49 protein-coding genes are annotated in these 54,263 nt (G+C 69.4%); 24 read left to right on the forward strand and 25 right to left on the reverse strand.

The annotated features are described in order from the left end of the window. The 6 genes from NI2_RS16710 to NI2_RS16735 all read right to left on the reverse strand — a co-directional run. Positions 1–1,297 (reverse strand): DEAD/DEAH box helicase (locus NI2_RS16710; protein WP_255284024.1); only part of this gene is annotated, 1,297 nt, incomplete at its 3' end. A gap of 243 nt (positions 1,298–1,540) precedes the next feature. Beyond that, on the reverse strand, positions 1,541–2,479 hold the full coding sequence (locus NI2_RS16715) for a M56 family metallopeptidase (RefSeq protein WP_067491898.1): 939 nt from the start codon (positions 2,477–2,479) through the stop codon (positions 1,541–1,543). Positions 2,480–2,543: 64 nt separating this feature from the next. Further along, a complete protein-coding gene (locus tag NI2_RS16720; RefSeq protein WP_279537543.1) occupies positions 2,544–2,933 on the reverse strand; it encodes a BlaI/MecI/CopY family transcriptional regulator in 390 nt (129 codons plus the stop codon). 63 nt (positions 2,934–2,996) lie between these two features. After that, positions 2,997–3,821 (reverse strand): ABC transporter ATP-binding protein, encoded by an 825-nt coding sequence (locus NI2_RS16725; RefSeq protein WP_067491900.1) that lies wholly within the window; start codon positions 3,819–3,821, stop codon positions 2,997–2,999. Further along, entirely contained in the window at positions 3,818–4,831 is a 1,014-nt protein-coding gene (locus NI2_RS16730) for a FecCD family ABC transporter permease (protein ID WP_243749796.1), read from the reverse strand. Before NI2_RS16730 ends, NI2_RS16725 begins: the two co-directional genes overlap by 4 nt. An 86-nt stretch (positions 4,832–4,917) precedes the next feature. Continuing rightward, positions 4,918–5,964, reverse strand: coding sequence for a FecCD family ABC transporter permease (locus tag NI2_RS16735; RefSeq protein ID WP_067491904.1), 1,047 nt, complete (start codon positions 5,962–5,964; stop codon positions 4,918–4,920). Between the two features lie 111 nt (positions 5,965–6,075). Between NI2_RS16735 and NI2_RS16740 the strand changes: the two genes are divergently transcribed. Genes NI2_RS16740 through NI2_RS34460 form a run of 3 tightly spaced genes read left to right on the forward strand, consistent with a single transcriptional unit; the run spans position 6,076 to position 8,321 of the window. Beyond that, positions 6,076–6,783 carry a hypothetical protein gene (locus NI2_RS16740; protein ID WP_067491906.1) on the forward strand — a complete coding sequence of 236 codons (708 nt, stop codon included), beginning with the start codon at positions 6,076–6,078 and terminating at the stop codon, positions 6,781–6,783. Between the two features lie 45 nt (positions 6,784–6,828). Then, the gene (locus tag NI2_RS16745) at positions 6,829–8,169 is read left to right on the forward strand and encodes an APC family permease (protein WP_067491908.1); all 1,341 of its coding nucleotides are present in this window, start codon (positions 6,829–6,831) and stop codon (positions 8,167–8,169) included. Next, entirely contained in the window at positions 8,166–8,321 is a 156-nt protein-coding gene (locus NI2_RS34460; RefSeq protein ID WP_166655708.1) for a hypothetical protein, read from the forward strand. Before NI2_RS16745 ends, NI2_RS34460 begins: the two co-directional genes overlap by 4 nt. Here NI2_RS34460 and NI2_RS16750 read toward each other — a convergent pair. The 3 genes from NI2_RS16750 to NI2_RS16760 all read right to left on the reverse strand — a co-directional run bounded on the left by NI2_RS16750 (position 8,318) and on the right by NI2_RS16760 (position 12,834). Next, positions 8,318–9,697, reverse strand: coding sequence for a wax ester/triacylglycerol synthase family O-acyltransferase (locus NI2_RS16750; RefSeq protein WP_067491910.1), 1,380 nt, complete (start codon positions 9,695–9,697; stop codon positions 8,318–8,320). The two genes, NI2_RS34460 and NI2_RS16750, sit on opposite strands and share 4 nt — an antisense overlap. Then, positions 9,694–10,731, reverse strand: a complete 1,038-nt coding sequence (locus NI2_RS16755) for an alpha/beta hydrolase (RefSeq protein ID WP_067491912.1) — start codon at positions 10,729–10,731, stop codon at positions 9,694–9,696. The genes NI2_RS16750 and NI2_RS16755 overlap by 4 nt, the downstream gene beginning before the upstream one ends. Before the next feature lie 1,449 nt (positions 10,732–12,180). After that, positions 12,181–12,834, reverse strand: a complete 654-nt coding sequence (locus NI2_RS16760) for a maleylpyruvate isomerase family mycothiol-dependent enzyme (RefSeq protein ID WP_084476480.1) — start codon at positions 12,832–12,834, stop codon at positions 12,181–12,183. A gap of 66 nt (positions 12,835–12,900) precedes the next feature. On the opposite strand from NI2_RS16760, the gene NI2_RS16765 reads away from it, so the two are divergent. Further along, a complete protein-coding gene (locus tag NI2_RS16765) occupies positions 12,901–13,803 on the forward strand; it encodes a MerR family transcriptional regulator (protein ID WP_133733772.1) in 903 nt (300 codons plus the stop codon). Positions 13,804–13,859: 56 nt separating this feature from the next. On the opposite strand, the gene NI2_RS16770 is transcribed toward NI2_RS16765, so the two are convergent. Then, positions 13,860–14,372, reverse strand: a complete 513-nt coding sequence (locus NI2_RS16770; RefSeq protein ID WP_243749673.1) for a L,D-transpeptidase — start codon at positions 14,370–14,372, stop codon at positions 13,860–13,862. Between the two features lie 350 nt (positions 14,373–14,722). On the opposite strand from NI2_RS16770, the gene NI2_RS16775 reads away from it, so the two are divergent. The 8 genes from NI2_RS16775 to NI2_RS16810 all read left to right on the forward strand — a co-directional run bounded on the left by NI2_RS16775 (position 14,723) and on the right by NI2_RS16810 (position 20,521). Then, positions 14,723–15,151, forward strand: a complete 429-nt coding sequence (locus NI2_RS16775; protein WP_133733771.1) for a PaaI family thioesterase — start codon at positions 14,723–14,725, stop codon at positions 15,149–15,151. Positions 15,152–15,341: 190 nt separating this feature from the next. Continuing rightward, complete coding sequence (locus NI2_RS16780) at positions 15,342–15,644, forward strand: urease subunit gamma (RefSeq protein WP_067491980.1); 303 nt, start codon at positions 15,342–15,344, stop codon at positions 15,642–15,644. Positions 15,645–15,648: 4 nt separating this feature from the next. Beyond that, positions 15,649–15,960 (forward strand): urease subunit beta, encoded by a 312-nt coding sequence (locus tag NI2_RS16785; protein WP_067491917.1) that lies wholly within the window; start codon positions 15,649–15,651, stop codon positions 15,958–15,960. A 51-nt stretch (positions 15,961–16,011) separates the two neighbouring features. Then, on the forward strand, positions 16,012–17,733 hold the full coding sequence (locus NI2_RS16790) for an urease subunit alpha (protein WP_067491919.1): 1,722 nt from the start codon (positions 16,012–16,014) through the stop codon (positions 17,731–17,733). A gap of 114 nt (positions 17,734–17,847) precedes the next feature. Next, the gene (locus NI2_RS16795; RefSeq protein WP_067491921.1) at positions 17,848–18,501 is read left to right on the forward strand and encodes a YbaB/EbfC family nucleoid-associated protein; all 654 of its coding nucleotides are present in this window, start codon (positions 17,848–17,850) and stop codon (positions 18,499–18,501) included. After that, the gene (locus tag NI2_RS16800) at positions 18,498–18,824 is read left to right on the forward strand and encodes a type VII secretion target (RefSeq protein ID WP_067491923.1); all 327 of its coding nucleotides are present in this window, start codon (positions 18,498–18,500) and stop codon (positions 18,822–18,824) included. Before NI2_RS16795 ends, NI2_RS16800 begins: the two co-directional genes overlap by 4 nt. 2 nt (positions 18,825–18,826) lie before the next feature. Further along, entirely contained in the window at positions 18,827–19,822 is a 996-nt protein-coding gene (locus tag NI2_RS16805; RefSeq protein ID WP_067491924.1) for a WXG100 family type VII secretion target, read from the forward strand. A gap of 39 nt (positions 19,823–19,861) precedes the next feature. Continuing rightward, complete coding sequence (locus tag NI2_RS16810; protein WP_067491926.1) at positions 19,862–20,521, forward strand: O-methyltransferase; 660 nt, start codon at positions 19,862–19,864, stop codon at positions 20,519–20,521. A 30-nt stretch (positions 20,522–20,551) separates the two neighbouring features. On the opposite strand, the gene NI2_RS16815 is transcribed toward NI2_RS16810, so the two are convergent. Then, a complete protein-coding gene (locus NI2_RS16815) occupies positions 20,552–21,124 on the reverse strand; it encodes a winged helix-turn-helix transcriptional regulator (protein ID WP_067491928.1) in 573 nt (190 codons plus the stop codon). A 93-nt stretch (positions 21,125–21,217) separates the two neighbouring features. Here NI2_RS16815 and NI2_RS16820 point away from each other — a divergent pair, with 93 nt between their 5' ends. Continuing rightward, complete coding sequence (locus NI2_RS16820) at positions 21,218–22,429, forward strand: pyridoxal phosphate-dependent aminotransferase (RefSeq protein WP_067491930.1); 1,212 nt, start codon at positions 21,218–21,220, stop codon at positions 22,427–22,429. A gap of 1 nt (position 22,430) precedes the next feature. Here the strand turns inward: NI2_RS16820 and NI2_RS16825 are convergent, their stop codons facing one another. The 3 genes from NI2_RS16825 to NI2_RS16835 form a co-directional block, all read right to left on the reverse strand. After that, positions 22,431–22,649 (reverse strand): hypothetical protein, encoded by a 219-nt coding sequence (locus NI2_RS16825; RefSeq protein WP_067491932.1) that lies wholly within the window; start codon positions 22,647–22,649, stop codon positions 22,431–22,433. Positions 22,650–22,760: 111 nt separating this feature from the next. Beyond that, positions 22,761–23,984 (reverse strand): cytochrome P450 family protein, encoded by a 1,224-nt coding sequence (locus NI2_RS16830; RefSeq protein WP_067491934.1) that lies wholly within the window; start codon positions 23,982–23,984, stop codon positions 22,761–22,763. Positions 23,985–24,071: 87 nt separating this feature from the next. Next, positions 24,072–25,058: an alcohol dehydrogenase catalytic domain-containing protein gene (locus NI2_RS16835; RefSeq protein ID WP_067491936.1), complete on the reverse strand. Its 987-nt coding sequence runs from the start codon at positions 25,056–25,058 to the stop codon at positions 24,072–24,074. A 319-nt stretch (positions 25,059–25,377) separates the two neighbouring features. On the opposite strand from NI2_RS16835, the gene NI2_RS16840 reads away from it, so the two are divergent. Further along, a complete protein-coding gene (locus NI2_RS16840) occupies positions 25,378–26,595 on the forward strand; it encodes a DUF418 domain-containing protein (RefSeq protein WP_067491938.1) in 1,218 nt (405 codons plus the stop codon). Position 26,596: 1 nt separating this feature from the next. Here NI2_RS16840 and NI2_RS16845 read toward each other — a convergent pair whose 3' ends face one another. Further along, positions 26,597–27,268: a TetR/AcrR family transcriptional regulator gene (locus tag NI2_RS16845; protein ID WP_067491940.1), complete on the reverse strand. Its 672-nt coding sequence runs from the start codon at positions 27,266–27,268 to the stop codon at positions 26,597–26,599. A gap of 91 nt (positions 27,269–27,359) precedes the next feature. On the opposite strand from NI2_RS16845, the gene NI2_RS16850 reads away from it, so the two are divergent. The 4 genes from NI2_RS16850 (at position 27,360) to NI2_RS16865 (ending at position 31,265) form a co-directional block, all read left to right on the forward strand. After that, positions 27,360–28,829, forward strand: a complete 1,470-nt coding sequence (locus NI2_RS16850; protein ID WP_067491942.1) for an MFS transporter — start codon at positions 27,360–27,362, stop codon at positions 28,827–28,829. A gap of 254 nt (positions 28,830–29,083) precedes the next feature. Beyond that, positions 29,084–29,881, forward strand: a complete 798-nt coding sequence (locus NI2_RS16855; RefSeq protein WP_067491944.1) for an urease accessory protein UreF — start codon at positions 29,084–29,086, stop codon at positions 29,879–29,881. A 21-nt stretch (positions 29,882–29,902) separates the two neighbouring features. Further along, a complete protein-coding gene (gene ureG / locus NI2_RS16860) occupies positions 29,903–30,610 on the forward strand; it encodes an urease accessory protein UreG (protein ID WP_067491947.1) in 708 nt (235 codons plus the stop codon). Continuing rightward, positions 30,600–31,265, forward strand: coding sequence for an urease accessory protein UreD (locus tag NI2_RS16865; protein ID WP_067491949.1), 666 nt, complete (start codon positions 30,600–30,602; stop codon positions 31,263–31,265). The genes ureG and NI2_RS16865 overlap by 11 nt, the downstream gene beginning before the upstream one ends. 57 nt (positions 31,266–31,322) lie before the next feature. On the opposite strand, the gene NI2_RS16870 is transcribed toward NI2_RS16865, so the two are convergent. The 4 genes from NI2_RS16870 to NI2_RS16885 form a co-directional block, all read right to left on the reverse strand. Then, complete coding sequence (locus NI2_RS16870) at positions 31,323–32,156, reverse strand: hypothetical protein (protein WP_067491951.1); 834 nt, start codon at positions 32,154–32,156, stop codon at positions 31,323–31,325. A 177-nt stretch (positions 32,157–32,333) separates the two neighbouring features. Next, positions 32,334–33,752, reverse strand: coding sequence for an NAD(P)/FAD-dependent oxidoreductase (locus NI2_RS16875; RefSeq protein ID WP_067491953.1), 1,419 nt, complete (start codon positions 33,750–33,752; stop codon positions 32,334–32,336). Between the two features lie 60 nt (positions 33,753–33,812). Continuing rightward, positions 33,813–34,706 (reverse strand): serine hydrolase, encoded by an 894-nt coding sequence (locus NI2_RS16880; RefSeq protein WP_084456367.1) that lies wholly within the window; start codon positions 34,704–34,706, stop codon positions 33,813–33,815. 77 nt (positions 34,707–34,783) lie between these two features. Further along, positions 34,784–34,990 (reverse strand): hypothetical protein, encoded by a 207-nt coding sequence (locus NI2_RS16885; protein ID WP_067491955.1) that lies wholly within the window; start codon positions 34,988–34,990, stop codon positions 34,784–34,786. A gap of 190 nt (positions 34,991–35,180) precedes the next feature. On the opposite strand from NI2_RS16885, the gene recC reads away from it, so the two are divergent. The 3 genes from recC (at position 35,181) to recD (ending at position 44,143) form a co-directional block, all read left to right on the forward strand. Continuing rightward, positions 35,181–38,588: an exodeoxyribonuclease V subunit gamma gene (gene recC / locus NI2_RS16890; RefSeq protein ID WP_067491957.1), complete on the forward strand. Its 3,408-nt coding sequence runs from the start codon at positions 35,181–35,183 to the stop codon at positions 38,586–38,588. A gap of 88 nt (positions 38,589–38,676) precedes the next feature. Beyond that, positions 38,677–42,039, forward strand: coding sequence for a UvrD-helicase domain-containing protein (locus tag NI2_RS16895; protein ID WP_067491959.1), 3,363 nt, complete (start codon positions 38,677–38,679; stop codon positions 42,037–42,039). A 91-nt stretch (positions 42,040–42,130) separates the two neighbouring features. Next, complete coding sequence (gene recD / locus NI2_RS16900; RefSeq protein WP_067491984.1) at positions 42,131–44,143, forward strand: exodeoxyribonuclease V subunit alpha; 2,013 nt, start codon at positions 42,131–42,133, stop codon at positions 44,141–44,143. Positions 44,144–44,225: 82 nt separating this feature from the next. Here the strand turns inward: recD and NI2_RS35180 are convergent, their stop codons facing one another. From NI2_RS35180 to NI2_RS16915, 3 genes are all read right to left on the reverse strand, one after another. Next, on the reverse strand, positions 44,226–46,556 hold the full coding sequence (locus NI2_RS35180; RefSeq protein WP_243749672.1) for a DUF4153 domain-containing protein: 2,331 nt from the start codon (positions 46,554–46,556) through the stop codon (positions 44,226–44,228). A 70-nt stretch (positions 46,557–46,626) separates the two neighbouring features. Then, complete coding sequence (locus NI2_RS16910; RefSeq protein WP_208115325.1) at positions 46,627–47,634, reverse strand: HAMP domain-containing sensor histidine kinase; 1,008 nt, start codon at positions 47,632–47,634, stop codon at positions 46,627–46,629. A 14-nt stretch (positions 47,635–47,648) separates the two neighbouring features. After that, positions 47,649–48,338, reverse strand: coding sequence for a response regulator (locus NI2_RS16915; protein ID WP_067491963.1), 690 nt, complete (start codon positions 48,336–48,338; stop codon positions 47,649–47,651). A gap of 242 nt (positions 48,339–48,580) precedes the next feature. On the opposite strand from NI2_RS16915, the gene NI2_RS16920 reads away from it, so the two are divergent. Next, positions 48,581–49,528 (forward strand): DMT family transporter, encoded by a 948-nt coding sequence (locus tag NI2_RS16920; RefSeq protein ID WP_067491965.1) that lies wholly within the window; start codon positions 48,581–48,583, stop codon positions 49,526–49,528. On the opposite strand, the gene NI2_RS16925 is transcribed toward NI2_RS16920, so the two are convergent. Continuing rightward, on the reverse strand, positions 49,489–50,169 hold the full coding sequence (locus NI2_RS16925) for a TetR/AcrR family transcriptional regulator (protein WP_067491967.1): 681 nt from the start codon (positions 50,167–50,169) through the stop codon (positions 49,489–49,491). The genes NI2_RS16920 and NI2_RS16925 overlap by 40 nt on opposite strands. Positions 50,170–50,313: 144 nt before the next feature. On the opposite strand from NI2_RS16925, the gene NI2_RS16930 reads away from it, so the two are divergent. Both NI2_RS16930 and NI2_RS16935 read left to right on the forward strand, forming a co-directional pair. Continuing rightward, on the forward strand, positions 50,314–51,888 hold the full coding sequence (locus NI2_RS16930) for a succinic semialdehyde dehydrogenase (RefSeq protein ID WP_067491969.1): 1,575 nt from the start codon (positions 50,314–50,316) through the stop codon (positions 51,886–51,888). A gap of 30 nt (positions 51,889–51,918) precedes the next feature. Further along, a complete protein-coding gene (locus NI2_RS16935) occupies positions 51,919–52,746 on the forward strand; it encodes an SDR family NAD(P)-dependent oxidoreductase (protein ID WP_067491971.1) in 828 nt (275 codons plus the stop codon). Positions 52,747–52,800: 54 nt separating this feature from the next. Here NI2_RS16935 and NI2_RS16940 read toward each other — a convergent pair whose 3' ends face one another. Together NI2_RS16940 and NI2_RS16945 are read right to left on the reverse strand one after the other, a co-directional pair. Beyond that, positions 52,801–53,598, reverse strand: a complete 798-nt coding sequence (locus tag NI2_RS16940) for a putative protein N(5)-glutamine methyltransferase (RefSeq protein ID WP_067491973.1) — start codon at positions 53,596–53,598, stop codon at positions 52,801–52,803. Between the two features lie 139 nt (positions 53,599–53,737). After that, a partial coding sequence (locus tag NI2_RS16945; RefSeq protein ID WP_167355147.1) for a YdcF family protein occupies positions 53,738–54,263 on the reverse strand: 526 nt, incomplete at its 5' end.

Here is a 54,263-nt window from a genome sequence, read left to right on the forward strand (position 1 = left end):
CGGAAGCCGTTGCGCCACCGGGCCTTGCGCGGCGCGGACGACCCGCACCGTTCGAGGCCCGCGTCGGCTGTGCCGGTGCGGCGGGGGTGGCGAGCGCGATGCCGCTCGGTTTGCGGGCACCGGTGATGTCCACCAGCTTCCGGTCGCCGGGGCGGACCTCGATGCCGTCGGTCCGCACGCCCGCCTTGCGGGTCATCGCGGCCACGTCCTTGCGCTCTTCGTCGGTGACGAGGGTGACGACAACGCCGTCCTCCCCGGCGCGCGCGGTGCGACCGGCGCGGTGCAGGTAGGCCTTGTGCTCGGCGGGCGGGTCGAAGTGCACGACCAGCGACACACCGTCGATGTGGATGCCGCGCGCGGCCACGTCGGTGGTGACCAGCACCGGCACCGACCCGTCGGCGAAGGCCGCCAGCGTGCGCACACGGTTGTTCTGTGCCTTGCCGCCGTGCAGCGAGCCTGCGTCGACACCGGCGCCGCGCAGCTGCTTGGCCAGGCGGTCGGCGCCGTGCTTGGTACGCACGAACATGATGGTGAGGCCGTCGCGGGCGGCGATCTCGGTGGCGACGGTGCGCTTGATGTTCTTGTCGCGCACGAAGAACAGGTGGTGGGTCATGGTGCTCACCGACGCCTCGGCGGGCGCGGTGGAGTGAGTGACCGGGTTGCTCAGGTAGCGCTTCACGAGCTTGTCCACGTCACCGTCGAGGGTTGCCGAGAACAGCAGGCGCTGACCCTGCTTCGGGGTGCGGTCGAGCAGGCGGGTGACCTGGGGCAAAAAGCCCATGTCGGCCATGTGGTCGGCCTCGTCGAGGGCGGTGATCGCCACGTCGGACAGGTCGGCGTTGCGTTGCTTGATGAGGTCGTCGAGACGGCCGGGGGTGGCGATCAGCAGGTCGACACCGCGCGCGAGGCGATCGGCCTGACGCTTGATCGGGGCACCACCGACGACGGAGGCGACGCGCAGGCCCAGCGAGCGAGCGGCCTCTTCGAGCGCCTTCTCGATCTGCGTGGCCAGCTCACGGGTCGGCACGAGCACCAGGCCACGTGGGCGGCCCGGCTTGGACGGCGGGCCCTCGGCCAGACGGGTGAGGATCGGCAGGCCGAAGGCGAGGGTCTTGCCCGAGCCGGTGGGGCCGCGACCCAGCACGTCACGCCCGGCGAGCGCGTCACCGATGGTGGCGGCCTGGATGGGGAAGGGCTTGTCGATGCCGGAGTTGCGCAGTGCCTGAACCAGCGCCACGGGCAGGCCTAGTTCGGCGAAGGTCGGTTCGGTCGCGTCGGAGACAGCAGAGGTGGACAAAATGGCCTTTCGTTGGGCTGCGAATCGCGCTGGAAGATCACCGGCGCCGATTACCCGAAACACGCGAACGGCGTACGGGGTGCGGCCCAGCAGGAAGGACCGATCTCCCAGGATAGGCGTGATTGCGTTCGCGTGGGTAAACAACCTGGTCAGCGGTAACGGCGAGCGCCGGTCCGGGCAGGAGTGATCAGCAGGGTCCGGGGTGCGTGCGTCGCGCCCGGTTCGGAGTGGGTGATCGGCAGGTCAGCCGTGGAACAAGCGGCTCAGTTCCTGTAGCCACGGCACCGCGACGGCGAGGGTGGGAACCACCAGAATCGCGGCGGATCCGAGGTAGGCGGCGGTGGCGATTCTCACGTCGCCGTTGGCGCCCGCGAGGCGCTGGATGCGGATGAGGGTGCTCGGACCGCCCGCCGCCAGCGCACCTTGCGGTGCGGTCGATTTCGCGCACGCCACCAGGGCGCGGGCGAGCGGTTTGGGGCCGGTGACCTTCACCGCGGAGTCGTCGGCGAGCAGTTCGATGAGCAGTTTCACCGAACCGAGCGCGGCCTTGCTGCGGACCACCCGGGGGAACGCCTCGTGGACGGCGGTGAACGCCTCGAGCACCAGGTCGTGGCGGGCTCGCAGATGCGAGCGCTCATGGCTCACGATCGCGGTGACCTCGGCGTCGTCGAGGCTGGTCAGGGTGCCTTCGCTGAGCACAACGCGCTGGCGGAGCCCCGGCAGGCAGTAGGCGATGGGTTCGGTCGCGGCGAGCACCCGGATGTCGGCGGCGCGGCGCACGGGACCGCTCTGATCGAGCAGATCGACCAGCATGCGGTGCCGGGACCGGCGGCGCCGGGTGTGCACGCCGACGCGCACGATGGAGAACATCAGGCGCGCGCCGATCATCAGCGTCAGCGCGAACACGGTGACGTACACGAGCCACAGCGGCAGCCCGAGCGCGTCGATCTCCTTGGTGGGGGAGGTGGTGGGCCTACCGTCGGGGCCGGGAACGAGCAGCATGCTGGCGATGGCCAGCCCGGAACCGAAGGCGCTGAGCACGGCGGCCAGCGCGATGGCCTGCCACAACACGACCGCTGCCCGCGGGCTGCGATGCGGCCAGGTAGCACGGCTGAGCAGCGCGGGAACCGGCCCTGCGAGTAGCAAGGCGAGACCTGCGAAGACTGCCGCGGTTGCGTTCATCGACTCTGCTCACTGCGTTGTGGGGCCAGGGGCGCTCACGTCGTTGTGAGAGCCGCCAGGGAGTCTAGCCGCTGTTTTCGTCGGATTCGAGCTTGGCCAGTGCCTCGCGCAGGGCGTCGGCCTCGTCCTTGCCGACCTGTTCCACGAAGTGCACCAGCGCCGCGGCGCGGCTGCCCGCCGCGTCGGCCTGCTGCAACGCGTCGACCATCAGGCTCGCGACCAGTTCGTCGCGGCTGTGTACCGGGGCGTACCTATGCGCGCGATCGTCGCGACGCTGCACAACCAAATCCTTCTTCGCCAGCCGCTGCAGCACGGTCATCACCGTGGTGTACGCGAGCTCGCGACGAGCCGCCAGTGCTTCGTGTACCTGCCGCACCGTGAGCGGTTCGTCGGCGGACCACAACTGGTCCATCACCGCTTTTTCGAGTTCGCCGAGACCTGCCATCCCTCCGATTTTACGGACTCAACGACAAAGATGCGTACTACAGATTGTCGTAACGGGGTGTTTGCTGGTGTGTCATTCGTCATACCCGGCCGCGCCGTGCACGTGACGCGTGCCGATCGGCACGACCATCGGCCGCCCCGAGACCGGATCGGTGAGCACCCTCGCGTCGAGTCCGAACACCTCGGCGAGCAGTTCCGCTGTGATGATGTCGGCCGGTTTTCCCTGTGCGACGATGCGGCCCGCCGCCATCACCACCAGTTCGTCGCTGTAGCGGATGGCGAGGTTGAGATCGTGCAGCACCATGACCACGGTGCGCCCGAATTCGGCGTGCAAGCGGTCGACCAGGTCGAGCACTTCCAGCGAGTGCGCGAGGTCGAGGTAGGTCGTCGGTTCGTCGAGCAACAGGATGTCGGTGCCCTGGGCCAGCGCCATCGAGATCCAGGCGCGTTGCCGCTGTCCGCCGGACAGTTCGTCGAGCGTGCGGTCGGCCAGGTCGGCGATGCCGGTCTGGGTCAGGGCGGCGGCGACCTCGGTCTCGTCGTCGGCCGACCACTGGCGCAGCCAGGACTGATGCGGGTGACGGCCGCGCGCGACGAGATCGGCGACGGTGAGCCCTTCCGGCGCGACGGGGGTCTGCGGCAACATGCCGATCACCCGCGCGACGTCCTTGGTCTTCATCGTCGAGATCGCCTTGCCGTCGAGCACCACCTGACCTTCGCGTGGACGAAGCAACCGGCCGAGCGACTTGAGCAGCGTCGACTTGCCGCATCCGTTCGGCCCGATCACCGTGGTGACCACGCCGGGGGCGATGTCGAGACTGAGCCCGTCGACGATCACCCGCTCGCCGTAGCCGAGGGAAACGGTGTCGGCGGCGAGGCGATGGGCGGGGCTGGTCATGAGAGCGTGGCCTTCCGGTTCATGCGGACGAGCAGGTAGAGCAGGAACGGCCCACCGAGTGCGGCGGTGACGATACCGACCGGCAGGTCGACGGGCAGCAGTGCGCGCGAGATGATATCGGCCCCCGCCACCAGCGCGGCGCCGGTGAGCGCCGAGGCGATCAGCGGTTCACCGGGCGTGCGCAACGCCATGCGGGCGATCTGCGGTGCGGCCAGCGCGACGAACCCGACGGGCCCGACCGCCGCGGTCGCCACCGAGGCGGCGACCACGGACGCACCGATCAGCAGCGCCTGCTGGGACTGGATCCGCACGCCGAGCACCCTGGTCGATTCCTCGCCGAGGCGCAGCGCGGCCAGCGTGCGCGCCGAGACGAGCGCCACGACGGTGACCACGGTGAGCGCGATCGCGGCGGGCACCACACTGGACATGTCGGCCGCGTCGAGCGAGCCGTTGAGCCAGACCTGGGCGCGGGCGGCATCGGTGAGGCTGGCGCGGGTGAGCAGCCAGCTGATCGCCGACATGAGTACCGCGTTCACGCCGATACCGATGAGCACGAGCCGGAAACCGGTGACACCGCGTTCGCCGCCACCACCGCGTCCCCACGCGAGCAGGTAGATGACGACGGCGGTGAGCAGACCGCCGGCCAGCGCCGCCAGGGGAGCACCGACCGTCGCGACGAGACCCGTTGTCGCCCCGCCACTTCCGACCAGCACGGCGACCGCGCCCACGCTCGCACCGGTGGTGATACCGAGGACGTCCGGCCCCGCCAGCGGGTTGTGCAGGATGGACTGCATCAGTGCACCCGCGAGGCCCAAGGCGGCACCGACGACCACGGCGGTGAGTGCCCGGGGGAGTCGCGATTCGAGCACGATGAACCGCTGCGATCGGGAGCCACCCCCGCCGAGGACATCGAGCACCCGGCTCAGCGGGACATAGGTGTCGCCGACGGCGATATCGATGCAGAACAGCACGAACACAGTCACGGCCAACGCGACGACGAAACCGAACATCACCGGGCGCAGCACCAGCGAAAGCGGACCGACTCGCAAGGCCGGACGCACCTTGCGCAGATCGGCGGTCGTGTCGATGTCGGCGCTCACAGCGTCACCAGCTTCTTGCGGCGCACGAGGGCGATGAAGAACGGTGCGCCCAGCGCCGCCAGCATCACGCCGACCTGCAGTTCACCCGGCCGGGCGACGACGCGGCCGGTGATATCGGCCGTCAGCAGCAACAGTCCGCCCAGCAGGGCCGAGTAGGGGATCAGCCACCGGTTGTCGGGTCCGGTGACGATGCGAGCGATATGCGGGACCACCAGCCCGAGGAACGCGATCGGCCCGACCGCCGCGGTGGCCGCACCACTGAGCAGCACCACCGCGACCAGTCCGAACGCGCGCGCCCGGCCGATGTCGACACCGAGGCCGCGTGCCACGTCGTCGCCGAGACCGAGCAGGTTCAGGGCGGGCGCGGCGGCCAGGGCCATACCGAGGCCGATCACGAGGAACGGCAGGACCTGCCAGAACACGTCGGCCTCGCGGCCGTTGACTGTGCCGACCACCCAGAACCGGTAGGTGTCGAGCGCCGCGTTGTCGAGCACGACGACGGCGTTGGTCATCGCCTGCAGGAACGCGGTGACCGCCGCACCGGCGAGCACCAGACTCAACGGGCTGGCCTTGCCGCCGCCGATCGAGGAGACGCCGAACACGATCAGACCCGCGATCGCCGACCCGGCGAAGGCGAACCAGATGTACTGACCCGGCGCGGTGAAGCCGAACAGATAGATGCTGAGCGCCGCCAGGAAGCCGGCGCCCGCATTCAGTCCTAACAATCCGGCATCAGCTAGCGGATTCCGGGTATACCCCTGGATGAGCGCGCCCGCGACCCCCAGCGCCATTCCGGCGATGAGGGCCAACGCGGTGCGCGGGAGACGCAGCTCACGCGCGATTTCCTCGGCGGTGGAGCGGGCCGGGCATCGGAACGGGCCGCCGTCGCAGCCGAGAGCGTGTGTGACGGCGTCGAACACTGTGGACGGTGCGAGCGAGCGGGTGCCGACGGCGATGCTGGCGACCACTGCCACGGTGAGCAGTACAGCGAGCAGGGCAAGCCCGGTCAGACGACGGCGTCTGACGGTGCCAGGGTGGATCACGGCGACGAACTTCTCCTGCCTCGAAACCGGACACGACTTGTGAAGTCTGGTAAGCCTAACCTATGTTCCGAGACATCATCGTCACGGGAACCAACCGTTCGAGGAGGTTCGATGCCCGAGCCCGTCACCACCACCACGACCCGCACCACCCTCGCGTTCGATCGCGCCTGTGCGCGGTTGCAAGCCCTGCAACCGGAGCATCCGCGGGTCTATGCCGTGGCGGCGATGGCCGGACAGGGGAAACGGCGATGGTGGCATGTCCCGAACGGGTTGTCCGAGGGGCGCGTCGAACTGATGTACCGCAGGCACGCCGCGGAGATGATCAACGACGAGATCGCCGCCGAGGTGGTGGCGACCGCACTCATCCACGCCGTCGTCGGCCGGGTCACCGCGCTGTTCGTCATGTCGGCGCAAGCCTGGGATCCGGGGCGCGACAACCTCTGGATCCACCACGACAACGACGGCGGTATCGACTGGGCGGGCTTGTCCGACACCACGATTCGCGTCGTAGACGGTGACTCGCAGGCCGCCGAACCCGGCACCGTCGCACTGCCCTGCGAGGCGGCGATGGCGGTGTGGCTGGTACAGCGCAGCGCGTCGTCGCTGATCCCGTTGCAGTCGGTGCTCACCCGCTGCTCGGGTCTGCCCGCGCGCCGGTTCTGGCCGCTGGTCGGTGAATCCGTCGTCGGTGCGGCCACCTACGTGCCCGATCTGGCACGCACCGATCCCGCCGCCGCGTCGCGTCGTGGCCAGTTGCTGCTCACTGCCTTCGAGGAGCGTGGTTTGCCCGTGCGGCGCAGCAGCGTGCTGCAACGCTGAGCGCGTCGCGCGCTTCACCGGCGCGGTCGCGGGTATAGGTTCCGCATGACCGTTGTCCTGAAGCGGGCTGTCACCACGCCGCTGCTGTACTTCTTCATCCTCGGCGACATTCTGGGCGCCGGCGTATACGTGCTGGTCGGTTCGGTGGCCCGCGAGTCCGGTGGCGCCGTGTGGTTGCCGCTCGTCATCGCTCTGGTGCTGGCCACGCTCACCGCGGGTTCGTATGCGGAACTCGCGACGAAGTTCCCGAGGGCGGGTGGGTCGGCGCACTATGTCACCCGGGCGTTCGGGCCCGCGGCCGGGTCGTTCGTCGGTTTCTGCATGCTCGCCGCCGGTGTGGTGTCGGTGGGTGCGCTGGCCAGGGCGTTCGCGGGGGACTATCTGCAGGCGCTGGTCTCGGTGCCGGTGGTCGTGGTGGTCGTGGTGTTTCTCGCGCTGCTCGCGGCACTCAACATTCGCGGCATCCGGGAGTCGTTGGGCGCCAACGTGGCCGCCACGCTGGTCGAGGTCGGCGGGTTGCTGCTCATCATCGGTCTCGGTCTGTGGGTGATGCTGCGCGGTGACGCCGACCTGAGCCGCCTCACCCAGGTCGGTACCGCCGAACAGGGTGCGGTCGGCGCGGTGCTCGCGGGGTCGGTGCTGGCGTTCTACTCGTTCGTCGGCTTCGAGACATCGGTGAATCTCGCCGAGGAGGTGAAGGATCCACGCCGGTCCTACCCCACGGCGCTGTTCGGTGCGCTGCTCACCGCGGGGGTGGTGTACGCGCTGATCGGTGTGGTCGCCAGTGCCGCGGTGCCCACCGAGAAGCTGGCGGAGTCGAGCGGCCCACTGCTGGAGGTGGTGCGGGTGGCCGGGGAGGTGCCCGACTGGTTGTTCAGCGTGATCGCGCTGGTCGCGGTCGCCAACGGTGCCCTGCTCACCGGCATCATGTCCTCGCGGCTGGCGTACGGCATGGCCCGCGACGGTCTCCTGCCGTCCACGCTCGCCCGAATCCTGCCCGGCAGACGCACACCCTGGGTGGCGATCCTGGCGACATCGTCGGTGTCGTTGCTGCTGGCACTGACCGGCGAAGTCGATTCGCTGGCAGCGACATTGGTGCTGTTGCTGTTGTTCGTCTTCGGTTCCGTCGACGCGGCGGTGCTGGTGTTGCGCCGCGAACCGGGCGAACCGGGCCACTTCCGGATTCCGACCGTCGTGCCCCTGCTCGGCCTGGCGTCGTGCCTGTTCCTGTTCACCCGCATCGACGGTGAGGTGTGGGCGCGCGGGCTGATCCTCGTCGGTCTCGGCGCGGTGCTGGCCGTGGTGAACGCCGTTCGTGCCCGCGGTGGTGTGGATGCGAAAAAACGGGTAGAGCCAGCCGAGGACCGCAGAGGAGGAAGCTCATGACCACACCACGCGACCGCGACGACGACACCGCCGAACCGAAAGGTGGGCGACCTGGCCCCAGGGACGAGGGCAAGGACGGTGGCATGGCCACCCGCGAAGTCGCCCCCGATGTCGCAGAGACCGACGAGGGCGCGCAGGAACCGCCGGACTAGCCGACGGCACCCTGGGCGGTCACGGCGTCGGCGAGCCTGCGGAACGAGCTCAGCAGCAGGTCGCCGTAGTGCTCGGGGTCCGGCATCATCACGGCGTTGGTGGTGACGGTGATGGTCAGTTCCGCGCCCTGCGAGGTGATGAGATGGCGCAGGCCGTCGCCGTCGTGGATCGGCAGCGCACCGAGCACGCGCACCAGCGGCCGTCCGGCGAACCGCAAGTCGTCGCGGACCGGTGGCACATTGCTGATCGTGGTGTTGCTCAACGGGACCGAGGTCGCCTCGTCGAACCGGCGCAGGGTGCGCGCCCAGCCCGCGGCTCGCAGCAGCAGTGCGGGCGCGGTCTCCACGCGCGACTCGGTGCGCAGGGTGACCGGGTCCGCGGCGGTGGCTTTGGCCCGCTTCGCCGATTCCCCGATCGCGAGCAGTCGCCGCACCGGGTCGTCGATGTCGGTGTGCAGATCGACGAACATCTGGGTGAGCTGATTCACCGAATCCCACTGCGCCACACCGCGCATCGACATCGGGACCATGGCCGCGAGGGAAGTCTCGGGTGTCTCGTCGTGCTCGGCCAGATACGCCGCGAGCGCGCCCGATACGGTGGTCAGCATCAGGTCGTTGACGGTGACCCGGACCGGGCACGCGGCCTGCACCGCGCGGACCTCGGTCATCGGCAGGGTGACGACATTCATGGTCAGTGGTGCGTGGATATCGCGGTTGAAACGGGTCACGGGTTGCTGGGTCACCGCGCTCCCGTCGCCGGGTGCCCGGGTCCGGACCATGCCGAGGGCGAATCGTGCGGGAGCGGTGAGCACAGTGGCGGCGGTCCGCACGGCCGCGCCGATCAGGTCGTCACCCCCGAGTTCGACCTCGGGGGCGGGCGCGTCGCCGAAGAGTTTCGCCTCGAGCTCGCGGGTCGCGACGCCGTCGCAGACGCTGTGGTGGAGTTTGAGCACCACCACAGTCGCCGTCCCGAGCCCCGGAACCTCGCGTACCCGGTCCAGGACATGGAATTCCCACGGTGGCTTGACAAGATCCATTCTCGCCGAGGCGAGTTCGGCGATGCGCGTCTGGGCGGCAGACCAGGTACCCGGCGCGTCGAGGAAGACGTGATCGGCCGTATTCGCCACCGGAGCGGGCACCCAATACGGCAGATCGAGATCGAAAGGGGTGCGGCGCAGGCGGCGGTGGAACAAGGGGGAGTGGCCGAGGCGAGCCCGCGCCCACTCGCGAACCTCGCGCGTGGTCAGGGGCGCGGTGCCGTCGTCGGCGAAGCAGTAGACCGCGACGATGTGGGAGAGGTGCCGGTCGGTCTCGTCGTAGACGAAGACCGCGTCGCGCGGTGCCAACCGCCCCGGGCGTACCCGCAGGATGTTCACAGGCCGAGCGCCGTCGCCATCATCGGCCAGGAAGCGTGCAGATCGTCTTCCCAATAACCCCACGAATGAGTTCCGGTCGCGCGCATATTGTAGGTAATGTTCGTACGACCGAGTTCGCGTGTCCGCTGGGCCATTTGCGCGGTGCAATACATGGTCGCCGCTTCGATTCCGCCGCCGACGAGCATTTGATTCTGCAGAATGGACGCGGGATTTTTTCCTTCGACATGTACCCGCGGATTCGCGAGGGTGTCGTGCACGCCCGGCAATCCACTTCCGGCGGCGATATAGATCGGGATATCGGGCAGCCGATGCGCTTGCACATACGGGTCGTGCTCGCGCCAGGCGGCATCGCCTGCCTGCCCCCACATGTTCTCCACCTTGCCGCCGCCGAGGCGGACCACCAGCGAGACGAACTCACGGCCGACCGGGTCGCTCGTCATCGCGCAGCCGCTGTAGGAGGCGACGCTCCGGTAGAGCTGCGGGGCCTGGATGGCCAGGTCGAGCACCGAACTGCCCGCCATCGAGATGCCCGCGAGCGAGTTCACGCCCGTGGTGCCGAAGGCCGCATCGATCACGGGCGGCAACTCCTGGGTGAGGAAGGTCGTCCACTTGTTGACGCCGTTGTTCTTCAGGTTCTTCGCCAGTCCGGGGTCGGGCTGCTGCCAGTCGGTGTAGTAGCTGAACGCGCCTTCCATCGGCATCACGACATTGACGTGCTTACCGGCGAAGAACTCGGCCGCATTCGTCTGACCTGCCCAGTTGGCCGAATCCTCGCCGCCGCCGGCACCGTTGAGCAGGTACAGCGTCGGGGCGGGAGTCGCGGTGTCGGCGGGGCGGAGCACGCGCAGCGCGATGGTGCGATCCATCGACGGCGAATAGACGCTGATCTCGGCGGTCTGGCCGGTCTGACCGCGGCTCACCAGGTGGGCGCCGGGCGCGGCGGTCGCCCGCGGGCCGTCGGCGAGCACGGGAGCGGTGGCCAGGGCGGCGGCACATGCCGCGGCGAGGAGGGTGCGGAATGCGGGTGTGTTCATCGGTGGTACGAGCCTGCTGACTTCTCGAAGAGCGACCGGGGGCCGGCCGGTGGGCCGGCCCCCGTGACAAAGCTGAGGGCTACTTGCCGGGCGTCGGCGTGCCGCCGCTCGCCGAGATGAGCGCCTGCACGAAGGGCAACGCCGCATTGCTGAGGCTGCCGGCGCCGGTCTCCAGCAGTTCGTAGAGGGATCCCATGTGTTTCTCCTGATGGTGATGGGTGAATCAGGCTCGCGTCACGGGCGAGCCGGGTGACCGGACGGCCGGATTACGGGAAGAAGGCTTCCACCGAACCGAGGAAGACGGCCAGCAGACCGTCGCCTTCGGCGGCCGAACCGAGTCCCGCGATGGCCGCGGTCAGAAGCTCACTCAACGAGCCCATGTATCTCTCCTTGCGTTGTGGCCACACCAGGCTTCGATGTGACGCCGGTAACGTAACCCGCTACTCCAGGTGTGGCAACCCGATGTTTCACTCCGCTCGAACTGTTCATATTTTTCTTCCGTATGGAATCAACTTGCGGATTGCCGACAGGGTGCGCCGGTACTAGGTGTGACCTGTGGTTACCGCCACTGTCTGGCACAGTTATCGGCCTTTTGGCAGTGAACACTGATGTACGCGGTAAGGGTGTCAAGGGGCTTTTTTCTGCTGTGAACTGCGGTGCTGCGCTGAGCTTCGGTGTTGCGCCCGTCAGCGTCGCCGAACGGGGTGTGCGGTGCTGGATGCCGTGCCGGACCTGGATGCAATGCGGTGTTGGTGCGGCGAACGCGTGTTGCCAAGTGGACGCGCAAGCCCCTGCTTTCAGGGTTGCGCCTCGGCGCGATCGTTCCCGCCGGCGTTCTCCGGCCGTTGAGTGGTTATGTCTTGCGGCTATTGCAAGATAACTCGCGCTGGTGTCGTGAACGGGCCGGAGAGGACTCGTCGGCCCGCTCCCGACCCGCTCGCCTGATCGTTACTTACCCGGTGACGGCGTGCCGCCGCTGGCCGTGATCAGGGCCTGGACGAAGGGCAGCGCGCCTTCGCTGAGGCTGGCCGCGCCGGTCTGCAGCAGTTCGTAGAGAGATCCCATGGTGTTCTCCTTTCAGGAATAGGTGATCGATTACGGGAAGAAGGCTTCGACGGAGCCGAGGAACACGGCGAGCAAACCGTCCCCCTCGGCGGCGGAACCCAGTCCCGCAATTCCTGCCATCATCAATTCGGTGAGTGAACCCATATCAGTTCTCCTTGCGGCATTTTCGGATCTGCATCAGCGGCGGTCGCCCGTCGTGATGCCGGTAACGTAGCCGCTGCCCATTTCCCGTCATCCGATTTTTGGCGGATCCGGACAATTCGTCCCGAATTCTTTCCGACGGAAAGTATCTCGCCGGATTGGCGAACGTCACTACCGCTGATGCTGTGACCTGTGGCGACGCACAAGGCTTGTCACGCGTCGCCCTTCCGTCGGCGAGCCGCGTCAATCCCCCTGTCCGACGCCGGGGGTGGGCAGCAGCACCTGTCCGCCGGTGGCCGGGCATTCGGCGCGGCCGGTGACGAGCATCAGCAACTCCACAGCAGTGCCCGTGACCACCGTCCCCGAGCCCACTGTCCACCCGGTGTCGGTCGCGCACAGCTGGTATCCGGCGAGCCGCTCGGGCGCGTGGAACGGCGCACCCATCGCCCATACCCGCTCCAGCGACCACTGTGCGGGCTCCGTCGGCGCGACCCGCTCGATGCCGAGCGGCACGGCGATGTCCTGCCCGTGTACGAGCAGGTCCATCAACCGGTCGAGCGGCGTCGTGCCGATCGGCGTCGCACGCGACACGATCGTTTCCCGCAACTGTGCGAGCAGTCCCGCAGTGGTCGTGCGGTCGGCGTACCGAACGGCACTGTCGTGGATGAGTTGATCGATGTTTCCCCGCGCCCGCACCAGTTCCACCACGATCGTCGCGAGCGTGAACCGGGTCGCGAGCACCAGATGGGCAACCACGTCGCGAATGCGCCATCCCGCGCACAACGACGCTGTGTCCCACTCGGATTCGTCGAGCGCGGCCAGCAGCTCGACCAGTGTGGTGCGCTCCTCGGCCACGCACCGCCAGACGGTATCCGCGCTCGGTCGTTCGATTGTCATCATGTCTCCTTCAGTCGATGTCGTCGGTACCGTAGGAGCTCCACCGAGGTGGAGGTGCCAGCGACTGTGACCCACAACACACGTCTGACGATCGGTGAGCTCGCCCTGAGAACGGGTGTCGCCGTGCGCACCATCCGCTACTACTGCGACGAAGGGTTGCTGGCTGCCGAGCGCACGTCGACCGGCCATCGGACATTCGGCCCGGACGCGGTCGACCGGTTGAACCTGCTGCGCCGCCTGCGTGCGCTGGGAATCGGCTTGACCGCCATCGCCGACGTCCTCGCGGGTACCCGCGCCCTGGCGGAGGTGATCGCCGCCGAACGCGAAGCTGTTGCCGGCGAACTCGCCGCACTGCGGCGCCGCGAGGCGTTGCTGACCGCGGTGACCGCCGGCGAAGTCGGGTTCGGGGTGAATCTGGTTGCTGCCGTTGCTGATCCGGCTGCCGCGCACGACGTGCTCGTCGGCTTCTGGCGGCACCAGCTCGCCCCGCTGCCCGCACCCGTGCTGCACGACTTCATCGATATGAATCTGCCGGGCCCGCCGGTCGATGCCGACCCGGAGTTGCTACTGACCTACGCCGAACTCGTGGCGGCGGTGCGTGATCCACGGCTCGACGCGGCGATGTTCGACATCGTCCGGCACAGCGCCGTTCCTGGAGTGCATGACGAAAAAGGCCTGCTGCTGTCCGTCGCGCAGGCGTGTCTCTCGGCGGCCCCGCTTGTCGCGATCGGCGAACAACCTCGGCCCGGTGCCGAACTCGATCATTACGTTGCCGCCCATGCCACCGCTCGCGCCGAGCGAGACACCCCGGAATTCCGTGAGCGATTGGCCCTCGGCGCCGCCGACCAGCGCGTCCGCCGCTACTGGCATCTCACCACGGCACTGACGGGTGAACGGGTCACCTCCGGCGCCGCGCACCTGTGGCTCTTCGACGCGCTGACCGTCTCGGTCACGCAATCGGCGGGCTGAACCCGCCGGGGGGACGAACGAGGGGAGGCCATGAGTGGCCTCCCCTCAGGGGACGATCAGGGAACCACTTCGACGATGTCGCCGGGCTCGAGCCATTCGTAGTGCGCCTTGGCGCCGTCGGGGGTCAGGCGGATGCAGCCGTGGGACTGCTCCTCGGTGGGTCCGATGTGGTAGGCGATGTCGCCGTTGAAAAAGATCGCGTATTCCATGGGGGCGTTGTGCAGGGTGCTCCAGTGGAACGGCTTCTTGAACGCCACCTTGAACGTGCCCGGCGGGGTTTCGTAGCCGGGGCGGCCGTGCGACATCGGGGTGGGACCGTAGGTCACCTTGCCGTTGTCCATCAGCCACGCGTTGTTGGTGGACAGCTGCAGGCACGCGCGGGCCTTCTCGCTGCACGGCGCCACCACCGGTTCCGGTTCGGGCGCGGGAACGATGGCGGGCACGCCGGGGATATCGGGCCCACCTGGCCACAGTGGTTCGGCCTGCACGGGTGCGGCGAGCGCGGTACCGACCACCGCCGCACACATCGCCGCGCACGCGGCCCACCGGGGAATACGACTACTACTCACGAAATCTTGCCTCTCTCGCCGCGCCCACCCCTGGTCGTCGTACGCCCAGAACATGAGCTTTCACCATCGACACAAGCCTCGGAACATAGAGGTGTGAACGATCATGGAGTATTGCGATTGTGTTGAGCAAGCCCTGGATATCGCTACCGGCGCGTCGCGTTCCGGCAGCCACTTGACCACTTAGGTAAGCCTGACCTATGCTCATCGTGGCGTATGGATGAGCCGGTGGTCCCGAGGGCTGCGGTCGACCCCCTCGTTCCTGCCGCGGCGGGCTCCGTTCTCGTAACGGGGTCCGCCGCTTCGTTTTCCCGGTGGCGACGCCGGATTTCTGATGGTGTAAACCGGACGGTATGAGCGAAAATCCCCTGTCGTGGGCTGATATCACCCCCGAGTTGATGACCAAGATGAGCGAAGGCACCTTCACCGACCTCATCGGCATGCGCTTCACCGAGGTCTCGGCCGACCGCGTGCGCGGCGAATGGGAGGTGCGCCCCCAGTTGCACCAGCCCGCGGGCATCCAGAACGGCGGCGTCTACTGCACGGTGATCGAAACCCTCGCCAGCGTCGGCGCCAGTGTCTGGTTCGGTGAGCGCGGTCAGGTGGTCGGCGTCAACAACAACACCGACTTCCTGCGCGCCGTGCGCGAGGGCACCCTCACCGCCGAGGCCACCCCGATCCACCGCGGCCGCAGCCAGCAGCTGTGGGTCGTGGTGATCACCGACGCCGAGGGTCGCATGGTCGCTCGCGGACAGGTCCGCCTGCAGAACCTGGCGGCTTGATCTCTCCCCTGTGATGATCCGCCCGCCGGGGTCGAGCGCGTCGGCGACGAGAGCGCCGACGTCGGCGCTTCGTTAACTTCTCGTTAATCGAGCCGGGTTCGTCCCAGGTCACGGCGTCGGTGGGCGACCCCGGGGGCACGCACGTGTGAGAATGTCGCTCACCGACCACGATCCGCCGAGGAGAACCCCGATGCGACTGTCGCCGCACGAGCAGGAACGGCTGCTGCTGAGTTACGCGGCCGAGCTGGCGCGGCGCAGGCAGGCCAGGGGGCTCAAACTCAACCATCCCGAGGCGGTCGCGCTCATCACCGACCATGTGCTCGAGGGCGCGCGGGACGGGCGAACCGTCGCGGAACTGATGTCCTCGGGGCGCCAGGTACTCACCAGGGACGACGTGATGGTCGGCGTGCCGGAGATGATCCACGACGTTCAGGTCGAGGCGACCTTCCCGGACGGGACCAAACTCGTCACCGTGCACCACCCGATCGGATGAGACCATGATTCCCGGTGAATACCTGTGTGCCGAGGGCACGATCGAACTGAACGCGGGCGCGGTGCGCGTGGAATTGGACGTGGTCAATACCGGTGACCGTCCCGTGCAGGTGGGCAGTCACGTCCACTTCCCGCAAGCCAACGCCGCGCTCGACTTCGACCGATCCGCCGCCCGCGGGCACCGCCTCGATATTCCGGCGGGTACCGCTGTTCGCTTCGAACCGGGCCTGCCGCAACGGGTTTCGCTCGTTCCGCTCGGTGGCACCCGCGAGGTCTACGGCATCAACGCCGACGCACCCGGACGTCTCGATGGCTGAGCGCAACCCAACACCGCACGCCGTTTCGCCGCAGCTTCCGGGAGAGAGCCGATGACCGAACTCAGCCGCGCCCGCTACGCCGAACTGTTCGGCCCGACCACCGGCGACCGGATCCGCCTGGCCGACACCGACCTGCTCATAGAGATCACCGAAGACCGTTGCGGCGGACCGGGACTGGCGGGCGAGGAAGCGGTCTTCGGCGGCGGCAAGGTGCTGCGCGAGTCGATGGGGCAATCGCGCGCCACCCGCGCCGACGGCGCACCCGACACGATCATCACCGGGGTGGTGATCATCGACCACTGGGGCGTCATCAAGGCCGACGTCGGTATCCGCGACGGCCGGATCTGCGGAATCGGCAAGGCGGGCAACCCCGACACCATGTCGGGCGTGCACCCCGACCTCGTCGTCGGCCCGGCGACCGAGATCATCGCGGGCAACGGCCGCATCCTCACCGCGGGCGCCATCGACTGCCACGTGCACTTCATCTGCCCGCAGCTGATGGAGGAGGCCCTCGGCGGCGGCATCACCACCCTCATCGGCGGCGGCACCGGCCCGGCCGAGGGTTCCAAGGCCACCACCGTCACACCCGGTTCCTGGCACCTTGCCCGGATGCTGGAATCGCTCGACCACTGGCCGATGAACATCGTGCTGCTCGGCAAGGGCAACACGGTGAGCCAGGAATCCATGTGGGAGCAATTGCGCGGCGGCGCATCGGGTTTCAAGCTGCACGAGGACTGGGGCTCCACCCCGGCCGCCATCGACGCCTGCCTCACCGTCGCCGACGCGGCGGGCGTGCAGGTGGCGCTGCACTCCGACACCCTGAACGAGGCCGGCTTCGTCGAGGACACCCTCGCCGCCATCGCGGGCCGTGGCATCCACGCCTATCACACCGAAGGCGCGGGCGGCGGTCACGCACCCGACATCATCACGGTCGCTTCGCATCTCAACGTGCTGCCCAGTTCGACCAACCCCACCCGCCCGCACACCGTCAACACCCTCGACGAACACCTCGACATGCTGATGGTGTGCCACCACCTGAGCCCGTCGATCCCCGAGGACCTGGCATTCGCCGAATCCCGCATCCGGCCTTCGACGATCGCCGCCGAAGACCTGCTGCACGACCTGGGCGCCATCTCCATGATCGGCTCGGATTCCCAGGCCATGGGCCGCATCGGTGAGGTGGTGCTGCGCACCTGGCAGACGGCGCACGTGATGAAACGCCGCCGCGGTGCGCTGCCGGGCGACGGCGCCGCCGACAATGCCCGCGTCCAACGCTACATCGCGAAATACACGATCTGCCCGGCTGTTGCGCACGGACTCGACGACGAGATCGGTTCGGTGGAAGTCGGCAAACTGGCCGATCTGGTGCTGTGGGAACCGGCGTTCTTCGGCGTCCGACCGCACGCGGTCCTCAAGGGCGGCATGATCGCCTGGGCCGCGATGGGTGACGCCAACGCTTCCATCCCCACCCCCCAACCCGTCCTGCCGCGCCCGATGTTCGGTGCCGCCGCCCCCGCCGCGGCCGCTACGTCCCTGCACTTCGTCTCCGAGCAGGCCATCGACGACCGTCTCGCAGACCGCCTCGACGTCCGCCGAAAACTGATGCCCGTCAAGAACGTCCGCCGCGTCACCAAGACCGACATGCCCCACAACGACGCCATGCCACGCATCGAAGTCGACCCCGACACCTTCACCGTCCGCGTCGACGGCGAGGTCTGGACCGAGGCCCCCGCCACCGAACTCCCCATGGCCCAGCGCTATTTCCTGTTCTGAGGGCCCGCCGCCGGGTGTCGGCGGCCTGCTGTAGTCTCGGCGCGATCCGAGCGGGGCGGGTATCGGTCGCCTCGCGTCACGTGCCGGGCGAACCGGCGGGAGGGGGCTGTTGTCGTGGACGATCTGACCGATGCCGCCGACGATCTGGCGCGCTGGGCGCAGGATCTCGAGCGCAAGTCGCAGCGGTATCAGGAACTGCACACCAAGATGGCCGAAGTGAGTGTCACCGACACCTCGGCCGACGGGCGCATCGCCGTGACAGTCGATGCGAACGGGTGCACCACCGCCGTCACCCTGACGGCCGGCGTGCGTGGCATGGACCCCTCGGCCGTCGCCGCCGAGCTGATGGCCTGCACACGGCGCGCCCAGGCCCGGCTGCGCGACCGCGTCTCCGGACTGGTGCACGAGGTGGTCGGCGCCGACGAGGCCGGGGCCGCGATCGTCGGCCAGTACACCGAACGGTTCCCCGATCCGCTCGATTCCGAGCAGGCGCCCGTCGCCGCCGCGCCGCCTCCGCCGCCGGTCGCCGCGTGGCCGCCCGTCGAACCCGAGGTGCCCGCCGCCCGCAAACCAGACCGCGACCGGGTCGTCGCGCCCGTGGAACCCGACGAGGAAGATCTCTTCTACCAGCGCAAATCTGGCTGCAGTAGCGCGATCTCGGCTGCGGCGAATATTCGGGGAACCGAACGGGGTGGTGCCGCGTCCAAACAGTTCGAGACAAGGTGCGCGGGCTCGATCGGGTTCGCCTTCAGGAGGGAGTCAGCGTGACCGGTGTGGTGAATGTCGACCCGAATGCGATCAGAACGCACGCCGGATCGGTGGACGGCGTCGCGAGCGGGGTGGCCTCCGCCCTGGAGGCGGCGAGCTACCTGGCCCACGCCGACGACGGCTACGGCCTGCTGGTGAAGCCGTACGCGGTGATCACCCTCAACACGCTGCACGACGAGATCGTCGACGGGCTCACCGAACTCGATGCCCTGGTGGCGGCGATGCCGGGCAAGTTGCGCACCGCCGCCGACACCTTCGAAACGTGTGACACCACCCGGGCCGGACAGCTGAAAGCCACTGCCGAGATCGAGGGGACCGTCTGAGCATGGCCGACCAACCGACCGCCCTCGGCACCTTCCTCAACGAGAACTCGGTGCTGCCGGGCAGCGTCGACACCTTCGACGACGCGCCAGCACCCGACAACGACCTGCTGGCCGACGGAACCAACTACCGCGACACCTACTACCAGGAGACCAATTTCCTGTTCAGCAACGTGGGCGTGCCACGGATCGAGGAGAAGAACGGCGGGCAGGAGGCCAACGCGGGCATCCTCAAGGGCACCCTGCAGGGCGACACCATCGAGAACGGGTACGGCCTCTACAACGCCTTCGCCGCCGGCGGGTCGACCACCGACAAGATCGACGCCATCGCCAAGGCCGGATCGACCGCGGCCGACTGGTCCTCCGCTGTCCAGACATTCGGCAAGGCCATCAAAGGCACCTCGGCCCTGGCGAAGTTCGACCCGTTCAACTTCATCGGCTCGCAGCTGATGAGCTGGATGCTCGAACACGTGGAACCGATGCGTAAGTCGCTCGACTCCATCACCGGCAATCCCGATATGGTCCAAGCGTATTCGGATTCGTGGAAGAAGATCGCCGACCATCTCACCACCACCGCCGGGCAGCTGGCCGCCGCTGTCGACACCGGCATCGGCGAGTGGACGGGCTGTGCCGCCGAGGCGTATCGCACCAAAGCGACCGAACTGGCGAGCACGATCGCCGAGAAGGCCGCGGTGTCGCAGATACTCGCCGACTGCAACAAGGCGATGAAGTCGATCGTGGAAGCGGTGCGCGGCGTCGTCGTCGAGATCCTCAGCAGTCTGGCGGGCATGCTGCTCGAGATGACCGCGATCCTCATCGCCTCGGCCGGAACCGCGTCGCCCGCGCTCATCGCTCGCGCGCTGGCCGATATCTCGCTGGCCACCATGACGGTGTGGCAGATGCTGATCAAGCTCGCCGAGGCGCTGGTGTCGACGAAGACCATGGCCCAGGGCGCGGTGCAGTTGGTGCGCGGGGTCGCCGAGGTGGAATCCGCGAAATAGGTGCCGCTGTCCGGTGGGGGATGGTGGCAGACTGCGGGTATGACCAGTGCTGAGTGGGCCGATGTCGACAGTTATCTCGTCAGTGCGCTTGTCGGGGAAGAGGGGGTGCCCGCGCTGCAGGCGAACGCCACCGCGGGGCTGCCCGCGATCGATGTGTCGCCGCCGCAGGGGAAACTGCTGAACCTGTTGGCGCGCACCGCCCGTGCGCGTCGGGTGCTCGAGATCGGCACGCTCGGCGGGTACAGCACCGAATGGCTCGCGCGTGCGGTCGGTGAGGGTGGCACCGTGGTGACCTTGGAATTCGAGCCTCGTCATGCCAAGGTCGCGCGGGAGAATTTGGACCGGGCCGGAGTGGGGGAGCGCGTCGATATCCGGGTGGGGGCAGCCCTCGATACGCTGCCCGAGGTGGCTGAGGACAGCAGCGAACCGTTCGATCTGGTGTTCATCGACGCGGACAAGGTGAACAACTCGAACTATGTGCAGTGGGCGCTGCGGCTGACCCGCCCGGGCTCGGTGATCATCGTCGACAATGTGGTGCGGGGCGGGGCTGTCGCCGACGAGCATTCCGACGACCCGAACGTGCGGGCCAGCCGCGAACTCATCGATCTGCTCGCCGCCGAACCGAGCCTGGACGCCACAGTGATCCAGACCGTCGGCGCCAAAGGCTGGGACGGTTTCGCGTACGCGGTGGTCAACTAGCGGTACCGCGACGGGCCGCGCTCGCGCGGGTCAGCGTGCGGGTGACAGCGCCCGGGGCGACAGCGGCTGCGCACCGGTCGCGATATCGATGGCTTCGGCCAGGTCGAGCCGCAGTTCGTGATCCGATGCGGGCGCGGGTCCGTCGTGATGGGTGATGCCCTCGGCGGTGCGCACGTAGTGCAGCACGGTGTCGCCGATATGCACGGTGACGGTGCCCACGTCGATGACCTCCGCGAGGGCCCGGCCCAGGGGCAGGGCAAGCCAATGCGCGCGCACCGCGTCGGTGGGATTGCGCTGTCCGAGCAGCGGCGCACCCCACCCGGCCAGTGCGTCGAGCACGGGTCGCAGCCCCCGGCCGAGTTCGGTGAGTTCGTAGCTCGAGCGCATCCCGTTGCGGTGGTGGGTGAGCACACCGTCGCGCTCGAGCCCCTTGAGCCGGGTCGCGAGCATATCGGTGCTTATCCCGGGCAGGTCGGCGAACAGATCGCTGTAACGGCGTGGGCCCGAACACAGTTCGCGGACAACGAGCAGGCTCCACCGGTCCCCGACGAGGTCGAGCGCGCGGCTCACGGCGCAGTAGTGGTCGTAGCTTCGGCGTGACACGGCTATCACTCTAACCTGATACTTGGAAAATCCAAGTGAGATCTTGGAAAAACCAAGTAGTGTGTGCGGCAACCACATCGCGGAGGGAAGTCCATGCAGTTCAAGCAGTCGAGCAAGCTGTCGGGAGTGTCGTACGAGATTCGCGGTCCGGTGGCCGAGGAAGCCGCCCGGCTCGAGGCCGAGGGGCATCACGTCGTGAAGCTCAACACCGGCAATCCGCTGATCTTCGGGTTCGACGCGCCGCCGGACCTCTTGCAGGACATGGTGCGAACCCTGCCCGCCTCCACCGGCTACACCTCGTCGAAGGGCCTGCTCTCGGCCCGGCGCGCGGTGGTGCAGTACTACCAGACGCTCGGCGTGCCCGATGTCGACGTGGAACAGGTGTTCCTCGGCAACGGTGTCTCCGAGCTCATCATGATGGCGATGACGGCGCTGCTCGAGAACGGCGACGAGGTCCTCGTGCCCGCTCCCGACTTCCCGCTGTGGACGGCCGCGACCGCGCTCAACGGCGGCACCCCGGTGCACTATCTGTGCGACGAGGGCGCCGACTGGTATCCCGACCTGGCCGACATCACCGCCAAGATCACCGACCGCACCCGCGCCATCGTTCTCATCAACCCCAACAATCCGACCGGCGCGGTGTACCCGCCGGAGGTGTTGCGGGAAATCCTCGAGATCGCGCGCAGGCACAACCTCGTCGTGTTCGCCGACGAGATCTACGACAAGATCTACTACGACGACCTCGAGCACACCGCGGTCGCCTCGCTCGCCCCCGATCTGCTGTGCCTGACCTTCTCCGGCCTGTCGAAGAACTACCGCGCCGCCGGTCTGCGTTCCGGCTGGCTCGTGGTGTCGGGCCCCGTTCAGCACGCGGCGAGCTATCTCGAGGGTCTGACCATGCTGGCCGGTCTGCGCTTGTGCGCGAATGTCCCTGCGCAGCAGGCCATCCAGGCCGCGCTCGGCGGGTATCAGAGCATCAACGATCTGGTCCTGCCCGGTGGCCGGCTGCGCGAACAGCGCGACCGGGCGTGGGAAGCGCTCAACTCCATCCCGGGTGTCTCGTGCGTGAAACCCAAGGGCGCGCTCTACGCCTTCCCGCGCATCGACCTGGACATGTACCCCATCCACGACGACGAGAAGTTCGTCCTCGACCTGCTGCTACAGGAGAAGCTGCACATCGTGCAGGGCACCGGCTTCAACTGGCCGCGTCCCGACCACTTCCGCATCGTCACCCTGCCGCACGCCGACGAACTCGAGGCCATCATCGAACGGATCGGCCGCTTCCTGGCCACCTACCGGCAGTAGGTCAGGTCGGGCAGCCCTGCCCGGAGTCGCCGGACGCCGAGGGCGGCAGCTGGATTAGGCACAGGACGAGCCCGGCCATCGCGTCGGCCAGCTCGCCGGACCCCGTGTGGACCGTCGTGCGGTTCGGCCCGGTGATCTCGGCCGAGGCGGCCGGTGCGGCGAGTACCGGCACCGCCGCAGCACAGACGATCAGCGCCGCAGCGGCGAACTTCTTCGGCATGATCGGCCCCTGTCTCCCGGATGACGTCTCGGTCCCGATGCTACGCCCGGGGTGTGCCCGCGGACTTCGGCGCAGCGACGAGGGCTGAGCGCAGCCACGAGACAGAAGGACTCACCGCAGCCGGACCGGGAGGTCGAGCAGACCGCGGATGAGCGTGCTCGTCTGCCAGTGCATGGTGGCGGCGGGGTCCGCCAGACGCAGGTCGGGAAAGCGCCGGAGCAACGCGGTGAAGGCGATCTCGGCCTCGAGGCGGGCGAGCGGTGCGCCGACGCAGAAGTGGATGCCGTGACCGAAGGCGAGATGACCCGAGGTCGGCCCGTCGACGGTGAGCGTATCGGGGTCGGTGAATCGGGCGGGGTCGCGGTTGGCGGCCGCCAGGGCGACGTTCACGATCTCACCCGCCGGAATCTCGACACCGCCGAGGGTGACGGGCTCGGCGGTGAACCGCAGCGTCGCCATGTCGACCGGCCCGTCGAAACGCAGGAACTCCTCGATGGCTTCGGGCACACCCGCCGGGTCGGCGCACAGTGCCGCCCACTGGGTGGGCTCGCGCAGCAGGGCGTGCACACCGTTGCCGATCAGGTTCACGGTGGTCTCGTGCCCGGCGACCAGCAGCAGGAACGCCATCGACACCAGTTCGCGGTCGGTGAGCCGGTCGCCGTCCTCGTCGGCGAGCACCAGCTGCGACAGCAGATCCTCGGCGGGCCGGGACTGCTTGGCGCGCACCAGGCTCGACAGGTACGCCGCCATCGCGGCCGCGGCGGCGGGCCGCCCCTCCTCCTCGCCGACCACCCCGACCAGCGACCGGGTCCACGCCTGGAAGTCGTCGCGGTCGTCGAAGGGGACACCGAGCAGTTCGCAGATCACCGTCACCGGAAGCGGATTGGCGAATACCTGCATGAGGTCGACCTCGTCGTGGCCGTCCATCGCTGCCAGGAGGTTCTCGGTGATCTCCTCGATGCGGGGGCGCAGAGCCGCCACCTGGCGGGTGGTGAACGCCTTGTTCACCAATTTGCGCAGGCGGGTGTGCTCGGGCGGGTCGGTGCTGAGCATGTGTTGCAGCAGCACCATGGTGTTGGCGTCGGTGGGGGTGCCGTCGCGTTTGGCGCGCAGGATCTCGTCGGCACGCACCGTGTCCTTGCGCAGCCGAGGGTCGGCGAGTGCGGCGCGCGCCTCGGCATGACCGATGACGATCCAGCGGATCACATTGTCGGGGAACAGCACCCGATGCACCGGCCCTGTGGTGCGCCAGCGGCGGTAGTGGGCGTGCGGGTCGTCGAAGAAGTCGGCGCCGATGGTCTCGACAGGGGCGGCGGCGGTGGTGGTGTCGGCCATTTCGTCACGGTACCGGGGCGGCCGCGGCGACGCGCCGGAAGCGACCACCCCGATTACCGAATTCCCTTGTGACAGGCGCTGTCCGGATCAGCGGGCGGACCCGTGCAGGGCGATCTTGCCGTTGCGTCCCGGCGTTTCCGAGGCGACGGCCGCGTCACCGGCCTTGTCGAGGGGGAACTCACCGTCGAGTTCCAGGCGCAATGTGCCGTCGGCGGCCAGCCCGACCAGTTCGGTGATGAGCCGCACGTAATCGGCGCGGTCGATCTCGGCGCTGCGCTGCTGACCCCAGAAACCCTTCACCACAGCCTGTTTGAAGATCACCGCACCGGTGTCGATGACCATCGGCTTGCCCGACAGCGCGCCGAAGGAGATGAGTTCACCACGCGGGGCGAGCAGCGACATCAGCGTGGCCGCGGCCGGACCGCTGACCTGGTCGACAGCCCGCACGATCGGTTCGCCGCCGGTCACCTCGGTCACCCGGTCGGCCCATCCTTCGCTCTCGGTGTCGAGGACCGGGCCGTAGCCGAGGTACTCGAGTGCCCGCACCGAACCGGGTCCGCGCACCAGACTCAGCACCCGCACTCCGCGCTGCTTCGCGAACAGGTTGACCTGCCGGCCGACGGCGCCGTTGGCGGCGTTCACCACGATCCACTGACCCGGCTGCACGGCGAGGTCGTCGAGCAGCATCAGCGCGCTCAACGGCATGGCCAGCAACTGACAGGCGGTCTCGTCGGGCACCGTCGGCGGCATGGGAACCACCTGGTCGGCGCGCGCGACGAAGTACTCGGCCCACGCGGCCCGCGCCCCGGCCACCGCGACCCGCTGCCCGACCTGCACCCGATCGGCACCCGGGCCCACCGCGTCGACGACACCGACGGCCTCGGTGCCCGGAATCGCGGGCAGCGGTGGTTTGTAGCCGTATACCCCGCGCACGATGGCGAGGTCGTGGTTGTGGATGGGTGAGAGCGTCATCGACAGCCGCACCTCACCTGGTCCCGGTTCGGGCACGGGCACGGTGTGTGCCGCGAGTACGTCCTTCGGCTCCCCGAATCGTTCGATCACCACTGCCTGCATGTCCGCCTCCGAAGCTGGTTGCGAGTCGTGCACGATGCGCTCATTCTTCCACCGCGCCGCACTTCCCCCGACTCCGCACGGCCCGGTCGCGCGTCTCGCGGCACTCGGCACAGAGGCCGACGGCAGCCCACCTCGGACCACCTCAGCCCAGGATGCGAGGCTGTGCCGATCGGCCCGTATGAGATATTTCGCCATCGCGTCCGCGCACGATTCGCCCGTGTCAATACGCCGCAAGGGTGACCGATGCCCCCCGCGGTAGCTCCACCGAATCGGTCTTTCGGGGGACGACCGGCGAGGCACTCGGGCCTACTCTCGGTCCATGACAGCCGGAACCCCTTCCCCCGCGGCATCTTCCGGCCGCCGCATCGGCGAGGTCGACATCCTGCGCGGATTCGCCCTGTTCGGCATTCTGATCACCAATGTGATCATCGCGACCACGCTGTGGTCCGCCGTCGGCACCCGCGAGGACCCGCGTTCACTGTTCGACGGCACCGCCGATCAGCTGGTCCGCGCCGGCGTCGACGCGCTGTTCACCGGACGTTTCTACCTGCTGTTCGCGTTCCTGTTCGGATACTCGTTCACCCTGCAGATCGCAGCGGCCCAGCGGGCCGGGGCGCCACCGGTGCGGCGACTGCTGCGGCGGTGTGCGGCATTGATGGGAATCGGCCTGCTGCACGTGTACTTCCTGTGGGTCGGCGACATCCTCACCCTGTACGCGGCGCTGTGCCTGCTGCTGATCGCCCTGCGCAAACTCTCCGCCCGCACCGCCGTCATCACCGCGATCGTGCTGTATTCGCTGTGGTCGGTCTTCGCCTTCCTACCCGGAAGCGACACGGGCACGCTCGGCCTCGGCCTGTTCTTGGACCTGCCGAAGATGTCGGCGGACTACACCGGCAGCTTCGCCGACACCTTCGCCGCCCAGACCTCCGTCGCCCCGGTGTTCGCGATCCTCATCTGGATAGGCCAGGGCGTGCCGAGCCTGGCGATGTTCCTGCTCGGCATGGTGGCGGGTAAACGCAATCTGTTCGAGGACGCCGCGACCATCGCGCGCTGGTCGCCCCGGGCGCTGTGGGTCGGGTTCGGGCTCGGGCTCCCGATCTCGGCCATGACCTTCGCCCAGCTGATGGACTGGTGGCATCCGCCGGTCCTGGTCCACGGACTTCAATACCTCATCGCGCCCGCCATGACCTTCGCCTATGTCGCGCTGATCCTGCGGCTGGCGGGCTCGCCGCGCACCGGCCGGTATCTCGCCGCGCTCGCGCCCGCCGGGCGGATGGCGGCCACCAACTACATCGGTCAGTCGGTGGTGCTGATGGTGGTCTACACCGGATACGGTTTCGCCCTCGCCGATACCGTCGCGCCGCCGGTGGTCGTGCTCGTCGCGCTGGTCACCTTCGCCGCCCAGCTCGCGCTCAGTGCCTGGTGGTTGCGTCACCATCCCTACGGTCCGGTGGAATGGGTGTTGCGCGCCGCCACCTATCTGACAGTGCCCGCCTGGAGGAAACCGAAAGCGGCTGCGGCGCAGCCTGTTCGATGACCTAGCCGGACCGGTCGGCGCGCGCGGCGAAACCGTCGCAGAGCGCGTCGAGGCCGAGGTAGAGCAGATCCTGCGAGGTCAGCTCGCTCACGCCCGCGCCCTCCAGGTCCGCCAAGGCGGGCGGCACCGGGAACTGTGGTGTGCCTTCCAGCAGATCGCGCAGACCGTTGGGGTCGTCGGTCGCGGTGCGCTTGTCGGCGAGCAGGGCGCCACCGACCACCGGCAGGCTCGCGCCCGAGATGTAGTTCCACACCGTGAATGCCATGGTCGTGGCCTCGCGCGCCGACACCTCGAGCTCGCGCAGGCCCGCCACCAGCCACGCCAGGCTCGCCAGCCCCTGGGGGCCGAAGCTGTAGCGGGGGACCGCGAAGGTCAGCAGCACCCACGGATGCTGCTGGTAGAGCTGCCAATCGATCTCCGCGGCGATGCGCACCCGGTCGCGCCAGGTCCAGTTCTGCCCGGTCGGGTCGGGATAGGGGTGCCGGGCGGCGATCTCGTCGGTCATGGCCGCGATCAGTTCGTCCTTGCTGTCCACGTGCCGATACAGCGACATGGTCCCCACCGCGAGCCGATCGGCGATGCGCCGCATCGACACCGCGTCGAGGCCGTCGGCGTCGGCGAGGGCGATCGCGGCGTCGACGATCGCCGCCCTGGTGAGCTTGGCCTCAGTCATCCCATGACTCACTTTCGTCATCCGGTCTTAATGCGTACACTGTACCGGTGCCTCGCGTACGCCGTACGCATACCCTGGGAAGGAACTCGGAATGACGAAGCTGGAACCGGCGGTGCCCACCGCAGTCGCCGGTGGACGCCGCGCATGGCTCGGATTGGGCGTGCTGCTGCTGCCGGTGCTGCTGGTGTCGATGGACATCTCGGTGCTGTTCCTCGCCATGCCGACCCTGACGAGCGACCTCGACCCCACCGCCTCCCAGCAGCTGTGGATTCTCGACATCTACGGATTCATGCTGGCCGGCCTGCTCATCACGATGGGCAATCTCGGTGACCGGATCGGCAGGCGCAATATCCTGCTCGCCGGCGCGGCCGTGTTCGGTGTGGCATCGGTGCTCGCCGCGTTCGCGCCGAGCGCCCCGATCCTCATCGCCGCGCGCGTGCTGATGGGTATCGGCGGTGCGACCCTGCTGCCGTCGAGCCTGGCGCTGATCTCCACGCTCTTCCCAGACGCCCGCAGGCGCGCCACCGCCATCGGCATCTGGACGGCATTCTTCGCGGGCGGTTCGGCCGTCGGCCCGATCATCGGCGGCCTGCTGCTGCACCACTTCTGGTGGGGTTCGGTGTTCCTCATCAATATCCCGGTGCTCGCGATCCTGCTGCTGTTCGGACCGTTCCTGCTGCCCGAGCACCGCTCCACGACTCTCGGCCCGATCGATCTGCCGAGCGTGGCGCTGTCGATCGGCGGCATCCTGCCGGTGGTCTACGGCATCAAGCACATCGCCGCCGACGGATTCGATCTCGTCTCGCTGGTGATCGCGGCCATCGGTGCGGTGCTGCTCGTGCTGTTCGTGCGCAGGCAGCGTCATCTCAGCGAACCGCTGCTCGACCTGTCGCTGTTCACCCGGCCGCTGTTCCGGGTCGCGATCGGCGCCAGCATGGCGGGCATGATGTCGCTGGCCGCGATGAGCTACCTGACCAGCGTGTATCTGCAGTCGGTCACCGGGCGTGACCCGTTGCAGGCCGCGCTGCTCGGCATTCCGATGGCGGTGGCGGTGTTCGTCTGCTCGATGAGCGGGGCGAATCTCGGGTTGCGGATCGGAGTCCGGGCCGCGTTCACCCTGGCGCTCGTCGCGTCGGCGGTGGGCAATCTGATGCTGCTCGGCGTCGGTGTCGACGGCGGGTCGGCCTGGTACGTCGCCGGTTCGGTGATCGCCGGTGTCGGATACGGCATCTCCTTCACCCTGGTGTCGGATGTGGCGGTGTCGGCGGTACCTGCCGAGCGTGCGGGTTCGGCGGTCGGAATCTCGGAGACCAGCTTCGAACTCGGCAACGCGCTCGGGCTCGCGCTGCTCGGTTCGCTGGCGGCGCTGGTGTTCCGCTCCGGCGGCGACTTCGACGAAACGCTGGGGGAGACCCTCGCGCACTCCGGTGGCAATGCGGGCCTGGCCCACGCCGCTCGCGAATCGTTCGTCAGCGGCATGCATGTCGCCACCACGTGCGGCGCGTTGCTGCTGCTGGCGATGGCCGCGCTGGCGTGGCGTTCGGCGCGATCGACTCGCTGACGACAGGTAGCGGCGGTCGGCGCTGACGACCCGGCTGACACGACCGGTCGCGGCGTGCTCGCTTGGCGGTCGGCGCGCTGATACGACCGGTGGTGACGGTCGGCGCGATCGTCTGGCTGACGCGTGCGGTGGCGGCGCACCATGGGAGCGCCGCCACCGCAATCCGCCGCGCTCGCTGTGAGGACTACCACCCGGCGCTCGGTCGGAGTCGGCTCGCCGCGCGTCCTGGAGTCGGCTTTGCATAGGATCGTCGGATGCGAAACGAGGGTGCGACGGGCCTGGCGACATTGCTCGCCCTCGCCGATTCGCGCCTGCCCATCGGCGGGCACGTGCATTCCGGCGGTGTGGAAGAGGCTGTGGCCTCGGGGCTGTTGCGCGACGTCGCGAGTGTCGAGCTCTACCTGCGCCGGCGCATCGCCACCACCGGACTGGTGACGGCGTCACTGGCCGCCGCGGTGTGCGCGGGCACGCTCGCCCCCGACCGTGCCGACCTCGAAACCGATGCTCGCACGCCATCTCCCGCCGCGCGCGCCGCGTCTCGCGCCCAGGGTCGCGGCCTTCTGAGACTCGCCAAACAGCTCTGGCCGAACCCGGTCGAAGCACGCTCGTCCGGCCGCACGGCGATGGTCGGCGACGACGCGCGGTCGGCGCACCACAGCGATCCGACCGATCTGCTCGATACCGGCACGCTGGGGAGCGGAGACAGCTTCGGGGGGCGCCCCGGCGAGAGCGCCTATTTGAATTGGGCGGCGGTCGGCACACGCCCGCACATGTCGACGGTGTTCGGCATGGTCGGGCTGGCGTGTGGTGCGAGTGCCGAGGAACTCGCGGGCGTCGTCGTGTACACCACGCTGACCGGTGCCGCGACCGCCGCCCAGCGCCTCCTCGCCCTCGACCCCGCCGCCATCGCGGCGAGCACACTGCGCCTGGCACCCCTGTGCGACCGGGTCGCCGCCGAGGCTGCCACGGAGTTGGCCGCGCTGTCGGACCCGTTGCAGGACGCGCTCGCCGAACGTCACCTCCACCGCGACATGCCACTGTTCGCGTCCTGATCCCGAGATGAAGGAGTTCCCATGCCGCCGCACCTGATCGATGGTGAACCGCACGATCACAGCCACGACCGGCCCAAGCGCGATCGGGTTCCCGGTGAGGCGCTGCGCGTCGGCATCGGCGGCCCGGTCGGCTCGGGCAAGACCGCGCTGGTCGCGGCGCTGTGCAGGCAGCTGCGCGACGAGCTCTCGCTCGCGGTGCTGACCAACGACATCTACACCACCGAGGACGCCGACTTCCTGCGCCGCCACGCGGTGCTGCCCGACGAGCGGATCACCGCCGTGCAGACGGGCGGCTGCCCGCACACCGCCATCCGCGACGACATCACCGCCAACCTCGACGCCATCGACGACCTGGTCGCGGCCAACCCGCCGCTGGACCTGATCCTCGTCGAATCCGGCGGCGACAACCTCACCGCCACCTTCTCCTCCGGCCTGATCGACGTGCAGATCTTCGTGATCGACGTGGCGGGCGGCGACAAGGTGCCGCGTAAGGGCGGCCCCGGTGTCACCTTCTCCGACCTGCTCGTGGTGAACAAGACCGACCTCGCCCCGCTGGTCGGCGCCGACCTCGGGGTGATGGAGCACGACGCCGCCAAGGTGCGCGAGGGCAGGCCGACCGCCCTGATCTCGCTCACCGAGGACCCCGCCGCCACCCCCGTGCTCGCCTGGGTGCGCGAACAGTTGCGCGTGGTCGCCGAGCAGGACGCGGCCGCGGGCGTTGCGCACTGAATTGAGCATCGTCGCCGCACCGGGCCGCCTGCCGCGCATCGAGGCGATCGGCGGCTTGGCCGGGCGACACACCGGCGCCGATACCGTGCACCTGATCGGCACCGCCGCCACCCCACTCGGTGGCGACGAACTCGACATCCGGGTGGTCGTGCTGCCCGGCGCGCGACTGGTGGTCCGCTCGGTCGCGGCGACGATCGCCCTGCCCAGCGTCGCGAACCCACGGTCGTCGGCGCGCTGGCACTTCGAGGTCGGAGCGGAGGCGGAACTGGATTTCGATCCGGAGCCGACGATCGTGGCGGGCGGGGCACATCATCACGCGGTCACCACGGTCGCGCTCGGCGCCGGGGCGCGCGTGCGATTGCGGGAACGGGTGCAGCTGGGTCGCAGCGGCGAGGACGGCGGCGGCTGGCGTGGCGACCTGATCGCCGATGTCGGGGAGGTGCCGCTGGTGCGCCACCGGCTCGAACTCGGGGCAGGCGCGTCGACCGACGATCGGCTGCGCGGACCGCGAGCACTCGACAGCGAACTGATCTACCCGGACGAACGTCCCGCCTGGTCCGACGGCCTCGACACCGTCCGGCTGCCCTTGGCCGCTGGCGGCTCGCTCGCGACGAGTACGGGCGCGCGCCTGCGCGCTCCGGTAGCTGTCGGGTAGCCGAAAGGTGGTAGGAGCCGGGCTTTCCCGACTCCCACCACCCGGTGTGTCCGACGATCAAGCGATGGACAGCTCCGCTTCCGCCGTGGCGTCGGCGCCGTGCGCGTCGACCGTGTCGGGTGTCATGCCGCGCGGCGGCGCGAGGAACCCGTTGGCGGCACCCACCGCGGCGCCGACTCCGGCCCCGACGATCGTGGCGGGCACCGACACGGCCATGTACCCGGCCATCCCGCCAAGGATCGGGCCCGCGACCAACCCGACCGGCAGGAACACCACGCCCGCGACCAACCCGGCCACGGCACCCACCGTGCTCGCCATCATGGCGGCCGGGATCGCCACGGTGGAACCGACCGCCGCGCCCCGTGCCGCCGTACCGATGGTCGACTCGGCGATCCGGTCCGAGCGGCTGCGCTCGAGCCCGACCGAGTCGAGGAAAGTCGCCAGATTCGCCTCGGTGACCGCCGAGGCGTCGTTGATCTGGATCGACGTCTCGACCGGAACGAAGTCGGGCACCGGAACCTGCTGGTCACCGAAGCGGAACTGGCCCGGCGGCGGCAGGATCGGCGGAACCGGCGCCACCGCGGTCGGCAGATGCAGCGGGCCGACCGGAGACAGGTAATCGGTCTCCGGGCCCGTGCGTGCCCACGGCAGCGAGCTGCGCGTGTTCGCGGGTTTCGGCGCGGTCACATAAGGGGCGGCATTGGGCGCGACCGCGTCGTACTCCGGTGCGATCGGCTGCTGTTCGGGCTGCGTCACCGCCGCCTGCGCGGGATCGGCATTCGCGGTGCCCGTGCCGATCAGGGCCATGACCAGGGGTACCGCTCCCGCCGCGACGACCGAACCGACCTTCTGTCGCTGCGGGCTCGGCGCCCTGTGTTTCCCCGTCGCCATAGATCACCTTTCATCCGGGGGATTTGGTCACACATATGACCTCCGACATTCGGACCGGTGCGGTGGGCGGATGGGTCCGAAACGTCGGCAGCCCGCAATATCGGTGTGCCGGAAGGTAACCGGAGACGACAAAGCCGGATGGTTCGAGGGAACCATCCGGCTTCTCGGGCAGGTGTACTACCCGGACTTGCGCTCGTCGATCTGTTTGCGCCCCGACGGCGGGGCACCGAGGTGGGCGGCGAGTTCGTCGGCTTCGGAGACGTCGGAGTTGACCTCCTCGATCGCCAGGCGCGCGAACACCCACTGCTCGGTCGCCGCCATCTGGCCGCGGTTGCGGCCGAGGAAGGACACGAACCAGCCGATCACGGTGACGATCCGGCTGCGGTAGCCGACCAGGTAGTACAGGTGCAGGGCCAGCCACGCGAGCCAGGCGAGGAACCCGCTGAACTCGAGCTTGCCGATCTGGCAGACCGCGTCGAAACGCGAGATCGTCGCCATCGAGCCCTTGTTGAAGTACTTGAACGGCTTGCGTTCGGCCGGGGTCTGCCCCTTCAGCCCGGCCTTGATGGCCTTGGCCGCATAGGTGGAACCCTGGATCGCGCCCTGGGCCTGACCGGGCACACCCGGCACCGACATCAAGTCGCCGACCACGAAGACGTTCGGATGACCCTTGACCGTGAGGTCGGGCTCGACGATGACGCGACCGGCCCGGTCCACCTCGGTGCCGTCGGAACGCTCGGCGATCATCTTGCCCAGCGGGCTGGCCTGCACGCCCGCCGACCACACCTTGCACATCGCCTCGATGCGGCGGGTGCTGCCGTCCTTGTCCTTGACGACGACGCCGTGCGCGTCGACATCGGTCACCATGGCGTTGAGCTGGATCTCCACGCCCATCTTCTCGAGCCGCTTGGCGGCCTTGGCGCCCAGCTTCGGACCCATCGGGCCCAGCACCGCGCCCGCGCCCTCGAGCAGGATGACGCGCGCGTCGCGCGGGTCGATGGTGCGGAAGGTGCCGTCGAGGGTGCGGTCGGCGAGTTCGGCGATCTGCCCGGCCAGCTCGACACCCGTGGGGCCCGCGCCGACGACGATGAAGGTGAGCAGCCGGTCGCGTTCCTCCTGGGTTTCGGCCAGCTCGGCCTGCTCGAAGGCGCCGAGGATGCGGGCGCGCAGTTCCAGGGCGTCGTCGATGGTCTTCATGCCGGGCGCGTAGGTGGCGAAGTGGTCGTTACCGAAGTAGGACTGCTGCGCGCCGGTGGCGACGATGAGGCTGTCGTAGGGGGTCACCGTGTCGCGGTTGAGCAGGCGCGAGGTGACCGTCTGGTTCTTCAGGTCGACGTCGATCACATCGCCCATCAGCACCTGCGCGTTCTTCTGCTTGCGCAGCACGAGCCTGGTGGCCGGGGCGATCTCGCCCGTCGACAGGATGCCCGTCGCCACCTGGTACAGCAGCGGCTGGAACAGGTGGGTCGACGTCTTGGAGATCAGCGTGACATCGACATCGGCCCTGCGCAGGTGCCGGGTGCCGAACAACCCGCCGAACCCGGATCCGATCACCACCACGCGGTGCCGCTGGTTCCCGACAGACTGAGTGCTCATCGTCCTGACTCCTCGGCTGACTGGGGTGATTACAGAACCGACCTTACGGGACGTGCCGCCTCAGCGACCCGCAAGGAGCAGCTGGGCGACCTTGGTGTCGGTCTCGGCGCCCTCGGTGTAGCCGCCGTCGGCGCCGAGCGCGTTCATGATGGCCAGGGTATAGCGCTCGCCCTCGCCCGCGACGCCGACCGAATTGACCACCCAGCCGTCGGCCTCGGCCGACCAGCCGTTCTTCAGGCCGGGACGCATCGCCGCGCCGGCGCCCCACACACCCCAGTGCTGGTTGGAGTCGACCGAGCGCATCCGGTCGAGCAGGTAGGCCAGGTCGTCGGGGTGCATGGTGTCGAGGATGGTGTTCATCAGCCGGTCCAGGTCGGCGGCGGTGCACTTCTGGAACGACCAGTCCGGGAACAGCGCGGTGTTGGTCGGCTGCGGGATCAGGCTGACCATGCCGTACGCGCGGAAGGCGTTGTTGTAGGCCATCCGGTCGAAGCCGATGTACTTGTGCCACAGCACATCCGTCGCCTGGTCGTTGGACGTGGCGAGCATCGCCTCGATATTGCCCCGGTCCTCCGGCGACAGCGCGATGGCGCCGACGCGGGCCCGGTTGAGCAGGTCGGCGGCGATGGCCAGCTTGATCGTCGAGGCGGTCCACACCTGGTTCTCGGCGTGTTCGTTGGCGTAGATGCCGCCGGTGACGCGGTCGCGCAGCACGTAGCCGACGACGCCGGGGCGGCCGGCCAGGTAGCTGTTCACGCGCGCGATCCGCGAACTCATGTCGCAGTCGAATCCGGACAGGCACGCCTGGGTCAGGACCGGCGCGGCCTGCGCGGTGGCGGTGAGTACGGGGACGCCCGGGGTGAGGGCGGCCGCGGCGGCGAGGAGACAAGCTGTTGCTGCGACCCGGGAAACGACGCGGGTGGCGGGGGAACGGTCACGCACGAGGCACCACACTGGCACATCGGCGGCCCGGGCGCACCCTTCGCTGCCGAATCGTCACAAATCGGCCTTGTGGCACAGCGGGATTGCGATCAGTGATGCGCGGCGTGCGGGGTGGCGATGGGGCAGCCGTTGAGCCGGTGGCAGTGCTCGAACGCCTCGCCGTGGCGATCGAGGGGCCAGGTGTGCAGCACCTGGTCGGGGCCGTAGCGCCGGGAATTGATGAGTTCCCAGCGGGCGCCTGCGCGGCGGACGACGAATCCGCCGTCGGGAACCAGGGCAATCACCTGCGCGATCATGAACCGAACCCGCCTTTCGTACTGCGGCCGAACCGTCCCACCCGAGCCAGCAGAGTCCCACGCCCCGGTTTCGTCCCGGCGCAGGCGTGGCCGGTAACGCGTTGCAGTGTGGTCTATTTCACTAGCTCTTGCCGGGGGTGCGGGCGGGGTCGCATGATTGCGGGTCGGTCGCTGGGCGTATAAACGACGGATGCCGTTGCACCTCCATCGCGCCGAACGCGCCGACGCGCTGGCCGACGGTCTCGGGCAGGTGCTCGCGGTCGCTCCCGGTGATCCTTTCGCCACCGAGGTGGTCGCCGTTCCCGCGAAAGGTGTCGAGCGCTGGCTGGCGCAGCGGTTGTCCGGTGTGCTCGGCGTGGGCAGCGCAGGCGACGGGGTAGCCGCCAACATCTCCTTCCCCTCACCTGCCGCGCTGGTCGCCGACGTGCTGGCCGCCGCGAACGGGATCACCGCCGAGGACGACCCGTGGTCCGGGCAGCGGATGGTGTGGTCGGTGCTGCGGGTGATCGACGAGGTGGCCGCCGAACCGTGGGCGGCGGTGCTGGCCCGCCATCTCGGGCTGCCCGGCGGCGATCACCGGCTCGGCAGGCGCTATTCGACCGCCGCCCACCTGGCCGCCGTGTTCGACTCCTATGCCGCCCAGCGTCCGCGCGTGCTGCTCGACTGGGTCGCTGGCGTCGACGGCGACGGTGCGGGCGGCCCGGTGCCCGACGACCTGGCGTGGCAGCCGAAACTCTGGCGCGCACTGCGCACGGCCATCGGCTCCCCGAGCCCCGCCGAACGCCTCGCCGACGCCTGCGCCCGGCTGCGCACCGACCCCGCGTCCGTCGACCTGCCCGAGCGCCTGTCGCTGTTCGGCCTCACCCGCCTGCCCGCCGACCAGCTCGCCGTCTTCGCCGCCCTCGCCGCCCATCGCGATGTGCACCTGTGGCTGGCACATCCGAGTCCGGTGCTGTGGACGGCACTCGCCGATGCTGCCGGTGGTCCGCCGGTCGGGGACGGCTCGGATCCGGTCGCCGATCGGGATGGGCCGGCGCGGGCGAATCCAGCTGGGGTTCAGCAGTTCTCGGCGGCGCCCCGGTCTGCCGATCGGACCGCGGATCACGTTTCGCACCCCTTGCTCGCCGGTCTCGGCCGTGACGTCCGGGAGCTGGAGCTGCGGCTGAAACCGTTGCTGGACAGCGATAGTCATCTTTCGGCGCGACTCGATTCGACGACCCTGCTCGGCCGGGTGCAGTGCGCGATCCGCGACGACCGTGCCCCGGAGGCGGGGGTGGTGCCGGACGGCAGCATCGAGGTGCACGCCTGTCACGGTGCGGCCCGGCAGGTGGAGGTGCTGCGGGATCTGTTGCTGCGCACGTTCACCGCCGATCAGACGCTGGAACCGCGCGACGTGCTCATCATGTGCCCGGACGTGGAGGCCTATGCCCCGCTGGTGCGGGCAGCCTTCGGGCAGCGCGGATCGGGCACCGGGGATCAGCCGGTCGCCGGCGAGCATCCGGCCCATCAGTTGCGGGTGCGGTTGGCGGACCGGGGCCGGGCGGTGACCAACCCGATGCTCGCGGTGGTGATCGATCTGCTCGAACTGGCCGACGGGCGCGTCACCGTGACGCAGGTCCTCGACCTGGCCGCCGCCGAAAGCGTGCGCCGTCGTTGCGGTTTCGACGACGACGACATCGAACGCCTGCGTGGCTGGGCCGCCGAGTCCGGTGCGCGCTGGGGTGTCGGGCAGCGCCAGCGGGAGGCGTTCGGCCTGGCCGATTTCGCCCAGAACACCCTCAATGCCGCCGTGGACCGCATCCTGCTCGGCGTCACCGCCGACGAGTCCGGTGACGACTGGCTCGACCTTGCCCTGCCCCTCGACGACGTGGACTCCAACGACGTCGACCTCGCGGGGCGCTTCGCCGAGTTCGTCGACCGGGTCGCGGTCTGCCTGCGCGACCTGCGCGGTCCCCGGCCCGCCGCGCAGTGGACGGCGGTGCTGCTGCGGGCGCTCGAGCTGCTCACCGATGTGCCGGACTCCTACGCCTGGATCCGGGCCGAAGCGCGCCGCGAGATCGTCGCCGCCACCGAGCACGCGGGTGACGCACCGCTGCGGCTGGCCGATGTCGCGGTGCTGCTGACCTCCCGGTTCGCGGGCGCACCCGGGCGCGCCAACTTCCGCACCGGTGAGCTCACGGTGTGCTCGCTGGTCCCCATGCGATCGGTGCCGCACCGGGTGGTGGTGCTGCTCGGCCTCGACGACGACATCTTCCCGCGTACCGGCAGCGTCGACGGCGACGACCTGCTGGCCCGCGACGCGCTGATCGGTGAACGCGACGCCCGCAGCGAGGACCGGCAGCTGCTGCTCGACGCGATCATGGCCGCCACCGAACAGCTGCTCGTGCTGCACACCGGCGCCGACCCGGTCACCGGTGCACCCCGCCCGCCCGCTGTCCCGGTGGCCGAACTGCTCGACGTGCTCGCCACCCACGTGGGCTCGGCCGCGATGTCCGACGTGCACATCCGGCATCCGCTCCAGGCCTTCGACCGGCGCAATTTCTCACCGGAGCGCCCACACAGCTTCGACACCGTCGCCCTCGCGGGCGCCCGAGCTGCCGCGCGTCCGTCCCGCCCGCGCCCACCGCTGCTCGCCGAACCACTCCCGCCCGGCCCGCCCGCGGACGTGGCACTGGCCGAACTGATCGCGTTCGCCGAACACCCGGTGCGCGCGTTCCTGTGGCAGCGGCTCGGGTTGCGGGTCCCCGAGGAATCCGAGGACATCGCCGACCAGTTGCCCATCGAACTCGACGGCCTGGCCAAGTGGGACCTGGGGGAGCGGATGCTCACCGCCCGCCTCACCGGCGCCGACCCGGCGGGCCTGCGCGCGGCCGAGTGGCGACGGGGGACGTTGCCGCCCTTCGGTTTCGGCACCCGCGTGCTCGACGAGGTGGAGGGCACGGTCGACACCATCGTGCGCACCGCGCTGCCGGACTACGAGGCGAGCCCGCGAGCGGTGGACATCGCCGTCGACCTGGGCAACGGTCGCACCCTCGCCGGTACCGTCCCCGAAGTTCGTGGCGAAACCCTCGTCCGCACCACGTATTCCCGCCTGGCCCCCAAACATCGTCTGGCAGCGTGGGTTTCGCTGCTCGCGCTGGCCGCCACCGAGGACCGGTCGTGGCGGGCGATCAGCACCGGCCGCGGCCAGTTCCGCAGCCGCCCGGTCACCCGGTCGATCATCACCGCACCCGAACCACCTGCGGCCCTGTCGATCCTGCGCGATCTGGTCCGTCTGCGTGACGAGGGCCTGTGCGAACCCCTGCCCGTCGCAGCCACCGCCACCGCCGCCTACGCCGAACGTCGCTTCCGTGGCGACAGCGTCGCCGATGCCCTGCTCGCCGCCGAACACGCCTTCGACGGCGGCCCCAACGGCCCGGACAAATTCGGTGACCACACCGACCGCTACCTGCGCTACATCTGGGGGCGCGCCCCACGTTTCGAGCGGTTGATCGCCGAACCCGCCCGCCCCGGCGAGCCGGAGACCACCCGCTTCGGTGCCATCGCCCGCCGCTGGTGGGGCCCGTTGCTCGCCGCCGAAAGTCAGGGGCAACCATGAAGACATCGCTGCCCGTGGGGGCGCTGTGGGCGACCGAGGCGGGCTGGGCGCGAGCCGGTTGGTACCAGGGGCCGAAGCGGTGACCGGGATGATGTCGGCCCCGCCGACCGAGGCATTCGATGCGGCTGGTCCGTTGCCGCAGGGCACCACCGTGCTCGAAGCGAGCGCGGGCACCGGCAAAACTCATGCGATCGTCGGGCTGGCGGTGCGGTACGTGGCCGAGCGGGGGATCTCGATCACCCAACTGCTGCTGGTGACGTTCAGTCGTGCCGCCACCCAGGAACTGCGCGAACGCACCAGGGACCGGTTCGTCACCGTTGCCACCGCACTGGCCGAACCCGCTGCGGCACAGGCACATCCGGACGAACTCGTGCGCGCCCTCGCCGCCGCCGACCCGGCGACGGTGCGGCTGCGCCGCCGCAGGCTGCTCGCCGCTCTCGCCGATTTCGACGCGGGCACCATCGCCACCACCCACTCGTTCTGCCAGCGCATGCTCGACGAACTCGGCCTGGCGGGCGAACACGACCCCGCCGCGCGGCTGGTCGAATCGGTCGACGACCTCGTCGCCACCGTCACCGACGACCTGTACTTGGCCCGCTACGCCCGCGACCGCGCCCCCTTCACCCTGCGCGACGCGCACATCCTCGCGCTGGCCGCCGTCCACGACCGGCACGCCGAACTCGCGCCACGCACCGAGGGCGCCGCGGGCGAACGGGTGGCGTTCGCGACCGCGGTGCGCGCCGAAACCGACCGCCGCAAACGCCGTGCGGGACTGCGTGACTTCGACGATCTGCTCGTGCTGCTGCACGACGTACTCGCCGACCCGGTGCACGGTCGGGCGGCCTGTGCCCGCATCCGCGAGCGCTACCGGGTGGCGCTCGTCGACGAATTCCAGGACACCGACCCGCTGCAGTGGGACATCCTGCGCCGCGCCTTCCACGAACACGCCACCATGGTGCTGGTCGGCGACCCGAAACAGGCCATCTACGCCTTCCGCGGCGCGGAGGTGCTCAGCTACCTCGACGCGGTGGCGCACGCGCGGCAGCGCAGCGAACTCACCCGCAACTGGCGCAGCGACGCCGGACTGCTGCGCGCGATCGATCACCTCTGTGGCGGCGCGGAACTCGGTCATCCGGAGATCAGCGTGTACCCGGTCGCCGCGACCCGCGCCGACACCCGGCTGCACGGCGACCCGGAGGTCGTCACCCCGTTGCGGCTGCGGGTACTGCCGCGCACCGGCGCCGGGCCGCGGAACAAGTCGGGATTCCCGTCGGTCGGCAGGCAGCGCGCGAAGGTTGCCGAGGATCTCGCCGCCGACATCGTCACGCTGCTCGAATCCGGCACAAGTATCGAGGCCAAACCCGAACGCGGCGTGGATTATTCGCTCACCGAGGTCGGCGACGGCCGGGTGCGCAGACCGATCGGGCCCGGCGACATCGCGGTCCTGGTGCGCACCCGCACTCAGATCGACGTGGTGCGCGCCGCCCTGGACCGGGTCGGTGTGGCCTCGGTACTCGCCGGTGGCACAAGTGTTTTCGCTACCCCGGCCGCCACCGACTGGCTGTGGGTGCTGCGCGCACTCGAGCAACCCCATCGCGGTGACCGGGTGCGGTTGGCGGCCTGCACGCCGATCCTCGGCGTCACGCTCGCCGACATCGATGCCGGTGGGGCCGATCTCGTCGGCCGGATCTCCACACAGCTGCGTGAGGCGGCCCGCCTCTTCGCCCGCGCCGGATTCGCCGCCGTCTTCGACAAACTCGCGACCGAAACCGAACTCGCCCCACGCCTGCTCGCCGTCGACAACGGCGAGCGCGAACTCACCGACCTGCGCCACCTGGCCGGCCTCCTCGACGAAGTGGCCCACACCGAAGGGCTGGGTCTGACCGCCCTCACCCGCTGGCTGGCCGACCGGGTCCGCGACCCGGAGGCCGGTTCGGTGAGCGGGCGCAGCCGCCGCCTCGACCGCGACGCCGCCGCCGTGCAGATCGCCACGGTGCACGCCAGCAAGGGACTCGAATTCCCCATCGTGTACCTGCCTTTCGCGTGGGACAGTGCCAAGAACCCCTACCCGGCGACCTTGCTGTTCCACGACGACAACGGCACCCGGGTGCTCGACATCGGCGGCAAGGATGCCCCCGGTTACGGCGAACGCCAATTGCGCTGCGAGGCCGAGGAATCCGGCGAAGAGCTGCGGCTGCTGTACGTGGCGGCGACCAGGGCGATGTGCCAGGTGGTCACCTGGTGGGCGCCCGCCGTCACCACGGGTGCAGCGCCACTGCACCGGATGATCCTCGGCCGCCGTCCCGGCGCGTCGCAGGTACCCCGGCGTGCCGAGATTCCCGCCGACGCGGCTGCCCTGCAACGCCTTTCGGAATGGGCCGCCCCGGCCGCCGACGTGATCTCGGTGACGGCGGTCGACCGCCCCGAGAACGTGGCCCCGCGACGGGTACGCACCGAACTACCCACCGGTGAGTTGGCAGCCGCCGAATTCGACCGGCCCCTCGACCAGCTGTGGCGACGCACCTCCTACTCGGCGCTCACCGCGGGCGCGCACGACCTGGCCTCGGTCAACGACAGCGAACCCGAGGACGGGCCCGGTCCCGCCGACGAACCGGACACCCCGCCGCTCGACGTGCCGACGGTGATCGCGGCGGCGCCGTCGCTGATGAACGCCCTGCCCTACGGTGCCGAATTCGGCACCCTCGTGCACGGCGTGCTCGAAACGGTCGACACCTCCGTCGCCGACCTCGCCGCCGAGGTGCGCGCGCGGTGTGCCGAAGCGGTCGAGCACACCATGGCCGAACTCGATGTCGACCTGCTGTCGGAGGCGTTGTTCCAAGTCCTCTGCACGCCGACCGATTTCGGCTCGCTGGCCCGGATCCCGACCAGGGACCGGCTCAACGAGCTCGAGTTCGAACTACCGCTCGGCGGCGGTGACGACCCGCGCGGCCGGGCCGCCACCGTGGGCGATATCGCCGCCCTGCTGCGCACCCACCTTCCCCCGGACGACGACCTGGCAGGCTATGCCGATCACCTCGCCGCCCTGCCCGAGACGGTGCTGCGTGGTTACCTCACCGGCAGCATCGACGCCGTGCTCCGGGTACCGGGCGACGGTGATCTCCGGTACGTGATCGTCGACTACAAAACCAACCGACTCGGCACGGGCGACCTCACGGTCGAGCACTACCGTCGCGAACACATGCTCGCGGAAATGGTCCGCTCCCACTATCCGTTGCAGGCGCTGCTGTATGCCGTCGCACTGCACCGTTATCTGCGGTGGCGCCTGCCGAACTACGACCCGGCCCGCCATCTCGGCGGCGCCCGCTACCTGTTCGTCCGCGGCATGATCGGCGCCGACACTCCACCCGGCCACGGCGTCTTCGACTGGTACCCACCCACCGAACTCGTTGTGGCACTGTCGGACCTGCTCGCCGGGGAGGGCCGTCGATGACCGGTGCAGCTGTTTCCGCCGGGTGCGTCCGGTCGACCGACGCCCGAGAACGCGCACTGACGGTTCCCGGCGCCGGGTGGAGGGCGAGAAGGTGACATCGATTCAGGTGGCGCAGCGGGGGACCGGTCTGCTGCGGGTCTTCAACGAGGCAGGCGTGCTGTCGGCCGCCGACGTGCATGTGGCCGTGCGGTTGGGACGGCTCGGGCGTGAGGACAGTGAGGACGTGTTGTTCGCGGCGGCGCTTGCCGTGCGCGCGGTGCGGTCGGGATCGGTGTGTCTGGAGCTGGCGCGGATGCGTGAGATCGGTGTCGACGCCGACGAAAGTCGTGATGGCGTGACCGGAATCGACCCCGCGACGCTGCCGTGGCCGGAGACGGACCGGGTGCTCACGGCGCTGCGGGCCAGTCCGCTCGTGCAGGGTGGTCAGGCCGGACCGTTGCGTCCGCTGCGGGTGGTCGAGGCTGATGCCGACGGTGGGGCGCTGCTCTACCTCGACCGCTACTACCAACAGGAACAGACGCTGCGCCGGGCACTCGTCGAACGCAGCGCCGACCACCCCGTCGTCGACACCGCCCTCGTGCGTGCCGAACTCGACCGCTTGTTCGCCGACCCCCTCGGTGAAGGCCCCGATCGGCAACGCCTCGCCGCCGCGCTGGCCGCCACCCACTGGACCACCGTCGTCGCGGGCGGTCCCGGCACCGGCAAGACCCACACGATCGCCCGTATCCTCGCCCTGCTGACGGCACACCGCAGGGCAACCCCCAAACTGCCCGCTCTGCGCATCGCCCTGGCCGCCCCCACCGGCAAAGCGGCCGCCCGCCTGCAGGAAGCCGTGCGTGACCAAGCCGCCGAACTCGGCCTCCCCGAGCTCACCGCGTCCACCCTGCACCGCCTGCTCGGCTGGCAACGCGGCCGCACCACCCGTTTCCGCCACCACGCCCACAACCGCCTGCCCTACGACGTGGTGGTCGTCGACGAAACCTCCATGGTCTCGCTCACGATGATGAGCCACCTGTTCTCGGCCCTGCGCCCCGACACCCGCCTCATCCTCGTCGGCGACCCCGACCAGCTCGCCTCCGTCGACGCGGGCGCAGTCCTGGCCGACCTCGTCGCCGGTCCGGTCGTCGGCGTCCCGAACCCGGCCCTGCGCGAACTCCTGACGTCCGACACCGGGTCGGCATCCGCCGCCGCTCGTGCGGGGGAGGAGACCGCCTCCGCCGATGACTCTGCCGTTGTGACCGATGCGGTGGCAAGAACCCCTGCCGGTGATGGGGAAGGCGTTTCTGCGAATCCGGCTGTGCAGGATGTCGATTCGCTCAGTGCGCTGGAGATGCGGCGTCTGCAGGGCGGCATCGTCCGGTTGACCCGTGGGCGGCGCTTCGGTGGGCGGATCGCGGATCTGGCTGTCGCGGTCCGAGCAGGAGACGCCGATGCGGCATTGGCGATTCTGCGCGCCGGTGGAGACGACGTATCACTGTGTGGCCCTGACGATATCCGTGCGGTGCGCGCCGATGTGACCACCGCCGCGCTCGCTGTCACCGAGGCGGCGGAAGCCGGTGACGCGGTCGGTGCGCTCGGCGCGCTGGAATCACATCGTCTGCTCTGCGCGCATCGGCAGGGCCCGTTCGGTGTGGAGCGGTGGGACCGGATGGCGGCCGAATGGGCGGCTGCCGGTGGCGCGGGACCCGAAGGGCCGCAAGCGGTGTGGTATCCGGGTCAACCGCTGCTGGTCACCGCCAACGACCACGAGGCGCGCATCTACAACGGCGACACCGGCGTCATCATTCGCCGCCCCGACGGTTCGCTGCGTGCCGCGCTGCAACGCGGCAGCGAGCCCTACCTCGTGCATCCCACCCAATTCCCCTCGGTCGTCACGGTTTTCGCGATGACCATCCACCGCAGCCAGGGCAGCCAGTACGACACCGTCTCGGTGGTCCTGCCCGAACCGGAGTCCACGCTCCTCACCAGGGAACTCCTCTACACCGCGATCACCCGCGCCCGCACCCACGTGCGCATCATCGGTACCGAGGACGCCATCCGCGCCGCCATCGCCCGCCGCGTTCTGCGCGCCAGCGGTCTCACCCGCACCACCCTCGCCACCTGAGGTCCGATCGAGATCACCACGCTCTGATGGCGGGATTTCGGGCCGAAACCCGCCGTCAGAGCGTGGTGATCGAGTGTCCAGGTCAGCGGGCGGAGCTGCGGGACAGGTTCCAGGCCCACCAGGGGTCGTCGTCGAGGCCTCTGCGGATGCTCGGCTCGATCTGGGCGCGCAGGGGGTCGGGCAGACCCTCCAGTGCCGGGAGGATATCGGGGGACAGGGACGTCAGGTAGTCGGCGTCGAGCCGCCCGTTCTGTTCCCAGCGGGCGATATTCCTTTCGGCGACAAGGTGTTCGGGGTTGATCGCCGCGAGCGCGACGAGCGTGGCGAGGGCGGTGCCGACGGCCGCGCGCGGCACCCAGCTCCAGCGCAGCCGCGCGATCGCGACCAGCATCAGCACGTACAGCAACCCGACCCACAGCTCGCACATCGACACCAGCAGACGCAGCACCGTGAACCCGTAGGCCTGCTGGTAGGTCCACATGCGGCCGAGCGCGGAGACGACGATGATCAGCGTCAGCAGGCTCACCACACCGAGCAGTACCCGCACCCACAGCCGGTCGGCGGCGGTGTGCTTGGCCGAGAAGTGCAGGACCGCGGCGATCACGGCCAGGGCGAGGATGCTCACCGCCGACAGCTGCCAGAAGCCGCTGCGCGCGTATTCGGCGTAGGTGAGTCCCGCGGTGCGCTGCACGTAATCGTCGCCGCCGAACAGAGCGACGAACTGGCCGCCGAGGAACACCCCGAACAACACCGCAAGCACCGCGACCGGCAACGCCCACTCACTGCGCGTCCACAACCGGCTCGGCCGTCCAGCATCGCCTGCGGCGGGCAGCGGTCCGGCCAACAGATACAGCGCACCCAACGCGCCCATCCCCAGCACGGCGAACATGAACAGCCACTCCCACGCGGCGGCCGAGTCCACCTGGGGCACCAGGCCGCTCAACAGCGTCGCGAACGTCGCGTCGGCCCCACCGAGCAGCGGCACGAACACCACGAGCAGCGCTGCCGTCGCGGCCACCGAAGCCCCGTACCGCCGCACCCGCGACAACTCGCTCGTCCCGGCCTGCCGCACCCCCGAAAACGCCCACGGCACAGCGACGAACGACTCGACCGGCACCGCGATCATGTCGAACCACACACCCCGCGTACTCCGCCGCCCCAACACCGCGAACGACCCAGCCACACAGGCCCCGACCACACACCACGCGAACAACCACCCCGCCGCCCGAACAGCCCCGACCCCCAACAGCACCAACGCCACCCCGACCCACCAACCACGCCCCCACCGCACCGCCACCCGCTGCACCACTCCCACAATCGAACTGCCACCAGCTGCCGCACTCGCGGTGGTGTTGGGGTCGGCATCTGATTCCGCGGCTGCGCTCGCAGCGGTATCCGAGCGTGCGCCGGGCGTCGCCGTGGCGGGCATCGAGGGCGTGATGGCCTTCGTCTGCTCGGTCGGGGAATCGTGGGCGACTCGGGTGCCGGTCACGCTCGGTGCCGTCGTCGTGTCGGCGGCTACCACCGGCTTCTCGTCGCGATCCACTGAATCGCCCTCCGGCGCAGCAGGAATTCGCTCCGACGTTCGCGTGGTATTTTTGCGCGCCCGCTGGTCGACGGCGCAGAGGGTGGCGGTGATGGCGGTGCCGGTGAGGAGCCAGCCGATGCCGGGGCGGTCGGTGGGGATCACGGTGGCGCCGATGACGCCGACGAGCGCTGCGGCCGGAAGGACGCCGGAGGGGCGGGCGACGCGGCGCCAGCGCGGTGGGGCCGGGGGACGTGGTGGCGCTGCCGTGTGCCGAATGGGTGACATCGGTTCGACGGCGGCTGCCTGCCAGCCGGATGTCCAGGACGGGGGAGTGGAACTGCCCGATGCCGACCGGCCTGCGGGGGATGTCGTCGGCTCGACCACGGAGCCTGGTGATTCGTTGGGCGCGGCCCTATCAGGTGCGGGGGTCGAATCGGACTGGACAGGTTTGCGCGCCCGGGTGGTGGTGTCAGCGCCGGAATCGGCAGTTGCAGTGTCCGAATCACCGGACTGCGCGGTATCGGACGGCTGATTGCCCTTCTGGGAGAGCAGCGCCGTGGTGGCGGCGGCCTGTGCGATGATCGCGGGGACAACAGGATTCGCGGTCGAATCGCCGGAATCGGCGCCGTGGTGCGTCGCTCCGAACCCGCTCTGCTCCTTCGCACCGGGTGGGGCGGCATCGGGTGTCGCCTCGGACCGGCCGGTGTCCGGCCCGGCGAGGGCGAGGGGGCCGACTTCCGGGCTCGGCTCGATTCGGCCCTCGGGTGTGGCGGGTGCGGAAGAGTCTCCGCGATCCGCATCTGCCCCGGCAGCGTCCGCCGGATTCGGTGTGGCAGCGGGAAGCTCGTTGTCCTCGCCGGACCGCTCCGTCGTCGATTTCGTCATGTTTCCCCTCGAAAATAGGTGTGCTCGTCCGCCCCCGGGACCAGTGGTCGGGGGTGGTGATGTGGGTGAGTCAGGAAGTGGGCAGGACTACCCGGATGCGCGAGCCGGGGTCGGCCACCGCGATCGTGCCGCCGTGCAGGTCGACGACCCAGCGGGCGATGGCGAGGCCGAGCCCGGTACCGCCGCCGTCGGTGCGCCCGCCCCGGGTGAAACGGTCGAAGACGGTGGCGCGGTCGGCTTCCGGGATGCCGGGGCCGTCGTCCTGGATCTCGAGGACCACCGTGTCGGCACCTGCGCGGGCGGTCACGCGTACCTCACCGCCGGCGGGCCCGTGCCGGGCGGCGTTGTCGAGGAGGTTGAACAGCACCTGGTGCAGCCGGGCGCGGTCGCCCAGGACCACCGCGTCGGCCGGTTCGACCGTCGTGGTGAACCGCACCCCGCGACCGAGCGCGGCCGTCATCACCTCGGCCTCGGCAATGGCTTCCGTCAGAAGTGTTGTCAGCGGGAGGGTTTCGCGATCCAGGGGACTGGCCCCCGCCTCGATGCTCGACAGGTCGAGGAGTTCGGCGACGAGCAAGCCGAGCCGTTCGGTCTGTGCCAGCGCGATGCGCAGGGTGGCCGGGTCGGGGTCGCTCACCCCGTCGACGATGTTCTCCAGGACGGCGTGCAGCGCGGTGACCGGTGTGCGCAATTCGTGCGACACATTCGCGATGAGATCGCGGCGCTGCCGGTCGGCCGCGGCCAGATCGGCGGCCATCTGGTTGAACGCGGTCGCCAGCTGGCCCACCTCGTCCCGCGACGACGCCCGCACCCGGAAACTGTAGTCGCCCTGCGCCATTCGCCGGGCCGCCGCCGTCATCTCGCGCAGCGGCCGGGTGATGCCGTGCGCGAGGATCTGCGAGGTGACCAACGCGATGAACATGGCGGTGAGGGTGGTGAACGTCGGCAACCAGCCGATGCGGAACCAGAAGTAGGCGAACGCCACCGCACCCGAACACACCATCAGCACAGCGAGTTTCAGCTTGATCGAGCGCAGCGGGTCGAGCGGGCGGGGCAACCGGTCGGCGATCCGGTCCAGCGTGGTCGGCACGCTCATCGTGCGTCCAGGGCGTAGCCGACACCGTGCACGGTGCGGATGAGGTCGGCACCGAGCTTGCGCCGCAACGCTTTCACGTGCGAATCCACCGCCCGGGTGCCCGCCGCGTCCGACCATTCCCAGATGTCCTCCAGCAACCGCTCCCTGGCCAGCACCGCACGCGGCCGCTGCGCCAACCGGGTGAGCAGATCGAATTCCAGCGGGGTGAGCCGTGCTTCGGTCTCGCCCCGCCACACCCGGCGCTCGGCGAGGTCGATCCGCAGATCACCGACGACGATGCTGCTGTCACCGCGGTCGGCGGCCCGCTCCACCCGCCGCAGCAGCGCGTGCACCCGGGCGGCCAGCACCCGCATGGAGAACGGCTTGGTCAGATAGTCGTCGGCGCCGACGCCGAGCCCGATCAGCTGGTCGGTCTCGTCGGTGCGCGCGGTGAGCATCAGCACCGGAACCGAACGCTCGGCCTGGATCCGCCGGCACACCTCGAGACCGTCGAAGCCGGGCAGCATCACATCGAGCACCACCAGATCCGGTTCCCCCGCCGCCGCGGCGGCCACGGCCGCCGGACCGTCGTGCGCCAGATCCACGGTGAATCCCTCGGCGCGCAAACGCGCCGCCACCGACTCGGCGATCGTCACCTCGTCGTCGACGACGAGGACCCGCCGCGCCGTACCCCCACTGAGTTCCATGCTGCGACCCTAGCGACCGGGTGTGGAGGGTTCCGTCGCCAAATGTGGAGATTGTGTGTGGAGTATCCTCGGCCGGGTGAACCCGCGTTTCCGCTGCACTCCGCCGCCCACCTCCTGAGCGAGGTGCCCCCGCGCGCGGCGCGGGTCGGCAGGCCCCCGCCGTCGGGTCGACGGCACAGCGGTTCCGCATGTCCGCACCTCGCTTCTCGCGACCACTCATTCCTTCTGTCGCAGGAGCTTTCATGTCTTCTCTTCTTGCCGGGCGAGCGTCCCGGCCCACCGCACTCCGCCGGGCAGGCATCACCGAACTCGTGCTCGCGGGCGTCCTGTGGGGGACCGGCGGACTGCTCGGCACTGTGGTCCAGCGCGAGACGGGACTGTCACCGATTGCGGTCGCCACTGTGCGGCTGGCGGTCGGCGGCCTGCTGCTGCTCGGGCTGTGCGTGCTCACCCGGCGCGCGATACCGCGCGGTGGACCGGCCTGGCGTCGCATCGCCGCGATCGCCCTGCTCGCACCGATTTTCCAGGGCTGCTATTTCGGTGCCGTGGCGCTGTCGTCGGTGAGCCTGGCGACGCTGCTCACCATCGGCATGTCCCCGGTGATCGTCGCCGGGCTCGAATACGTCACCGGCCGACAACGCCTCGATACAGGCCGCGCGGCAGGCATCGCCCTCGCACTCCTCGGTCTCGTCCTGCTCGTCGGAACTCCGGGTGCGGGCGGTTCCGGGGTGCTGTTCGGTGCGGCGCTCGCCGTCGCCGCGGCGTCGGCGTTCGCGCTGCTCACACTGGTCTCGGCGTCCGAGGTGCCGGGCCTGGACCCGGTGACTGCCACCGGAGTCGGATTCACCATCGGCGCGACTGTGCTCGCCGTCCCGGCCGTTCTCACCACCCGAGCCGTCGATCTCGCCCCCGGCTCGGTGGTGACGATTCTCGCGCTCGGACTGTTCCCCACCGCGATCGCATACACGCTGTACTTCCGCGGTCTCACCGGTGTCGGCGCGGGAACAGGCGCCCTGCTCGCCCTGCTCGAGCCACTCACCGGCACCCTGCTGGCGGTGCTGGTGCTCGCCGAACGCCTGTCGCCGATGGGCTGGCTCGGTGCGGCATTGCTGTCGGTCGCGCTCGTCGCGGCGAGCCGTCCGCAGCGTACTCAGGAATCCGGGAACAGACCGGGCAGTTCCATCGCGTAGGCGAGGTCGTCGCGGGTGCCGAGGGTGACCAGCAGGATGCGGATCATGGTCACCCTCGCCTCCGACACCAGGATCGGGTCAGGATCGCTGCCCGGCTCGGCATCGGCCGTGAGCCGGTAGACCACGTACTCGCACACGTGCAGCGCCGCGTCCAGATCGAGCGGAGCGGGCACCGTACGGCCGAGCTCGCCGAACGTCTTGCGCACCAGATCCCGGATGTCGTCGAGCGCGCGTTCGCGATAGGCCGACACCGGCGAACCCGGATCGTGCAACTCGGCGAACAACGGCCGCAGCATCGCACCGTGCCCGCGCGCCCAGTCCACATAGGCGTCGATGAGCCGGATGCCCAACTGCACCGGCTCGTCGGTCCCGGCCAGCGCCGCGCTGATCCCACCGACCAGCCCGTCGTTGCTCGCGTCGAGCACCGCGCGCAACGGCTCGGCGGCATTGCTGAAGTACCGGTAGAAGGTCGGCCGGGCCAGACCCGCCTGCTCGATGATCTGGGCGACGCTCAACCCGCGCGAACCGTTGCGCGCGAACACCGCCGCGGTCGCCTCGACGATCCGGGCACGCACTTCCTCGGCCTGCTCCTGGGTCTGCGGTGGCCTACCGCGACGCACCGACGTCGCCTCCTCGGTCATCGCACCTCCACTCCGTCGGCGAACTCGCTGCCGAAAGCTTGACACGAACCCGGGCCCACGCATTAATCTAACACTAGTGTTCAGCAAATAGCCGAATATCCGCGCCTGCACCGCGCGACCACCTGGTGAGGAGAAGGGCCGACAATGACGACCGCCCCTGAATTGACCGCCGAACCGACCGCGCTGCCGAAAACGCTGGTCAAGCCTCTGTTCGACCGGGCCGTCGCCGGTGGCGCACCGTCGGTCGAGGTCTTCGCTCCCGCCACCGGCCACAAGATCGGTGACCTGCCCCAGTCCTCGGTCGCCGATATCGACCGCGCGTTCGCCGTCGCCCGGCACGCGCAGCGCGACTGGGCCAAGGTGCCGGTCAAGCAGCGCGTCGAGATCATCCGCCGCTTCCACGACATCGTGCTCGCCGAGCAGGAGACCGTGCTGGACATCGTCCAGACCGAGACGGGCAAGTCGCGCCCGCACGCCTTCGACGAGGTCGCCGACGTCGCGCTGAACTCGCGCTACTACGCCGCCGTCGCTCCCAAACTGCTGGCCGACCGCAAGCCGCGCGGTGTGCTCCCGGTGCTCACCGCCGTCGATGTGCACAACCGGCCCAAGGGCGTCGTCGCGGTGATCTCGCCGTGGAACTACCCCCTCGCCCTGTCTGCCTCCGACGCCCTGCCCGCCCTGATCGCGGGCAATGCCGTGATCGCGCGCCCCGACAACCAGACCGCGCTGTCGGCCCTGTGGGCCATCGACGCCGCCGAGCGCGCGGGTCTGCCCCGTGGGCTGTGGCAGGCGGTGCTCGGTCGCGGCCGCGAGATCGGCGGCGACGTGATCGCCCGCGCCGACTACGTCGACTACACCGGGTCCAGCGCCACCGGCCGCACCATCGCCCAGCAGGCGGGTGAACGCCTGATCGGCTACTCGCTCGAGCTCGGCGGCAAGAACCCGCTGCTCGTGCTCGCCGACGCCGACGTGTCCAAGGCCGCGAAAGTGGCTGTGCGCGCGTGCTTCTCCTCGGCCGGCCAGCTGTGCGAATCGATGGAACGCATCTACGTCGACGCCTCGGTCTACGACCAATTCGTCGCCGAATTCGTCGGCAACGTCAAGAACATGTCGCTCGGTGGTGAACTCGACTACAGCCGCGACATGGGTTCGCTGACCTTCCAGCGCCAGCTCGACACCGTTACCGCCCACGTGGACGACGCGGTCGCCAAGGGCGCCAAAGTGCTCGCCGGTGGCCGTCCCCGTCCCGACCTCGGCCCCTACTTCTACGAGCCGACCGTGCTGGTGGACGTGGCTCCCGGCATGACGGTCTACCGCGAGGAGACCTTCGGCCCGGTCGTCTCGGTCTACAAGGTGGACTCCGACGAAGACGCCGTCGAGGCGGCCAACGACACCGCCTACGGCCTCAACGCCAGCGTGTGGAGCCGCGACGTGGACCGGGCCCGCGAGGTCGCGGCACGGATCAACGCCGGATCGGTGAACGTCAACGACGGCTTCGCCGCCGCCTGGGGCAGCATCGACGCACCCTCGGGTGGTCTCGGGATCTCGGGTCAGGGCCGTCGCCACGGCCCCGAGGGCCTGCTGAAGTACGTCGACACCCAGACCGTCGCGGTGCAGCGCGTGCTGCCGATCGGGCCGCTGCCCGGTATGTCCGAGCAGCTGTGGGCCAAGACGATGACGCTGGTTCTCGGTGCCATGAAGACGCTGCGCCAGAAGTAGCGCGCACGAACGAGCAGGGGTAGGTAGCACATGAAGATGGAATCGGTCGCGGGCAAGCGGGTGCTGGTCACCGGCGCCGCCATGGGTCTTGGCAAGCTGTTCGCCGAGCACGCGGTGCGTGAGGGCGCCGACGCGGTGGTGCTGTGGGACATCAACGAGATCGCCTTGCGCGAGACCGCCGCACAGCTGTCCGCGCAGGGCGGCAAGGTGCATCAGTACGTGGTCGACGTGTCGTCGCAGGACTCCATCCGCGAGAACGCCGAGGCGGTCCGCAAGGAGATCGGCGGCATCGACATCCTGGTCAACAATGCCGGGATCGTGCGCGGCAACACCTACTTCTGGGAGACCGAGAACCGCGCCGACATCGACAAGACCATGGCGATCAACTCGCTGGCCCCGATGTATGTCACCCTCGAGTTCCTGCCCGGCATGGTGGCCGGTGCCGGTCAGGCGCGCATCCTCAACATCGCGTCCTCGGCCGGTCTGGTCGCCAATCCGCGCATGGCGGTGTACGCGGCGTCGAAGTGGGCGGCGCTGGGCTGGTCGGATTCGGTGCGGCTCGAGCTCGAGCAGGCCGGACACGACCACGTGAAGGTGACCACGGTCTGTCCCACCTACATCAACACCGGCATGTTCGACGGCGCCAAGGGAATCCTGTTCACCCCCATGCTCGAGCAGAACGACGTCGTCGACACCTCCTGGCGGGAGATGAAGAACGGCGGCGCCCTGGTGGTGCTGCCGTGGACCTCGCGGATGAACCGCGCGCTCACCGGCCTGCTGCCGATCAAGATCCGCGATCTGTACCTCAACGCGGTCGGTGTGTACCACTCGATGGATCAGTTCACCGGGCGCAAGTAGCCGTCGCGATGCCCTCGTCGGCCTGATGGTCGGCGGGGGCATCGTTGTGTCTGCTCAATCCCGACGGGTGCCGATCACCACGGTGGCGTAGTACTCCTCGGAATGCTCGACCCGGGGTGCCAGTCCGTGCTCGCGCAGCACGGTCAGCGCCGAATCCACCTGCCCCGTCCCGGTTTCCACGTAGACGGAGCCGCCCGGCGCCAGCCACTCCGCCGCCCCCTCGGCGACCCGGCGGAATATCGAGAGGCCGTCGTCGCCACCGTCCAGGGCGACGAGTGGTTCGTGCTCGCGCGCCTCGGGCGGCAGATCGGCGATGTGGGCGCTCGGCACATACGGGGTGTTCGCGAGGAGTACATCGACGTGCCCGCGCAACTCGGTGGGGAGCGCGTCGAAGAGGTCACCCTCGTAGACGGGTGCGTCCAGCGCAGCCAGATTCTCGCGCGCACACGCCACCGCCACCGGATCGATATCCGCGGCGACCAACTCGACCGAACATCCACGCCCGGTCAGTTCCGTGGCGGCCGTGAGCCCGAGTGCCCCACAACCACAACACAAATCGACGATACGAACCCACTCCGCCGTCACCTCCCGCAGCGCCTGCTCGACCAGAAACGCCGTCCGCTGACGCGGCACGAACACCCCCGCCCGCACCCCGACCCGCACCCCACGAAACTCCACCCAGCCCAACAGATATTCGAGCGGCACCCCCGAAACCCGCTGCGCCACAAGCGCATCCAGCCGCGCTGAATCAGCACCCGCCGCCTCGATCAGCAACGCGCCCTCGTCTTCGGCGAAAACACACCCCGCCCGCCGCAAAGCGGCAACCACATCGACAGACCCGGTACTACCCATCCGCCGATTGTGCCCGCCCCAACAACCAGCTGCGAATCCCCCCAATCCGCCATGTCAGCATTCCCGGTCACACGGCACTGCTCGAGTGCGCCACCTACCGCAAAACCCCGAGGTGGTTCCGTACGCCTAAATCAGCCTGTCAGCGCGAACTGTCGAGCTCGAACGTCCGCGTCGCGTCGAGATAGATCCCCCGCTGAGCACCACGATCAGGCGGCGGCAGCTGCGAGACCAACTGCTCCAACGACGTCATAGCGCCCACCACATTCGTCCCCGCGACAATGAAATCCGCAACGGCACGCCGGATATGGTTGGGAGAGGTCACCACCACCGCACTGTTCGCGCCGAGATCGCGCAGCAGCTTCGTGCTGAACAGTGCGTTCTGCACCGTCGACCCGGCCCGGTCCTCGACATGGATCCGATCGGCGGGCAACCCGCGCCCGATCAACCACCGCCGCATCGCCTCGGCCTCGGAGATCCCGTTCTGCGGGTTGCCGCCGGTGACCACGACCGGCGAGAACGGCGCCGCGATGGCCTGCAACCAGGCGGCCGTGAGCCGGTTCTCCAGTTCCGGGCGCAACGCACCGTCGGGCAGCAGACCGTACCCGAGTGCAACGATGCCGGTCTGGGGTCCGATGAGGGAGGGGAGCGGATTGGGCAGCGTCGAC

Origin of the sequence: Nocardia ignorata NBRC 108230, from assembly GCF_001612905.1 — a bacterium.
Taxonomy (GTDB): Bacteria; Actinomycetota; Actinomycetes; order Mycobacteriales; family Mycobacteriaceae; genus Nocardia; species Nocardia ignorata.

What these genes read in the sequence shown, in the direction of transcription:
- NI2_RS16715 (WP_067491898.1), bottom strand. Translation starts at nt 2,479, where the DNA reads ATGAACGCAACCGCGGCAGTCTTCGCAGGTCTCGCCTTGCTACTCGCA.
- NI2_RS16725 (WP_067491900.1), bottom strand. Translation starts at nt 3,821, where the DNA reads ATGACCAGCCCCGCCCATCGCCTCGCCGCCGACACCGTTTCCCTCGGC.
- NI2_RS16730 (WP_243749796.1), bottom strand. Translation starts at nt 4,831, where the DNA reads ATGTTCGGTTTCGTCGTCGCGTTGGCCGTGACTGTGTTCGTGCTGTTC.
- NI2_RS16740 (WP_067491906.1), top strand. Translation starts at nt 6,076, where the DNA reads ATGCCCGAGCCCGTCACCACCACCACGACCCGCACCACCCTCGCGTTC.
- NI2_RS16745 (WP_067491908.1), top strand. Translation starts at nt 6,829, where the DNA reads ATGACCGTTGTCCTGAAGCGGGCTGTCACCACGCCGCTGCTGTACTTC.
- NI2_RS34460 (WP_166655708.1), top strand. Translation starts at nt 8,166, where the DNA reads ATGACCACACCACGCGACCGCGACGACGACACCGCCGAACCGAAAGGT.
- NI2_RS16755 (WP_067491912.1), bottom strand. Translation starts at nt 10,731, where the DNA reads ATGAACACACCCGCATTCCGCACCCTCCTCGCCGCGGCATGTGCCGCC.
- NI2_RS16760 (WP_084476480.1), bottom strand. Translation starts at nt 12,834, where the DNA reads ATGACAATCGAACGACCGAGCGCGGATACCGTCTGGCGGTGCGTGGCC.
- NI2_RS16775 (WP_133733771.1), top strand. Translation starts at nt 14,723, where the DNA reads ATGAGCGAAAATCCCCTGTCGTGGGCTGATATCACCCCCGAGTTGATG.
- NI2_RS16780 (WP_067491980.1), top strand. Translation starts at nt 15,342, where the DNA reads ATGCGACTGTCGCCGCACGAGCAGGAACGGCTGCTGCTGAGTTACGCG.
- NI2_RS16785 (WP_067491917.1), top strand. Translation starts at nt 15,649, where the DNA reads ATGATTCCCGGTGAATACCTGTGTGCCGAGGGCACGATCGAACTGAAC.
- NI2_RS16790 (WP_067491919.1), top strand. Translation starts at nt 16,012, where the DNA reads ATGACCGAACTCAGCCGCGCCCGCTACGCCGAACTGTTCGGCCCGACC.
- NI2_RS16805 (WP_067491924.1), top strand. Translation starts at nt 18,827, where the DNA reads ATGGCCGACCAACCGACCGCCCTCGGCACCTTCCTCAACGAGAACTCG.
- NI2_RS16810 (WP_067491926.1), top strand. Translation starts at nt 19,862, where the DNA reads ATGACCAGTGCTGAGTGGGCCGATGTCGACAGTTATCTCGTCAGTGCG.
- NI2_RS16820 (WP_067491930.1), top strand. Translation starts at nt 21,218, where the DNA reads ATGCAGTTCAAGCAGTCGAGCAAGCTGTCGGGAGTGTCGTACGAGATT.
- NI2_RS16825 (WP_067491932.1), bottom strand. Translation starts at nt 22,649, where the DNA reads ATGCCGAAGAAGTTCGCCGCTGCGGCGCTGATCGTCTGTGCTGCGGCG.
- NI2_RS16830 (WP_067491934.1), bottom strand. Translation starts at nt 23,984, where the DNA reads ATGGCCGACACCACCACCGCCGCCGCCCCTGTCGAGACCATCGGCGCC.
- NI2_RS16835 (WP_067491936.1), bottom strand. Translation starts at nt 25,058, where the DNA reads ATGCAGGCAGTGGTGATCGAACGATTCGGGGAGCCGAAGGACGTACTC.
- NI2_RS16840 (WP_067491938.1), top strand. Translation starts at nt 25,378, where the DNA reads ATGACAGCCGGAACCCCTTCCCCCGCGGCATCTTCCGGCCGCCGCATC.
- NI2_RS16845 (WP_067491940.1), bottom strand. Translation starts at nt 27,268, where the DNA reads ATGACTGAGGCCAAGCTCACCAGGGCGGCGATCGTCGACGCCGCGATC.
- NI2_RS16850 (WP_067491942.1), top strand. Translation starts at nt 27,360, where the DNA reads ATGACGAAGCTGGAACCGGCGGTGCCCACCGCAGTCGCCGGTGGACGC.
- NI2_RS16855 (WP_067491944.1), top strand. Translation starts at nt 29,084, where the DNA reads ATGCGAAACGAGGGTGCGACGGGCCTGGCGACATTGCTCGCCCTCGCC.
- ureG (WP_067491947.1), top strand. Translation starts at nt 29,903, where the DNA reads ATGCCGCCGCACCTGATCGATGGTGAACCGCACGATCACAGCCACGAC.
- NI2_RS16870 (WP_067491951.1), bottom strand. Translation starts at nt 32,156, where the DNA reads ATGGCGACGGGGAAACACAGGGCGCCGAGCCCGCAGCGACAGAAGGTC.
- NI2_RS16875 (WP_067491953.1), bottom strand. Translation starts at nt 33,752, where the DNA reads ATGAGCACTCAGTCTGTCGGGAACCAGCGGCACCGCGTGGTGGTGATC.
- NI2_RS16885 (WP_067491955.1), bottom strand. Translation starts at nt 34,990, where the DNA reads ATGATCGCGCAGGTGATTGCCCTGGTTCCCGACGGCGGATTCGTCGTC.
- recC (WP_067491957.1), top strand. Translation starts at nt 35,181, where the DNA reads ATGCCGTTGCACCTCCATCGCGCCGAACGCGCCGACGCGCTGGCCGAC.
- NI2_RS16895 (WP_067491959.1), top strand. Translation starts at nt 38,677, where the DNA reads ATGATGTCGGCCCCGCCGACCGAGGCATTCGATGCGGCTGGTCCGTTG.
- NI2_RS35180 (WP_243749672.1), bottom strand. Translation starts at nt 46,556, where the DNA reads ATGACGAAATCGACGACGGAGCGGTCCGGCGAGGACAACGAGCTTCCC.
- NI2_RS16915 (WP_067491963.1), bottom strand. Translation starts at nt 48,338, where the DNA reads ATGGAACTCAGTGGGGGTACGGCGCGGCGGGTCCTCGTCGTCGACGAC.
- NI2_RS16920 (WP_067491965.1), top strand. Translation starts at nt 48,581, where the DNA reads ATGTCTTCTCTTCTTGCCGGGCGAGCGTCCCGGCCCACCGCACTCCGC.
- NI2_RS16925 (WP_067491967.1), bottom strand. Translation starts at nt 50,169, where the DNA reads ATGACCGAGGAGGCGACGTCGGTGCGTCGCGGTAGGCCACCGCAGACC.
- NI2_RS16930 (WP_067491969.1), top strand. Translation starts at nt 50,314, where the DNA reads ATGACGACCGCCCCTGAATTGACCGCCGAACCGACCGCGCTGCCGAAA.
- NI2_RS16935 (WP_067491971.1), top strand. Translation starts at nt 51,919, where the DNA reads ATGAAGATGGAATCGGTCGCGGGCAAGCGGGTGCTGGTCACCGGCGCC.
- NI2_RS16940 (WP_067491973.1), bottom strand. Translation starts at nt 53,598, where the DNA reads ATGGGTAGTACCGGGTCTGTCGATGTGGTTGCCGCTTTGCGGCGGGCG.